Below are 57,671 nucleotides of genomic sequence, written 5' to 3' on the forward strand. Positions count from 1 at the left end.
CGCCCGGTTACATTTCGAACCCGGAAGCTAAGCCTTACAGCGCCGATGGTACTGCAGGGGGGACCCTGTGGGAGAGTAGGACGCCGCCGAACAATCATTCAAAGGGTTGGATCCTGAACTTCGGTTCGGGGTCCAACCCTTTTTTGTTGTGCGTCACTTGAAGTTCACGTTGCGCAACCAGCATCCAAAGCATGGGTACTGCTGCAATGCTCAGGGCCGCCGGCGTCGGAGTCGGTGACGAGGTCGTCGTACCGGCGTTTGGGAACGTGGAGGTCGCCGAGGCCGTGGTGTTGGCCGGCGCGCTACCGGTGTTCGCCGACATAGAACCGCTGACCTACTGCCTCGCCCCGTCCGCTGTCGAGGCGGCCGTGACCTCGCGGACGGCGGCCGTCGTCGTCGTACACCGCTTCGGTCGGCCGGCCGACATGGCGCGGCTGTTGGGGCTCGGGGAGCGGCATGGGCTTCTCGTGCTGCAGGAGGCGGAGTCCGAGGCGCCGTACGACGAGGTCGCTCAACGCCGACAGCGGGCGGCCTATCTCGATATGAAGTTGCGGGGTGTGCGGACGCCTGACGGAGGTGTCGGCCACAGCTATCAGCAGTACGTGGTGCGGGTGCCGGGGAACGGGCGGCCGGACCGGGACGCCTTCGCCCGCGCCGTGCGCGCTCGGGGTGTCGACTGCCGGGTCCCGGTGAAGACGCCGGTGCACCGGATGCCCGAATACCGTCGGTGCGTGTCCCTGCCGGAGACTGAGCGGGCCGCCGACGAGACGTTGGCGCTGCCGGTGGAAGCGTCCCTGACGAAGCGGGACATGCAGCGGATCGTGGGCGCGTGCAATGCCCTCGGCGGGCTGCTGCAGCCGGCCTTCTGAGGGCTGCGATACCCGGTGAACGTGGTTGGGAGCACAGACCTGTTCGGGGTATGATCTATTCCGTTGCCGCGGGGGAAACCTCGAAGGCGACCGGCCCCCATAGCTCAGTCGGCAGAGCGTCTCCATGGTAAGGAGAAGGTCAACGGTTCGATTCCGTTTGGGGGCTCCAGAAGAAAAAGGCCCTCGCCCTTCCGGGCGGGGGCCTTTCGCATGTCGTCGTCCGTCCTTCGTCAGTCCTTGTGGAGGCCGGGGACGCGCATCGCGAGGATGGCCATGTCGTCTGACGGGGCGTCCGAGGCGAAGCGTTCCACCGCGCGCATGATGCGGGCCGCGACCGCGCCCGCCGTGAGGCCCGTGCAGGTGGTGAGGACATCGGCGAGGCCGTCGTCGCCCAGCATGCGGGTGCCCTCGCGGCGTTCGGTGACGCCGTCCGTGACACACAGGAGGACGTCACCCGGATCGAGCGTGACGGTCTGCTCGTACAGCTCCAGGTCGTCCATGACGCCCAGGAGCGGCTGAGGTTCGGCGGCCGGTTCAACGGTGCCGTCCTGGCGGAGACGGAGCGGGAGAGGGTGGCCCGCGCAGACCACCTTCAGTTTGGCGCTGCCGTCCTCCTGCGGCCACAACTCGCCGTAGAGGAGGGTCAGGAAGCGGCTGCGCGCGCCCTCGTCGAGAATCGCCGAGTTCAGGCGCTCCAGGACCGCCGGGCCGCTGAGGCCCTCGCGGGCCAGCAACCTCAGCGCATGACGGGCCAGGCCGGTGACCGCCGCGGCGTTCGGGCCCGTACCGCAGACGTCTCCGATGGCGAAGCCGTAGGCGCCGTCGCGGATGGGGAAGAGGTCGTAGAAGTCGCCGCCGACCTCGTTGCCCTCGCCGGCCGCGCGGTAGATGACCTCGACCTCCACGCCGTCGATCTCGGGGAGTTCGGGCGGCAGGAGACTGCGCTGGAGGGACTGGCTGATCGCTGTGCGCTCGGAGTAGAGGCGGGCGTTGTCGAGGGCGAGCGCGGCCCTGCGGGAGAGGTCCTCGGCCAGCTCCAGGATCTCCTGGCGGAAGTGCTCGTCCGTGGGCTTGCCCAAGGTCAGCATGCCGATGACGCGGTTACGGGCGACGAGCGGGAGGACGACGGTTTCGCCGCCGACCGCGGAGGCTGTGGCGAGCGTCGGGCCGATGCCTGAGGCGATCTGACGGGTCGGGCCGCCGTTGAGGCCCAGACTGCGCATGGAGCTGCGCAGGGCCGCCTGGTGGGCCGCCTCGCCGGGCGCCGACCAGACCCGGGCGCCGGGGGTCGGGACCGGGTCCGGCGGGTGCACCTTCGACAGCAGGGACTTGATGCCGTCGATCAGGTCCTCGTCCTCGTGCAGGACGTACGACAGATACGGCTCGGAGGCCTGGTCGGCGATGGTGTACACAGCGCACCAGGTGGCCAGGGTCGGGACCGTCATCTGCGCCATGAGGGCGAGGGTCTGGTCGCGGTCCAGAGTGCCGGCCAGGAGGTCGGAGGCCTCGACGAGGAAGCTCAGGGAGCCTCGGCGCAGTCGCTCGAGTTCACCGAGGCGGGCCGACTCCACCGCCAGCGCGATGCGGTCGGCGGCGAACTGGAGGCGCAGTGCCTCCTCGTTCGAGTATCTGCCGGGTGCCTCAGCAGCGACACCGAGGGAGCCCGTGAGGCGGCCCTCGACCTTCAGGGGCACGGTGACGACCGAGCGCATGCCGGTGCCCCTCAGCAGCGGTACGGCACCCGGTACGGCCGTGAGGTCGTCGTGGACCGCGGGCATACGGGCCGAGCCGTAGCGGCCGGGGCCCGCCTCCACGGGGACACGGGCGAAGCGCTGGCGGGCGGAGGGCAGGCCGGTGGAGGCGCGGACCTCCAACTCCGTTTCGTCGTCGGTGGCCAGGAGCAGGAAGGCGGAGTCGGCGTCCAGCATGTCGCGGGCGCGTTCCACCGTGCGCTGGAGGAGGCCGTCGAGGTCGTCGGGGGCGGGCGAGCCGATGAAGACCTCGAAGGGGTCGGTGCTCTGGCCGTCGGGGGACGTGGTCGTGTCGGAGGCGGGCACCCGCAACGGCGTCTGCAGGACGGCTCGTTCGTGGTCGCGGACGAGAAGGCAGACGGTGGAGGGCTCACCGGTCGTGTCGCGGACCCGGAGGTGGGAGGCGTACACGGAGGTGACGCGTCCGGTGGCCGCTCGGATGCCGTAACTGCCCTCCCAGCGGGAGAGTTGGAGGGCCTCGGCGATGCCGGTGCTGGTGCCGGGGGTGTGCGGCCAGGCGGCGAGGTCGGTGAGGGGCTTGCCGATGACGTGTTCGGCTGCGTAGCCGAAGAGTTCCTCGCCGTCCTCGTTCCAGGACGTGATGGCGCCGGTGCGGTCGATCTGGACGACGGCGACACGGACGCGGCCGTCGGCGAGCGGGAGGAGGGCGGAGGGCAGCGACGGGCCTGCGGCGCGGGTACCCATGGGGCGTTCGGGGAGGTCGAGTTGGAACCAGACCTGTTTGTGGGTGGGCGTGTACTCCACGCCCCAGCGGTTCGCCAGCGCCGCGCACAGTTGGAGGCCGCGGCCCCCCTCGCGGTCGAGGTTGCCCATGTTGACGGCCTGGCCCTGGAGGGGGATCTCGCGCTCCGGGTAGAGATCGGCCACCTCGATCCGTACACCGTCGTCACTGCGTAGACACAGGACGTCCGCGGAGGTGCCCGCGTGTACCACCGCGTTGGTCACCAGTTCGCTCGTAAGGACGACGGCGTCGTCGATGATGTCGGCGAAGCCCCAGCCCTGCAGGGTGTCGCGAACGAAGGATCGGGCGCTTGCGACCGATCGCCCGACGGGCTCGAAGCTGGCGGCCGCGCGCGCGGTGATCACTGAACTCCTCGGCCTGTTGTCGACGTGCTGGGCTGCCTGGCCTGCCGGATGGTGCCGCTGTTGCGGCAGGCCACCCGTCGGCCGGGGGTCCGGGGGCTGTTCCCCAGGGATCAGTCCGGTGGTCATGTGTGCGGCCGCCCCTCCGTGCCCGCTCGTTCTCGTGCCACCGCCCAGGCCGGACGGACCGGCGTGGCTGGACAGCCGCATGCAAGGTTACTTACCTTCCCCGTCCGTTCGGATGCCGGTCGGCGGTGTTTCCGCCCGGAGGGTGTGCGGACGATGTGCGAAGCTGCCGAACTGTTATGGCCTGGTTCGGCCGGGGTGAAACACTGGGCAAGCTTCCGGTGAAGGTACTGGCAGGCTGAGTGAGGTTTGCACGTGGTGGGCAGCAGCCCCCTGGCGCGGCCTGATATAGCGGACGTGGATACCCAGCAGTAACTCGTACGCCGAGCAGCAGTACGCGAGCACAGCAGTAACGGTCGACCCCTGCGGGAGGGACACAGTGGAGTCTGGCGCAGCGACGCGGGGCACTAAAACGCGCGCGAAAGGCGGACAGTCCCCGAGTAACCAGCGCAAGACGCGTGGCGGGACCACCGCGGTGGACACGGCTGCCCTGGACAGACTGATGGTGGCTCTCGTGGCGATGCGCGACGGGAACTTCCGTAAGCGGCTCACGGTGACCGGGGACGGTCCGATGTCGGAGATCGCTGCGGTCTTCAACGAGGTGGCCGACCGTAATCTTCACCTGACGGGTGAGCTGTCGCGGGTGCGGCGCATGGTGGGGCGCGAGGGAAAGCTCACAGAACGGCTGGAAACAGGCGCCTGTGAGGGTTCCTGGGCGACCGCGATCGACAACTCGAACGCCCTTGTGGACGATCTCGTTCGGCCTGTCGCCGAGGTGGGCCGGGTGCTGTCGGCGGTGGCGGAGGGCGATCTGTCCCCCCGTATGGAGTTGCGGACGCAGGTGCCGGAGGGCAGCGGGCAGCCGTTGCGCGGTGAGTTCCTGAAGGTCGGGCGGACCGTCAACAACCTGGTGGACCAGTTGTCGACGTTCACCGACGAGGTCACGCGGGTGGCCAGCGAGGTGGGCACCGAGGGCAAGCTGGGCGGTCAGGCCCGGGTGCGCGGTATGTCCGGTTCGTGGAAGGACCTCACCGAGTCCGTCAACACCATGGCGTACCGGCTGACGGCGCAGGTGCGGGACATCGCGCTGGTGACGACGGCGGTGGCCAAGGGTGACTTGTCCCGGAAGGTCACGGTTCACGTCGAAGGCGAGATGCTGGAGCTGAAGAACACCGTCAACACGATGGTGGACCAGCTGTCCTCGTTCTCCTCCGAGGTGACGCGCGTGGCCCGCGAGGTGGGCGTCGACGGCGAGCTGGGCGGCCAGGCGCAGGTGCCGGGTGTGGCGGGTGTGTGGAAGGACCTCACCGATTCGGTGAACCTCATGGCCGGCAACCTGACGGCCCAGGTGCGCGGAATCGCCCAGGTGACGACGGCGGTCGCCAACGGTGACCTGTCGCAGAAGGTGACGGTGTCGGCTCGCGGCGAGGTCGCCCAGCTCGCCGACACGATCAACCAGATGACGGAGACGCTGCGGATCTTCGCGGACGAGGTCACGCGCGTGGCCAACGAGGTCGGGGGCGAGGGTCAGCTCGGCGGACAGGCGAACGTGCCGGGTGCGGCGGGCACGTGGAAGGACCTGACGGACTCCGTCAACACGGCGTTCCGGAATCTCACCGGACAGGTGAGGAACATCGCCCAGGTGACGACGGCGGTGGCCAACGGCGACCTCTCCCAGAAGGTCACCGTGGACGTCGCGGGCGAGATGCTGGAGATGAAGAACACCGTCAACGGGATGGTCGACCAGCTCTCCGCGTTCAGCGCCGAGGTCACGCGGGTGGCGCGCGAGGTCGGTGTCGAGGGTGAGCTGGGCGGTCAGGCGACCGTGGCGGGGGCCGCCGGTACGTGGAAGGACCTGACGGACTCCGTCAACACGGCGTTCCGGAATCTCACCGGACAGGTGAGGAACATCGCCCAGGTGACGACGGCGGTGGCCAACGGCGACCTCTCCCAGAAGGTCACCGTGGACGTCTCCGGCGAGATGCTCCAGCTGAAGAACACCGTGAACACGATGGTGGACCAGCTCTCGGCCTTCGCCGACCAGGTGACGCGGATGGCCCGGGACGTGGGCACCGAGGGACGGCTGGGCGGTCAGGCCGTGGTGCCGGGCGTGTCCGGTACGTGGAAGGAACTCACCGACTCCGTCAACTTCATGGGCGGCAACCTCACCTCGCAGGTGCGGCAGATCGCTCAGGTGACGACGGCGGTGGCCCGGGGTGACCTGTCCCAGAAGATCGACGTCGACGCGCGCGGCGAGATCCTGGAGCTGAAGAACACCATCAACACAATGGTCGACCAGCTGTCCGCCTTCGCCGACCAGGTGACCCGGGTCGCCCGCGAGGTGGGCACGGCCGGGCAGCTGGGTGGTCAGGCGCAGGTGCCCGGCGTCGCCGGTGTGTGGCGTGACCTGACGGACTCCGTGAACGGCATGGCGTCCAACCTCACCGGCCAGGTGCGCAACATCGCCCAGGTCGCGACGGCGGTGGCCCGGGGTGACCTGTCCCAGAAGATCACCGTGGACGCGCGCGGCGAGATCCTGGAGCTGAAGAACACCCTGAACACGATGGTGGACCAGCTGTCGTCGTTCGCCGAAGAGGTCACGAGGGTGGCCCGTGAGGTGGGCACCGAGGGCATCCTCGGAGGTCAGGCCGAGGTGCAGGGAGTCTCCGGCACCTGGAAGGACCTCACGCAGTCCGTGAACTTCATGGCCAACAACCTGACGATCCAGGTGCGCAACATCGCCGAGGTCACGACCGCGGTCGCCAAGGGCGATCTGTCGAAGAAGATCACCGTTGACGCGAAGGGCGAGATCCTCGAACTCGTCACCACCGTGAACACGATGGTGGACCAGCTGTCCTCGTTCGCCGAGCAGGTGACCCGGGTGGCCCGTGAGGTGGGCACCGAGGGCATCCTCGGCGGGCAGGCGCACGCGTCGGGTGTCACGGGCATCTGGAAGGACCTCACCGACAACGTCAACCTGATGGCCAACAACCTGACCGTGCAGGTGCGCAACATCTCCCAGGTCGCCGCGGCCGTCGCCAACGGTGACCTGACGCGGACGGTGACGATCGAGGCCCGCGGTGAGGTCGCGCAGCTCGCCGACACCTTCAACACCATGGTGAAGACGCTGAGTTCGTTCGCCGACCAGGTCACCAAGGTGGCCCGCGAGGTGGGCACGGACGGCATCCTGGGCGGTCAGGCGCGGGTGCCGGGTGTGGCCGGTACATGGAAGGACCTCACCGAGTCGGTGAACCAGATGGCGTCCAACCTGACCGGTCAGGTGCGCAACATCGCCATGGTGACCACGGCCATCGCCAAGGGTGATCTGACCAAGAAGATCGACATCGACGCCCGCGGTGAGATCCTCGAACTCAAGACGACGATCAACACCATGGTCGACCAGCTGTCCTCATTCGCCGAGGAGGTCACCCGAGTCGCCCGCGAGGTGGGCACGGAAGGCCAGCTGGGCGGTCAGGCCCGCGTGCGCGACGTCGACGGCACCTGGCGCGACCTCACCGAGTCGGTGAACGAGATGGCCGGGAACCTGACCCGGCAGGTGCGTGCCATCGCGCGCGTGGCGACCGCGGTGACCCGTGGCGACCTGAACCTGAAGATCGACGTGGACGCGTCCGGCGAGATCCAGGAACTCCAGGACTACATCAACAAGATGATCGCCAACCTGCGCGACACCACGATCGCCAACAAGGAGCAGGACTGGCTCAAGGGCAACCTGGCCCGTATCTCCGCGCTGATGCAGGGCCGCCGCGACCTGGCGGACGTGGCCTCCCTGATCATGAGCGAGCTGACGCCGGTGGTGTCCGCGCAGCACGGCGCGTTCTTCCTGGCGATGCCGCTCCTCGACGGCAAGGACATCCGGGCCGAGAACGAGGACGAGTACGAACTGCGCATGCTCGGGTCGTACGGCTACTCGATGGGCTCCATGCCGACGTCGTTCCGGCCCGGTGAGGCGCTCATCGGGACGGCCGCCCAGGAGAAGCGCACGGTCGTGGTGGAGAACGCGCCCAGCGGCTATCTCAAGATCTCCTCCGGTCTCGGAGAGGCGCCGCCCGCACAAGTGATCGTCCTTCCGGTGCTGTTCGAGGGGAAGGTGCTAGGAGTCATCGAGTTGGCCTCCTTCACTCCCTTTACGCAGATTCAGAAGGATTTCCTCAACCAGATCGCCGAGATGATCGCGACCAGCGTCAACACCATCTCCGTCAACACCAAGACCGAGGTGCTGCTGAAGCAGTCGCAGGAGCTCACCGAACAACTGCGCGAGCGGTCGGCCGAGTTGGAGAACCGGCAGAAGGCCCTGCAGGCCTCGAACGCCGAACTCGAGGAGAAGGCCGAGCTGCTGGCCCAGCAGAACCGGGACATCGAGGTCAAGAACACCGAGATCGAGGAGGCGCGTCAGGTCCTGGAGGAGCGCGCCGAGCAGCTCGCCGTGTCCATGCGCTACAAGAGCGAGTTCCTCGCGAACATGTCGCACGAGTTGCGGACGCCGCTCAACTCGCTGCTGATCCTGGCCAAGCTGCTCGCCGACAACGCCGAGGGGAACCTGTCCCCGAAGCAGGTCGAGTTCGCCGAGACGATCCACGGGGCCGGTTCCGACCTGCTCCAGCTGATCAACGACATCCTGGACCTGTCGAAGGTCGAGGCGGGCAAGATGGACGTCTCGCCGACGCGTATCGCGCTGGTCCAGCTCGTCGACTACGTGGAGGCCACCTTCCGGCCGCTGACCGCGGAGAAGGGCCTGGACCTGTCCGTGCGGGTGTCGCCGGAGCTGCCCGCCACGCTGCACACGGACGAACAGCGGCTGCTCCAGGTGCTGCGCAACCTGCTGTCCAACGCGGTGAAGTTCACCGACTCCGGCGCGGTCGAGCTGGTCATCAGGCCGGCCGGCCGGGATGTGCCGGCGGCGATCCGCGAGCAGTTGCTGGAGGCCGGCTCGCTGCGGGACCCGGGTGCCGACCTGATCGCGTTCTCGGTGACCGACACCGGTATCGGGATCGCGGCCAGCAAGATGCGGGTGATCTTCGAGGCGTTCAAGCAGGCGGACGGTACGACCAGTCGCAAGTACGGCGGTACCGGTCTGGGGCTGTCGATCTCACGCGAGATCGCGCAGTTGCTCGGTGGTGAGATCCACGCGCAGAGCGAGACGGGGCGTGGATCGACGTTCACGCTGTATCTGCCGCTGTACCCGAGCGAACTGCCGCCGCAGGGCTATCAGCAGCTCGCGCCCGCTCTGGCTGTCGGTGACCTGGTGGCGTCCGCCGCGAGGCTGCCCGAGTCGATCGAGCTGTCCGACGTGGAGGTCGAGACGCCGGCCGAGGTGAAGTCGTACCAGGAGACGCAGAACGGCCCCGCCGCGCTCTTCCGGCGCCGCCGCAGGCCCGTACAGGAGATCGAACAGCGGCACGCACAGCTGGAGCAGTGGCCGACGGCCACGGAGCAGGAATCGGCACCGAAGCCGCGTCGTGGCATCCGGTTCGGCGGGGAGAAGGTGCTGATCGTCGACGACGACATCCGCAATGTCTTCGCGCTGACCAGCGTCCTCGAACAGCACGGGCTGTCCGTGCTGTATGCCGAGAACGGCCGCGAGGGCATCGAGGTGCTGGAGCAGCACGACGACGTGGCGGTCGTCCTGATGGACATCATGATGCCCGAGATGGACGGTTACGCGACGACCACGGCGATCCGCAGGATGCCGCAGTTCGCCGGGCTGCCGATCATCGCGCTGACCGCGAAGGCGATGAAGGGTGACCGGGAGAAGGCGATCGAGTCGGGTGCCTCCGACTACGTCACCAAGCCGGTCGACCCGGATCACCTGCTGTCGGTGATGGACCAGTGGATGCGTGGCGAGTGACCGGTGGATGTATGAGCGGTGACGGGAACGGTCGGACCGTGTTCGGGCTTCGTGCCGATGTCGCGGGAACCTCCGCTGGAAGCGCCAAGTCGCTGATCCGGGGTGGCCGCGGTCGTGTAGAAGTACGGGATCCGGGGAACCTTCTGGTCTCCCGCTACGTTTCTGCTATGTGCACCGTGACATCACGGTGACAGGGTGTGGCGACAGGTGGGGTGCGGCTACGATGACCGGCACAAGGACGGGCGGCGCAAGGGAGTCGTCCCCGGGGGCGGCGCCGGTCGGCGTCACCCCGAGTCCTGCGGACAGGGGAGGCCCCACGCCGGGGCGAGGAGGGCGGGCCATGGTGCAGAAGGCCAAGATCCTCCTGGTCGATGACCGGCCGGAGAATCTGCTGGCGCTGGAGGCCATCCTCTCTGCGCTCGATCAGACGCTGGTGCGGGCATCGTCCGGGGAGGAAGCGCTCAAGGCGCTGCTCACGGACGACTTCGCGGTCATTCTGCTGGACGTCCAGATGCCGGGCATGGACGGATTCGAAACGGCCGCGCACATCAAACGGCGGGAGAGGACCCGGGACATCCCGATCATCTTCCTCACCGCGATCAACCACGGACCGCATCACACCTTCCGCGGGTACGCGGCGGGCGCGGTCGACTACATCTCGAAGCCGTTCGATCCCTGGGTGCTGCGCGCCAAGGTGTCCGTGTTCGTCGAGCTGTACATGAAGAACTGTCAGCTTCGCGAGCAGGCGGCGCTGCTGCGGCTCCAGTTGGAGGGCGGTGGCGGCAAGTCCGCGGCCGGCGAGGCCAAGGAGCCCGCGGGACTGCTCGCTGAGCTGTCCGCGCGGCTCGCGGCCGTCGAGGAACAGGCCGAGGCGCTGTCCAAGCAGTTGGACGACGATTCCGCGGACGCGGCGGCGGTGGCCACGGCGGCCCATCTCGAACGCAAGCTCACGGGGTTGCGTCGCGCGCTGGACGCGCTCGAGCCGGGTACCGGGAGTTCTCCCGCGGTGCCCTCACAGAACTGACGCATGCCGTAGTCGGCGTGGCCTACAGGGCTGCCCGGCTGCGGTTGGCGTTTTTCGCGCGGGTCTGTGGCGCTGTCGGCGGCCCTGAGCGTGAGCGAGCGTCAATTCTGCTCCCTTTCAGGGGCGACACGAATGGGTGAAGCAGTGGGCACGCGTGTCCGCTGCCGTCTCCACCGGTAACCTCACACCTATGGCCTCACGTCCCTCCGCAGCCAAGAAGCCCGCCAAGAAAGCGGCCGCTCCGGCGAAGGCTCCGGCGAAGAGGGCCGCCGCGAAAAAGGCCCCCTCGAAGAAAGCGCCCGCCAAGAAGGCAGCGGCGAAGAAAGCCGCGCCCCCGAGGCCGGCGCCGAGCCCGACCGGTGGCATCTACCGCCTCGTCCGTGCCGTCTGGCTCGGTCTGGCGCACGCTGTCGGTGCGGTGTTCCGCGGGATAGGGCAGGGCGCGAAGAACCTCGACCCCGCCCACCGCAAGGACGGCGTCGCGCTGCTGCTCCTCGGTCTCGCGCTGATCGTCGCCGCCGGCACCTGGTCGAACCTGCGCGGCCCCGTCGGTGACCTCGTCGAGATGCTGGTGACCGGAGCCTTCGGCCGGCTCGACCTGCTCGTGCCGATACTGCTCGCGGTCGTCGCCGTACGGTTCATTCGACACCCGGAGCAGCCCGAGGCCAACGGGCGCATCGTGATCGGGCTGTCCGCGCTGCTCGTCGGCGTGCTCGGCCAGGTCCACATCGCCTGCGGCTCGCCCGCCCGCAGCGCAGGCATGCAGGCGATAAGGGACGCCGGCGGCCTCATCGGCTGGGGCGCGGCCACCCCGCTGACGTACACCATGGGCGACGTCCTCGCCGTACCCCTGCTCGTGCTGCTCACGGTCTTCGGGCTGCTCGTCGTCACGGCGACCCCGGTCAACGCCATTCCGCAGCGGTTGCGCCTGCTCGGGGTGAAGCTGGGCATCGTCCACGACCCGGTCGAGTACGAGCTGGGCGACGACGACGAGCGGTACGACGAACAGTGGCGCGAGGCGCTGCCCGCGCGCACCCGTCGGCGCGCTCTGGCCCCGGCGGAGTACGACCCCGACAGCGCCGAGCAGGACGCGCTCTCCGAGCGCCGCGGTCGTCCTCGGCGCTCGGCCGTTCCGCAGCCCGACATGAACCGCGCCCCGGACGCCGTGGACGTCGCCGCAGCCGCCGCTGCGGCGCTCGACGGTGCCGTCATGAACGGCATGCCGCCCTCGCCGATCGTCGCGGACCTCACCCAGGGGGTGACCGTCGCGGACCGTGCGGAGACGACGCCGACACCGACACCCGTACCGGCGCCGGCCAGCAGGCCCAAGCAGGAGAAGCTCGACACGCCCCGAAAGGGAGAGGTCCGGGACCTCACGAAGTCGCCGCCCAGCGAGCCGCGCGAGCTGCCCGCGCGGGCCGAGCAGCTGCAGCTGTCCGGGGACATCACGTACGCGCTGCCCTCGCTCGACCTCCTCACCCGCGGCGGCCCGGGCAAGGCGCGCAGCGCCGCCAACGACGCCGTGGTCGCCTCGCTCACGAACGTCTTCACCGAGTTCAAGGTCGACGCCTCCGTCACCGGCTTCACCCGTGGACCCACGGTCACGCGCTACGAGGTGGAGCTCGGGCCCGCGGTGAAGGTCGAGCGGATCACGGCTCTCGCCAAGAACATCGCGTACGCCGTCGCCAGTCCGGACGTGCGGATCATCAGCCCGATCCCCGGGAAGTCGGCCGTGGGCATCGAGATCCCGAACACCGACCGCGAGATGGTCAACCTCGGTGACGTGCTCCGGCTGGCCGAGTCCGCCGAGGACGACGACCCGATGCTGGTCGCCTTCGGCAAGGACGTCGAGGGCGGCTACGTCATGCACTCGCTGGCGAAGATGCCGCACGTGCTGGTCGCCGGCGCGACCGGTTCCGGCAAGTCCTCCTGCATCAACTGCCTGATCACCTCGGTCATGATGCGGGCGACACCCGAGGACGTCCGGATGATCCTGGTCGACCCCAAGCGCGTCGAACTGACCGTGTACGAGGGCATCCCGCACCTGATCACGCCGATCATCACCAACCCCAAGCGGGCCGCCGAGGCACTCCAGTGGGTCGTACGGGAGATGGACCTGCGGTACGACGACCTGGCGGCGTACGGGTACCGGCACATCGACGACTTCAACCGTGCCGTGCGCGAGGGGAAGGTCAAGGCCCCGGAGGGCAGCGAGCGGGAGCTCTCGCCGTATCCGTACCTGCTGGTGATCGTCGATGAGCTCGCCGACCTGATGATGGTCGCGCCGCGGGACGTGGAGGATTCCATCGTGCGCATCACGCAGCTCGCGCGCGCGGCCGGCATCCACCTGGTGCTCGCCACCCAGCGGCCCTCCGTCGATGTCGTCACCGGCCTGATCAAGGCGAACGTGCCCTCCCGGCTCGCCTTCGCCACGTCCTCGCTGGCCGACTCGCGGGTCATCCTCGACCAGCCCGGGGCCGAGAAGCTGATCGGCAAGGGCGACGGGCTGTTCCTGCCGATGGGGGCGAACAAGCCGACCCGTATGCAGGGCGCCTTCGTGACCGAGGAGGAGGTCTCGGCCGTCGTCCAGCACTGCAAGGACCAGATGGCGCCGGTCTTCCGCGACGACGTCACCGTGGGCACCAAGCAGAAGAAGGAGATCGACGAGGAGATCGGCGACGACCTCGACCTGCTGTGCCAGGCGGCCGAGCTGGTGGTCTCCACCCAGTTCGGGTCGACGTCGATGCTGCAGCGGAAGTTGCGGGTCGGTTTCGCGAAGGCGGGGCGGCTCATGGACCTGATGGAGTCCCGGGGGATCGTCGGACCGACCGAAGGGTCGAAGGCTCGTGACGTTCTTGTGAAGCCTGACGAGCTGGACGGCGTGCTCGCGGTGATCCGCGGGGAGGCTTAAAGAGATCCCCAAGCCGGGTGTTCGATCGTGACTCACTCGTAAGGGATCATCGAGCAACCGTTTCCCTTCGACGTACGTCAAGTTGAGGGAAGCAAAAAGCTACCGCCGCCATCGGCGTGTCCGGCCATACCGATGGCGTACAAAGTCCCACCGTCCGGTTGCCTCACCCTTTCGTACCCCCCATAGACTGAACCTCCAGCACAGGCGGCTAAAACGCTCGAAAGGCGCCCCCGTGTCCATCGGCAACTCCCCTGAAGACGAGCGTCCGTTCGAAGACGACCGTGAGGAAGCCCGCCTCTCCATCGGTCGCGTCCTCCAACAAGCACGTATCGCGGCCGGGCTGACGGTCGACGACGTCAGTTCCGCCACCAGGGTCCGCCTGCCCATCGTGCACGCCATCGAGGCGGACGACTTCGGTCCGTGCGGTGGGGACGTGTACGCTCGCGGGCACATCCGAACCCTGGCCAAGGCTGCCCAGCTAGACCCTGGACCGCTGCTCGCCCAGTTCGACGCCGATCATGGTGGGCGTCCGGCTCCCACACCCGCCGCACCTCTGTTCGAGGCGGAGCGCATCCGGCCGGAGCGGCGCGGACCCAACTGGACGGCGGCCATGGTCGCCGCCATCGTCGCCGTCGTGGCGTTCGTCGGGTTCACCGCCGTCAAGGGCGGTGGCGACGACGAGGGCGCGAACACGCAGGTCGCCGAGGGTGTCAAACCCTCGACGAGCAAGAAGTCCTCGCCCACCCCGAAGAGCGACAAGCACGAGGGCGCGAAGCCGGAATCCTCGGACAGCGCCATCGCGGCCGCGCCCCAGGACAAGGTGACGGTCCAGGTCAGCGCCGCCGACGGGAAGAGCTGGATCTCCGCCAAGGATCACAACGGCCGACTCCTGTTCGACGGACTGCTCAAGCAGGGCGAGTCCAAGACCTTCCAGGACAGCGACAAGGTCAACCTCGTCCTCGGTGACGCGGGCGCGATCCAGCTGTATGTGAACGGTAAGAAGATCGAGAACGACTTCCAGCCCGGGGCCGTGGAGCGGCTCACGTACACGAAGGGCGACCCTCAGGTCGGGTGAGGACGCTCCGGTGTCGGTCAGGGGCGCTGGGGCGAGGAAGGGGGTTGGCCAAGATCGGCCAGCCCCCTTCGACATGGGGTGTCAGTGGGACGAAGTAGTCTTGAGCCCATGCCTGAACGCCGTACCGTCGCACTCGTCACTCTTGGCTGCGCCCGTAACGAGGTGGACTCGGAGGAGCTCGCAGGCCGCTTGGAGGCGGACGGCTGGGACCTCGTGGAGGACGCCTCCGACGCGGACGTCGCCGTCGTCAACACGTGCGGCTTCGTCGACGCCGCGAAGAAGGACTCCGTCGACGCCCTGCTGGAGGCCAACGACCTCAAGGGGCATGGCAGAACCCAGGCCGTCGTGGCGGTGGGCTGCATGGCCGAGCGGTATGGCAAGGACCTCGCCGAGGCTCTCCCCGAGGCCGACGGCGTACTCGGCTTCGACGACTACACCGACATCTCCGACCGCCTGCAGACCATCCTGAACGGCGGCATCCACGCCTCGCACACCCCCCGCGACCGCCGCAAGCTGCTGCCGATCAGTCCGGCCGAGCGGCAGGAGTCGGCGGCGTCCGTCGCACTCCCCGGACACGGACCGGCCGAGCAGGACGCTCCGGTCGCCCCTGCGGATCTTCCGGAAGGGCTCGCTCCGGCCTCTGGGCCCCGCGCGCCGCTGCGTCGTCGTCTGGACGGCTCCCCGGTCGCCTCGGTGAAGCTCGCCTCCGGCTGCGACCGGCGCTGCACCTTCTGCGCCATCCCGTCCTTCCGCGGCTCGTTCATCTCGCGTCGGCCCTCCGATGTGCTGAACGAGACGCGCTGGCTGGGCGAGCAGGGTGTCAAGGAGATCATGCTGGTCTCCGAGAACAACACGTCCTACGGCAAGGACCTCGGCGACATCCGCCTGCTGGAGTCGCTGCTGCCCGAGCTCGCCGAGGTCGACGGCATCGAACGGGTGCGCGTCAGCTACCTCCAGCCGGCCGAGATGCGGCCCGGGCTGATCGACGTGCTCACCTCAACGCCCAACGTGGCGCCGTACTTCGACCTGTCCTTCCAGCACTCCGCGCCCGACGTGCTGCGAGCGATGCGCCGCTTCGGTGACACCGACCGCTTCCTGGAGCTGCTCGACACCATCCGGAGCAAGGCCCCCCAGGCGGGCGTGCGCTCCAACTTCATCGTGGGCTTCCCCGGCGAGACCGAGGACGACCTGGCCGAGCTGGAGCGCTTCCTGAACGGCGCGAGGCTGGACGCCATCGGTGTCTTCGGGTACTCCGACGAGGACGGCACGGAAGCGGCGACGTACGAGAACAAGCTCCACGAGGACGTCGTCGCCGAGCGGCTCGCGCGGGTCTCCCGGCTCGCCGAGGAGCTCGTCTCCCAGCGGGCCGAGGAGCGTGTGGGTGAGACCTTGCAGGTGCTCGTGGAGTCGATCGACGACGAGGGCGTCTACGGCCGTGCGGCGCACCAGGCACCCGAGACCGACGGTCAGGTACTGCTCACGAGCGGCGAAGGACTGAGCGTCGGCCGTATGGTCGAGGCAAAGGTGGTCGGTACGGAGGGTGTCGACCTGGTGGCCGAGCCGCTGCAGGGCTCGCTCGCGTGTAGTGAGGAGGCGGCAAGATGACCGGAGTACCGGCGTCCGCCGCGGGTGGCTCCTCCGCCGCCAAAGGCGGGACCGCGGGTGCGGCCGCTTCAGCCTCGGGTGCTCCGCCGGCGTCCGGTGCCGCCTCCGGGCCGGCCGGCCCCGCCGGTGTGGTCTCCGGTCCCTCCGGCGCGCCTCACCCGCCTGCCGTCTCCGGTCCTGGTGCCGTCGGTGGCTCCGGGGCTGATGCCGATGCGAAAGCCGCGCGCGGCGGGAAGATCGCGGCGGCGGCCGTCAACCAGGCCAGTGTCTGGAACATCGCCAATCTCCTGACCATGCTCAGGCTCCTCCTCGTGCCGGGCTTCGTCGCCCTGATGCTGGCCGAGGGCGGATACGACCCGGCGTGGCGCTCACTCGCCTGGGCGGCCTTCGCCATCGCCATGATCACCGACCTGTTCGACGGGCATCTGGCGCGGACGTACGACCTCGTCACCGACTTCGGGAAGATCGCCGATCCCATCGCGGACAAGGCGATCATGGGTGCGGCGCTGATCTGCCTGTCCGCGCTGGGCGACCTGCCGTGGTGGGTGACGGCCGTCATCCTCGGCCGGGAACTCGGGATCACGCTGTTGCGTTTTCTGGTCATCCGGTACGGCGTCATCCCGGCGAGCCGAGGCGGCAAGCTGAAGACCCTCATCCAGGGAGTTGCGGTCGGGATGTACGTCCTGGCACTGACGGGGTGGCTGGCCACGTTGAGGTTCTGGGTGATGGCGGCGGCGGTCGTGTTGACCGTCGTGACCGGACTCGACTATGTGAGACAAGCCATTGTGCTGCGCCGGCAGGGAATCGCCGAGCGCAAGGCGGCGTTGGAGGAGACGGAAGCGTGAGTTCCCCGGCCACCGAAGTGGTACGACTACTCACGGTGAGGGGTGAGACGCTCGCTGTCGCCGAATCGCTCACCGGCGGACTGGTTGCGGCGGAAGTCACAGCGGCCCCTGGAGCCTCGGTGGCTTTCCGGGGCGCGGTGATCGCCTACGCCACCGAACTCAAACATCGACTGCTGGGTGTCGACGACACTCTGCTGGCGGAGCGCGGAGCGGTGGATCCGCAGGTCGCGGCCCAGATGGCCGCCGGAGTGCGCAAGGCGCTCGGCACCGACTGGGGCATCGCGACCACCGGAGTCGCCGGGCCGGAACCGCAGGACGGCAAGCCCGTAGGCACGGTTTTCGTGGCCGTGGACGGGCCGTCCGCCCCGGATTTCGGAAACACCGGTGGCGGGAAAGTGACCGCGCTGCGGTTGAACGGCGACCGGGCGGAAATTCGTATGGAGAGTGTACGGAGCGTACTCGCACTGCTCCTGGAGGGGCTTGCGAGCGAACAGACCGGGAATGAGCGGGCACAGGATACGGAACGGAACGGGGGGTTTTGATGTTTGCAGCCCTGAGTGAACACGACATCGCTCCCCGCACGGCCGCGGCGCAAGGCGGTACGGTGGGGCGTAATGGATGCGGCTACGCGGTCCGAGGAGGGAGCCACCGATGATTCTGCTCCGTCGCCTGCTGGGTGACGTGCTGCGTCGGCAGCGCCAGCGCCAGGGCCGTACTCTGCGCGAAGTCTCCTCGTCCGCCCGAGTCTCACTCGGCTATCTCTCCGAGGTGGAGCGGGGGCAGAAGGAGGCTTCCTCTGAGCTGCTCTCCGCCATCTGCGACGCGCTGGACGTACGGATGTCCGAGCTCATGCGGGAAGTGAGCGACGAGCTCGCCCTCGCCGAGCTGGCCCAGTCTGCTGCGGCCACCCCCAGCGAGCCTGTGACCACGCCGGTTCGCCCGATGCTGGGTTCCGTCTCGGTGACCGGTGTGCCACCGGAACGGGTGACCATCAAGGCACCGGCCGAAGCGGTGGACGTGGTCGCCGCGTGACATCGCGCGGTCGTGCGCGTGAGCTGACGACGCACTGAGAAGTGTGCGGGCCCCGATCGGGGTCTCTCGGACGATCCGGAAACGGATCTTCTGAAGAGGCGCCGGTCGGGGCTTTCGTGCATCGTGGACCCGGGTGAGCGACTTCCGGCCGCGACCGTGTGCCGCTGGTGCGCCCTCCCTGCGGGAGTGGACGGCGGTCTGGCGTCGGGCTGGAGGTGGGCCATGGCACGGCCGACAGCGGGGCGGAGGGCTGGGCCCGTGGGGCTTGGGCGCCTGCTGGGGGCCTGGGCCGCTTGCGCGGCTCGGCGGTTCGGGGGCTCTCGGGGGTTGGTGGGTCTTCGGGTTTCTTGGCGTTCTTCGCGTTCCTGGCGCTTCTGTGGGGCGGTTCTTGGGTTCGGGGTGGTGTGGTGGTGGGCTGTGCTGCGGCTGGTGCTGTCGCCGGACGCGGGGGCGCTGGAGGGGACGGTCGCGGTCGGCGGGTGGGGGCTGAGTCTGCTGCCGGTGCACTGTGTGCCGAAGAGGCGGGCCGCGGGCGCTGTGGCCGCGGGGCGGTGGGGGCGGGCGTGGCGGGTGGCCGGGTCCGCCGTGGTGGTGCCGGGAGGGGAGAGCGAGGGCGGCGTTGACGGCAGGGGTGAGGGGCGGGACTGTGCGGGGCAGGACTGTGAGGGCGGCCGGGGGTGAGGATGTCTCGGGTGTCCCGGGAGGGTGTTCGGGAGCCGGTTCGCGAGCTGGTTCGGGGTGCGGGTTCCGGGCGCGGGTTCGGGGTGCGCACATGCGGTGCGGGTTCGGGAACCGGTTCGACGGACCGTCCGTTGCGGGGCTGCGGGCGGGGCTGCGGAGGCCCCTCCCGAAGGTGCTACCAAGGCATGGCCACCCCGCCGTTCGGGCGCAGGATCTGGCCCGTCGTGAAGGCTGAGGCGTCGGAGGCGAGGTAGAGGACGGCGTGGGCGATGTCCTCGGGTTCACCGACCCGGCCCAGCGGTGACATGCGAGCCATCAGTGACTCGGTGCGCGCCTGTGCCTCGGCGTCGTGGCGGTCGGTCATCGGGGTGCGGATCCAGCCGGGCGCGACCGCGTTGACCCGGATGCCGTGTCGGCCCACCTCGGTCGCCAGCGTCTTCGTCAGCTGGACGACGGCCGCCTTGGCGGCGCCGTAACAGAGCAGGCCGGCACCGCCCGTATCCACGGCTCCCGAGGCCATGGTGACGATGCTGCCCCTGACGTCCCGGGCCAGCATCAGCCGGGCGGCTTCCTGGCAGGCATGCAGCACGCCCTTGAAATTGACGTTCAGCACCCGGTCGAGGTCCTCGTCACGGGTCTCCAGGACCGGGCTGCTGTGCATGATCCCGGCGATCGCGGCCATCACGTCGAGACGCCCGCAGGAGGCGACGGCCTGGCGGAGCTGCTCGCGGTCGGTGACGTCGAGGTGATGGGCGTGAGCATGCCCTCCCGCGTCGTTGATGCTCCTCGCCGTCTCTTCCAGGCCGGGTGCGTCGAGGTCCGCGCAGTGCACGGTGGCGCCGGCCCGGGCCAGCATGACGGCGGACGCGCGGCCGATGCCGCCGGCGGCGCCGGTGACGAAGGCGGTGCGTCCGGTGAGGTCGTACGCGCTGACGGCCATGAGGGGACGGTACGAGGGTTTCTGACGGTGCGTCAATTAGTTGTACGGGTCTGGGCCGGCCGATGCCGGAGCGGGGCCGGACTGGCAGGTCGGGCACCAGTACGTGGGGCGTTCGCGGGAACCGTCACCCTGGTCGGCGACACGGACGGGCGTACGGCAGCGGAGGCAGGGGCGGGGCGCGCGGCCGTACACGAACAGGTCCTGGCCGCGGCGGCCCGTCGTGATACGGATCGGACGGTCCCGGTTGGCCTCCAGGAGCTTCTTGGCGAGCACGGGCAGGTGAGTGGCGCGGTCGCGGGGAAGGGCGCCGACGGGCAGCCAGGGGGTGACGCCGAGCAGGAAGCACAGCTCGCTCTTGTACACGTTGCCGATGCCGGCCAGGTTGCGCTGGTCGAGCAGGGCCTCGCCGAGGGGGCGGGCGGGGTCGGCGAGAAGGTTGGCCAGGGCCAGGTCCGGGTCCCAGTCCGGGCCCAGGAGGTCGGGGCCGAGGTGGCCCACGACGCGGTCTTCGTCGGCCGTGCGTAGGAGTTCGAGGACCGGGAGACGGTAGCCGACGGCCGTGCGGTCGGCGGTTTGCAGGATCACGCGGATCTGGTGGGCGGGGCCACCGGTCCAGCGCTGGTCGTTGCCGTACACCTTCCATGAGCCGTCCATCCGCAGGTGTGAGTGGAGGGTCAGACCGCCCTCGACGCGGGTGAGGAGATGCTTGCCGCGCGGGGTGACGTCCAGGACCGTGCGGCCGGTGAGGTCGGCGGTCGCGTACTTGGGAACCCGCAGGTCGCTACGGGTCAGCACCTTGCCGGCGAGGGCGGTGTGCAGCCGCCGGGCGACCTGCCAGACCGTGTCTCCTTCGGGCATGGGTCAAGGGTGGCACGGCGGGGGCGGGGCTTGCGTGGGGTGCCGTGCGTGGCACGTCTCCGCGACGGGTGGGCATCCGGCACTCCGGTGTCGCCGGGCGCGTCTCTCGGGGCTCCGGTTCTGCCCCAAGGGCAGGTTCAGGCTCGCAGGCGCAGGCCGCGGGGGGTGGCTATGAAGCCCGCTCCTTCCAGGAGGGTACCGAAGGGGGAGGTCAGGGCTGAGGAACCGTTGACGCGTTCCACGGTGACCGTGCCGAGGGAGCCGGCCTTCGCGGCCGTGGCGAGCGCCTCGGACGCGGTTCGCAGAGGGGAGTCGTCGGTGGCTGTGCCGTCGGGGTCGGCGGGCCAGGCCAGCAGGGTCTTGCCGCCCCGCTCCATGTAGAGGGTCAGTTCACCGTCGACCAGCACCACCAGGGAGCCCGCTTTGCGGCCCGGCTTGTGTCCGGCGCCCGTCGGGGGTTCCGGCCAGGGGAGAGCAGCGCCGTACGCGTTCGCGGGGTCGGCGGCGGCGAGCACGACGGCTCGGGAGTCGGAGGTGGGGCGAGGTCGGCGTCCGGGCGGCGCAGAGTTGTAGGGGCTGTACGGGCCGGTCTGCGGGGCGAGGTCGCGGGGGGAGGTCCATTCGCTGGGTGACGTGGGACCGGGGAAGGGGGGCCAGCCGTCGTCGCCGGATGGGGTTCCGGAATCGGAGGGGAGGGTCTGGTCGTGGGGATGATGCTGTCCGGCCGAAGGGTTTTGCCTGTCGTGTCCGGCTCCGGTTCCGAAGAGGTCGGGTGCGCCGGCGACGTCCTCGGGGAAGTCCGGGAGGGGGCCGAAGGCGTCGGGGCCGAAGTCGGTGTAGGGGGCGGAGCCGTCCGGGAGGGTGTCGGGGCGGGGGGCGACGCTGCCGGGGGTGCCGTCGGTCCGGAGGGGGAGCGGTAGGGCTTCGCCGCGGTCGCGGGCGTTGGCCACCGCGCGGAGGCGGTCGACCGCGCCGTCCATGGCGAACTGGGCGGCGCCGAGGCCCTCGACCACATAGCCACGCCGTGCCTGGCCGCTGTCCTCGAAGGCGGACAGGATGCGGTACACCGCCGAGAAGCCGCCTTCCACGCCCTCCGCGGCGACCGCTCCCCGGGTCACCACGCCATGCCGGTCCAGGAGGACGCGGGCCAGGGCGTGGGCACGCACCGTGGGATCCCCCTCAAGGTCCGGGAGCAGGGACCAGCGACCCGCGACGGTCGGCGGTCCGCTGCGGGAGGCGGGGCGGGCCGCGGCGGTCAGCGAGCCGTACCGCCCGCGCGGGATCGTGCGCTTGGCACGGTGGGCCGTGGAGCCCGCGGTACGACCCGAGCCCAACAGGGACCGCATGGGGGTCAGCGTGTCGTTGGTGAGCCTTCCGGACCAGGCCAGGTCCCAGAGAACGTCGGCCAGTTGGGGGTCGGTCGCGTCGGGATGGGTGGTCGCACGGACCTGGTCGGCGATCTGGCGGAAGAACAGGCCGTAGCCACCCGAGAGGGCGTCCAGAACGGACTGGTGGAGTGCGGTCAGCTCAAGGGGGTGCGGAGTGGGGAGCAGCAGGGGAGCCGCGTCCGCCAGATAGAGCGAGACCCAGCCGTCCTTGCCGGGAAGGGAGCCGGCGCCGGCCCAGACGATCTCTCCGGCGGCGGTGAGTTCATCGAGCATCGCGGGCGCGTAGTTCGCCACGCGGGACGGCAGGACCAGCTTTTCCAGGGCGGACGCCGGTACGGACGCGCCCTGCAGCTGCTCGACGGCTCGCACCAACCCGTCGAGGCCGCGCAGGCCGTGGCCCGTGCCGATGTGCTGCCACTGGGGGAGGAATTGGGCCAGCGCGGGCGGGGGCACCGGCTCCAGTTCGTGGCGCAGGGCGGCGAGGGAGCGACGGCGCAGGCGACGCAGGACCGTCGCGTCGCACCACTCCTGGCCGATCCCGGCCGGATGGAACTCCCCCTGGACGACCCTCCCCGTCGCCGCGAGCCGCTGCAGGGCGCCCTCGGTGACCGCCACACCGAGACCGAAGCGGTCCGCCGCCGTGGCCGACGTGAACGGGCCGTGCGTGCGCGCATGGCGCGCGAGGAGGTCGCCCAACGGGTCCTTGACGGGCTCCGTGAACGCCTCCGGTACGCCCACCGGGAGCGCCGTGCCCAGTGCGTCGCGCAGCCGGCCCGCGTCCTCGATCGCCGCCCAGTGGTCGACTCCGGCGATACGGACCCGGATCGCGCGGCGGGCGGCAGCCAGCTCCTGCGCCCACTGCGGCTCGGCGCCCCGCTCGGCGAGTTCGTCGCCCGTGAGTGGACCGAGAAGGCGCAGGAGGTCGGCGACGCCCTCGGCATCCTTGACGCGGCGGTCCTCGGTGAGCCACTGGAGCTCCTGCTCCAGCTCGGTCAGCACCTCGGCGTCGAGGAGTTCACGCAGCTCCGCCTGGCCGAGCAGCTCGGCCAGCAGACGCGAGTCCAAGGAGAGGGCGGCGGCGCGGCGCTCGGCGAGCGGTGAGTCTCCCTCGTACAGGAACTGGGCGACGTACCCGAAGAGCAGGGAGCGTGCGAAGGGGGAGGGTTCGGGGGTGGTGACCTCGACGAGGCGGACCCTGCGGGACTCCAGGTCGCCCATCAACTCGACCAGGCCGGGGACGTCGAAGACGTCCTGGAGGCATTCGCGGACCGCCTCCAGGACGATCGGGAACGAGCCGAACTCGCTTGCCACCTGGAGAAGTTGCGCGGCCCGCTGGCGTTGCTGCCACAGCGGCGTGCGCTTGCCCGGGTTGCGGCGGGGCAGCAGCAGCGCGCGCGCCGCGCACTCGCGGAAGCGGGACGCGAACAGCGCCGAGCCGCCGACCTGGTCGGTGACGACCTGGTCGACCTCGCCCTTGTCGAAGACGACGTCCGCCGCTCCGACGGGCGCCTGCTCCGAGTCGTACTCCGTGCCTGCGTTCATGGGCGCCTGGTCGAGCAGGTCCAGGCCCATCAGGTCAGCGTCGGGCAGCCGCAGGACGATGCCGTCGTCGGCGTGCATGACCTGGGCGTCCATGCCGTACCGCTCGGAGAGCTTGGCGCCGAGCGCGAGGGCCCACGGGGCGTGCACCTGGGCGCCGAAGGGAGAGTGCACCACGACCCGCCAGTCGCCCAGCTCGTCGCGGAAGCGCTCCACGACGATCGTGCGGTCGTCCGGGACGTGGCCGCAGGCCTCGCGCTGCTCGGCCAGATAGGACAGGACGTTGTCGGCGGCCCAGACGTCCAGGCCCGCGGCGAGGAGGCGGAGGCGGGCGTCCTCCTGGGGGAGGGATCCGACCTCACGGAGGAACGCACCCACCGCGCGGCCCAGTTCGAGCGGGCGGCCCAGCTGGTCGCCTTTCCAGAAGGGGAGCCGGCCCGGGACGCCGGGTGCGGGGGAGACCAGGACGCGGTCGCGGGTGATGTCCTCGATGCGCCACGAGCTGGTGCCGAGGGTGAAGACGTCGCCGACTCGGGACTCGTAGACCATCTCCTCGTCGAGTTCACCGACCCGGCCGCCGCCCTTCTTCGGGTCGGAGCCCGCGAGGAACACTCCGAAGAGGCCGCGGTCGGGAATCGTGCCGCCGGAGGTCACGGCCAGGCGTTGGGCACCGGGGCGACCGGTGATCGTCCCGGCCACCCGGTCCCAGACCACACGCGGACGCAGCTCCGCGAACGCGTCTGACGGGTAACGGCCGGCGAGCATGTCGAGGACGGCTGTGAAGGCCGACTCGGGGAGCGAGGCGAAGGGTGCGGCCCTGCGGACCATGGCGAGCAGGTCGTCCAGCTGCCAGGTGTCCATCGAGGTCATCGCGACGAGCTGCTGCGCGAGGACGTCCAGGGGGTTGGCGGGCACCCTGAGAGACTCGATGGAGCCGGTACGCATCCGTTCGGTGACGACCGCCGCCTGGACCAGGTCTCCGCGGTACTTCGGGAAGACCACGCCGGTGGAGACGGCTCCGACCTGGTGTCCCGCGCGGCCGACGCGCTGCAGACCGGAGGCTACGGAGGGGGGCGACTCGACCTGGATGACCAGGTCGACCGCGCCCATGTCGATGCCCAGTTCGAGGCTGGAGGTCGCCACCACCGCGGGCAGGCGGCCGGCCTTGAGGTCCTCCTCGACGAGGGCGCGCTGCTCCTTGGAGACCGAGCCGTGGTGGGCGCGGGCGATGACCGGGGGCGCGCCCTGGGCCGCGCCCGAGCCGCCCATCAGCTCGGCGGGGGCATGGTGCTCGTCGAGGGGTTCGCCGGTGGCACGCTCGTAGGCGATCTCGTTGAGCCGGTTGCAGAGTCGCTCGGCGAGGCGGCGGGAGTTGGCGAACACGATCGTCGAGCGGTGCGCCTGCACGAGGTCGGTGATGCGTTCCTCGACGTGCGGCCAGATCGACGGGCGTTCCGCGCCTTCACTGCCGTCGGCGACCGGGGAGCCGCCGAGTTCGCCCAGGTCCTCGACCGGGACGACGACCGACAGGTCGAACTCCTTGCCGGACTTGGGCTGGACGATCTCCACCTTGCGGCGGGGGGAGAGGTAGCGGGCGATCTCGTCGACCGGGCGGACCGTGGCCGAGAGTCCGATGCGGCGGGCCGGTTTCGGGAGGAGTTCGTCCAGGCGCTCCAGGGAGAGCGCGAGGTGGGCGCCGCGTTTGGTGCCGGCCACGGCGTGGACTTCGTCGAGGATCACCGTTTCGATTCCGGTCAGCGCCTCGCGGGTGGCCGAGGTCAGCATCAGGAACAGGGACTCCGGTGTGGTGATCAGGATGTCCGGGGGGCGGGTGGACAGGGCGCGGCGCTCCGCGGGCGGGGTGTCGCCGGAGCGGATGCCGACCTTGACCTCCGGCTCGGGTCGGCCCAGGCGGACGGACTCCTGGCGGATTCCGGTCAGGGGGCTGCGGAGGTTGCGCTCCACGTCGACGGCGAGGGCCTTGAGCGGGGAGACGTAGAGGACGCGGCAGCGTTTCCTGGGGTCGGCGGGTGGGGGTGTCGAGGCGAGCTGGTCGAGGGCGGCGAGGAAGGCGGCCAGGGTCTTGCCGGAGCCGGTGGGGGCTACGACCAGGACGTCCGAGCCCGCCGAGATGGCCTGCCACGCGCCCGCCTGGGCGGCGGTGGGGGCGTCGAAGGCGCCCGTGAACCAGCCGCGGGTCGCGGGGGAGAAGCCGTCCAGGGCTCGGTGTGCGGAGCTGACCATGTGTCCATCCTGCACCTCGGGACTGACAATGTTTCTGACCTGCGGGAATGGGGTGTGGGGGTGCCTGCGGCGGCCCGTGCGGGGGTTTGGGGGTGGCTGTAGCGCCTGCGGTGTGGTGGGGGTCGGGGCCGGGACGGGGGTGTCCGTCCTCGGTCTGGCGCGGAATCGGTTGGTTGGTTGGTGAGGGGTGTTGACGCGCCAGCCGCTGCGGGCGGACACCCCCGTCCCGTCCCCTTACCGCCGTGCGCGGGTGACGGGGGGCGCCCCCTCCGGCCGTGCGCGGGTGCCGGGAGGGGGCGGGCGGGGCATCCGTGCCTGTCCCGTCTCGTGTGTGGCTGTCGGCTTGGCGGAGAATGGCTGGATGGCTGGTTCGGGTGAGTTGGCGCGGCACTGGCAGTACGCCGAGTTGCCGGGGGTGGATCTGCTGCGGGCGCGGTATGTACGGAAGGCCTTCGTGCGGCATACCCATGAACAGTTCGTCATCGCGGCCATCGCCGACGGGGTCGAGGTCTTTCACCATCGTGGGGCCGATCAGTACGCGGGGGCCGGGACGCTGGCGCTGGTGAATCCGGATACGCCACACACGGGGCGGGCCGGGGTGCCCGAGGGGTGGCGGTACGGGGCCGTGTACCCGTCGCCGGGGGTGGTGGCCGAGATCGCTGCCGAGACGACGGCGATACGCGGGACGCCTGGGTTCGTCCGGCCGGTGCTGGATGATCCGTACGCCGTTGAGCTGGTGCATCAGGTGCTGCGGGCCGCGGAGGAGGGGAACGCGCTGGCCGCGGACACGCTGTTGCGGGTTGCCGTGACCCGGCTGCTGCGGTTGAACGGCGGGGCGCTTCCGCAGCGGAAGGTGCGGACGGCGGGTGCCCGGGTCGCGGCACGCGCGCGGGCCGTGCTGGAGGAGCGGATGGTGGAGCCGCCGACGCTGGAGAGGCTGGCCGGTGATCTGGGGACCAGTCCGTTCGCGTTGTTGCGGGCGTTCCGGGGGGCGTACGGGATGCCGCCCCATACCTGGCTCACGGACGCGCGGGTACGGCGGGTGCGGCGGTTGCTGGACGCCGGGTCCGCACCGGCGGAGGCCGCCGTCGCGGTGGGGTTCACGGATCAGTCGCATCTGAATCGGCACTTCACGCGGATCGTGGGGGTGCCTCCGGGCGCGTACCGGCGTGAGCGCAAGAACGTACAAGACGCTCGGGGCGGGCTGTACCTAACGTCCGGTGCGTGACGGAACAGACAGCTCTTGTGGACAAGCGTGACGGTGGGGACAAGCCCGACTCCGCCGTCGTCAGAGACGCGCTCGGGGTCGGGGTGGCCGTCGGGCTGTCCGGGTTCGCGTTCGGGGTGACCTCGGCGGGGAGCGGGCTCACGCTCCTGCAGACCTGTGCGCTCAGCCTCCTGGTGTTCACGGGAGCGTCGCAGTTCGCGCTGGTGGGGGCGCTCGCGGCGGGTGGGAATCCGCTGACGGCCGCCGCGGGCGCGTTCTTCCTGGGGGTACGCAATGCCTTCTACGGACTGCGGTTGTCGCAGTTGCTGGCCCTGCCGAGCGCGGTGCGGCCGTTCGCCGCGCACTGGGTCATCGACGAGACGGCGGCTGTGGCGCTCGCGCAGCCCACGCGGCGAAGCGTGCGGCTCGGGTTCACCGTGACAGGGCTCAGTCTCTACGTTCTGTGGAACCTCACCACACTGGTCGGCGCCCTAGGGGCCGAGGCCATAGGGGACACCGACACATGGGGGCTCGACGCGGCGGCTCCCGCCGTGTTCCTGGCGCTTCTGGCACCCATGCTGACGACCGGTGTCGAGCGGGCCGTCGCCGGGCTCGCGGTACTCCTGGGGCTCGGCCTGCTGCCGGTGCTGCCCGCGGGTGTGCCGGTGCTGGTGGCCGCGCTGGCGGCGCCGGTCGTGCTGTGGGCGCACGGGCGGCGCACGGACCCGGCCGCCCGGGGAGGGGACCGATGAGCGTCTGGATCGCGATCGGTGTGACCGCCCTCGGGTGTTACGTCGTCAAGCTCGCGGGGTTGCTCGTGCCCGCCGGAGCCCTGGAGCGGCCTCTTGTGAAGCGCCTCGCCGCGCTGCTGCCCGTGGCTCTGCTGGCCGCTCTCACGGCCCAGCAGACCTTCGCGGACGGGCAGGAGCTGGCGATCGACGCCCGGGCCGCCGGAGTCGTGGCGGCTGCCGTGGCGCTGGTTCTGCGGGCCCCCTTCCTGCTGGTGGTCGCCGCCGCGGTGGTGGTGACCGCCGCGGTGCGGGCCATGGGGGGATGAGGTGCTTGGTCAGCCCATGGGGCGCCCGTACGCGCGCAGGGTGCGCAGTGCCTCGATCGTCACCGCGGGGCGGGCCTCCAGGGCGGTACCAGGAGCCCACTGGCGCCAGCGGATCGGCCAGCCGCCGTCCTCCTGCTGTTCGCCGGCCAGGAAGTCCAGGGAGCGGGCCATCTCGTCGTCCGTGAACCACGAGCGCGCGAGTGACGTCGGCGTCTTCGCGTAGTCGTGCGGGAAGTGGTGCTCGCCGGGGGCGTAACCCGGCGCGACCGGGGACGCGTCGAGGCGGTCCGGGTCAAGCGCCACGAGCCGGTTCTCACGTACCAGGCGACCCAGACGGTCGGCGGCCGCCTCCGCGCGCGGGCGGTCGGGAACGGAGTCCAGGAAGATCACGGCGGCCTGGATCTCGTACGGGTGGGACCGCTGCATGGACTCCACGGCCTGCCAGCAGAAGTCTGTGGCCCGGAACAGCCAGGCGTGCCACACCTCGTTGCGGTGCAGGAGGCCGACCACCGGCCCGGTGGCGAGAAGTTCGCCCGGCGGGTCGTCCGGGATGGGGATGAACGGGGCCGCCGGATAGCCACGCTGGCTGGGATGAATCGCGGGCAGGGCGCCCTCCGGTGTGGTCACCGAGGTCAGATAGCGGCACACGCGCTCCACCCGCTGTCCCCCGCAGCGTCCGACGGAATCCAGGACCCGCAGGGCGTGGCCGGTGTGCAGGGGCTGGCTGACGGGACCGCGCAGATCGGGCTCCAGGCCGTGTCCGTACCCGCCGTCCGCGTTGCGGTAGGCGTCCAGTGCGGTCTCCACCGGGTCGGCGCTCGCGTTCAGGAAGTGGTATGCGAAGAGACGCTGTTCCAGCACGCGTGCGGTGAGCCAGACGAAGTGCTCGGCGCGTGCGAGCGGGGAGCGCGCCGAGGGCGTCGGGGGGAGTGGGGAAGCTCCTGTTTCGGCCATGGGTCAGACCGTAGGGCGGAAAGCGGTCTCGGCACGTGGACCCGGCTCAGGCCCACCCTCAGGGGCGGGATACTGGAGGCATGCGGTTGACGGTCTTCTGGCAGCGGATGGCGGATCACTTCGGTTCGGGCTACGCCGACACCTTCGCGCGCGATCACGTGATGACGGAACTCGGCGGGCGGACGGTGTACGAGGCGCTGGACGCCGGCTGGGACGCCAAGGACGTGTGGCGTGTGATCTGCACTGTCATGAACGTTCCGGGAGAAAGACGCTGACCGGTCGTGAACGTTCCGCGCGAAAAGCACTGATCGGTCTGGAAGATCGCCCCACGGAGGCCGATTGTCAGTCCGGTGGGCGAGACTTGCCCTGTGGCACCCACTGACGAGACCGACGACGAGGTCACCCAGCAGGCATCCCCGGCCGGCCCGACGCCGCCCACCCGGCCCCCGGCCGCAGGCGGCACCGGGCCGAACGCCCGCATGCCTCGCTGGCTGCCGCGCGCCATGGTGCTCGCCCTCACTCTCTTCGCCGTGTTCCAGCTGGGTAGTTGGGCCTTCCATCAGCTCACCGGTCTGCTGATCAACATCCTCATCGCGTTCTTCCTGGCCCTGGCCATAGAACCCGCGGTCAGCTGGATGTCCGCGCGCGGTGTGCGCAGGGGCCTGGCCACCTTCCTCGTGTTCTTCGCCGTGCTCATCCTGGCCGCCGGCTTCGTCACGCTGCTCGGCTCGATGCTCGCGGGCCAGATCATCAAGATCGTCGAGGATTTCCCGGACTATCTCGACTCGGTCATCCACTGGGTCAACACGCACTTCCACACCGATTTGAGACGGGTGGACGTCCAGGAAGGACTGCTCAAGTCCGACTGGCTGCGCAACTACGTCCAGAACAGCGCCACCGGCGTCCTCGACGTGTCCGGACAGGTGCTCGGCGGGCTCTTCCAGCTGCTCACGATCGCGCTCTTCTCGTTCTACTTCGCCGCGGACGGGCCCCGGCTGCGCCGCACGATCTGCTCCCTTCTGCCGCCCGCCCGACAGGCCGAGGTGCTGCGCGCGTGGGAGATCGCCGTGAACAAGACCGGCGGCTACATCTACTCGCGCGGCCTGATGGCGCTCATCTCCGGAGTGGCGCACTACGTCCTCCTGGAGGCTCTGAGCGTGCCGTACGCGCCTGTGCTCGCCGTCTGGGTGGGCCTGGTCTCGCAGTTCATCCCCACCATTGGCACCTACCTCGCGGGCGCGCTGCCCATGCTGATCGCGTTCACTGTCGATCCCTGGTACGCGCTGTGGGTGCTGATCTTCGTCGTGATCTACCAGCAGTTCGAGAACTATGTGCTGCAGCCCAAGCTGACCTCGAAGACCGTCGACATCCACCCCGCGGTCGCCTTCGGCTCGGTCATCGTCGGTACCGCCCTGCTCGGCGCCGTCGGGGCACTGATCGCCATCCCGGCGGTCGCCACGCTCCAGGCGTTCCTGGGGGCGTATGTGAAGCGGTACGACGTCACCGACGACCCCCGGGTGCACGGCCATCGAAGAGGGGGACCGGGAGAGGGGTTGTTCACGCGCGTGCGTGCGCTGTGGGGGCGGCGGCGGGGTGCCCAGGACTCGGCCGACGGCTCCTCCGGAGAGGGTGACTGAGGCCGCCTGACGATTGCGTGAGGCCGGACCGGTGCGTGAGGCCGGGCGGTGCGTGAGGCTCGACGCGTGACGGGTGGTGCGCTTGACACAAAAATCGAACAAGCGTTCTTATGGGGGTTCTGGCGAGCCTCTCGGATGGTCACTTCACCATGGTTTGGGCGGAGAAGTGACCGAGTTATCCACAGGCTGGACGAGCGTCGGGGCGCATTGTCAGTGGCAGGCGTTAGCGTCTTTGACGTGAAGCGATCGACTCAAGCAAATCGGGTGGAACCCATGGCAGGTACCGACCGCGAGAAGGCCCTCGAAGCCGCACTCGCACAGATTGAACGGCAATTCGGCAAGGGCGCGGTCATGCGCATGGGCGATCGGTCGAAGGAGCCCATCGAGGTCATCCCGACCGGGTCGACCGCGCTCGATGTGGCCCTCGGCGTCGGCGGCCTGCCGCGCGGCCGTGTCATCGAGGTCTACGGACCGGAGTCCTCCGGTAAGACGACGCTGACTCTGCACGCGGTGGCGAACGCGCAGAAGGCCGGCGGCCAGGTCGCGTTCGTGGACGCGGAGCACGCCCTCGACCCCGAGTACGCGCAGAAGCTCGGCGTCGACATCGACAACCTGATCCTGTCCCAGCCGGACAACGGCGAACAGGCCCTGGAGATCGTGGACATGCTGGTCCGCTCCGGCGCCCTCGACCTCATCGTCATCGACTCCGTCGCCGCGCTCGTCCCGCGCGCGGAGATCGAGGGAGAGATGGGCGACAGCCACGTCGGTCTGCAGGCCCGCCTGATGAGCCAGGCCCTGCGGAAGATCACCAGCGCGCTCAACCAGTCCAAGACCACCGCGATCTTCATCAACCAGCTCCGCGAGAAGATCGGCGTGATGTTCGGTTCCCCGGAGACCACGACCGGTGGCCGGGCGCTGAAGTTCTACGCCTCGGTGCGGCTCGACATCCGTCGCATCGAGACGCTGAAGGACGGCACCGACGCGGTCGGCAACCGCACCCGCGTCAAGGTCGTCAAGAACAAGGTCGCGCCGCCCTTCAAGCAGGCCGAGTTCGACATCCTCTACGGCCAGGGCATCAGCCGTGAGGGCGGTCTGATCGACATGGGCGTGGAGAACGGCTTCGTCCGCAAGGCCGGCGCCTGGTACACGTACGAGGGCGACCAGCTCGGCCAGGGCAAGGAGAACGCGCGCAACTTCCTGAAGGACAACCCCGACCTGGCCAACGAGATCGAGAAGAAGATCAAGGAGAAGCTGGGCGTCGGAGTGCGGCCGGAGGAGCCGACTGCCGAGCCGGGCGCGGACGCCGCGGTCTCCGCCCCCGCGGACGACGCCGCGAAGACGGGGCCCGCCCCGACGGCGACCAAGGTGGCCAGGACCAAGGCCGCGGCAGCCAAGAGCTGATCCGTGACACGGCGAACCGACTGGGCCGAGTACTCCTACCCGGACGCCCCGCGGAAACGCGGCGGAAGAGGCGTCAGGGGCTCCGCCGGACCGAGCGGCGGCGACCCTGCCCACGGTAGGGACGGGGAACCCGCTCGCGCGGCGTCGTACGGCGTGGACGGGTCGTACGACTCAGAGGCGGGCGGCGTGCCGCGCGGTGGACGGTGGCCGGACATACCGGAGGACGGGCCGGACAGCTTGGCGCACGGGCCGGACGGCGACTCGGCGTCGGGCACCGATTCGCCCGGCCACGGCTCACGCCTCAGGGGCGGTGCTCGCGGCGAGGGCGGCTCACGCGGGCGCCGTCGGCGCGGCCGCGCGGAGCCGTCCGGTGAGGACGGGGGTTCCTCTTTCTCGTCGAGGGCCGAGACGGGGGAGCCCTCTGCGGATCCGGTCGAGCGGGCGCGGGCGATCTGCCTGCGCCTGCTCACCGGGACCCCGCGCACGAGAAAGCAGTTGGCGGACGCCCTGCGCAAGCGGGAGATCCCGGACGACGCCGCCGAGGAGGTGCTGTCACGGTTCGAGGAGGTCGGCCTGATCAACGACAGCGCGTTCGCGGAGGCCTGGGTGGAGTCCCGGCACCACGGCCGGGGGTTGGCCAGGCGCGCGCTCGCCCAGGAACTGCGGACCAAGGGCGTCGACTCCACGCTGATCGAAGCGGCCATGACACAGCTCGACTCCGAGCAGGAGGAGGAGACCGCCCGCGAGCTCGTGGCCCGCAAGCTGCGCGCCAGTCGCGGCCTCGACCGGGAGAAACGACTGCGCCGCCTCGCGGGCATGCTGGCCCGCAAGGGCTACCCCGAGGGTATGGCCCTACGGGTGGTCCGGCAGGCACTTGAGGAGGAGGGCGAGGACACGGAGTTCCTCGGGGGCGAAGCGTTCTGAAGGATCCCCGGGTCCCCGGCGCCCGGGACTCCCGGCGCCCGGCCTCCGTGGCGACGCCCCCTGCGACGTCAGAGCGTCACAACGTCACCGGAAGCCCCGCCGCCCTCCACGCCTGGAACCCGCCGACCAGGTCGGTGGCCCGGTGCAGGCCCAACTGGTGCAGGGACGCGACGGCCAGGCTGGAGGCGTAGCCCTCGTTGCAGATGATCACGACGCGTAGGTCGTGGCTCGTGGCCTCGGGGGCGCGGTGGCTGCCTCGCGGGTCGAGGCGCCATTCCAGCTCGTTGCGTTCGACGACCAGAGCCCCGGGGACCAGCCCGTCCCGCTCACGCAGAGCCGCGTACCGGATGTCCACCAGCAGCGCGTCCCCGGCCAGGAGGGCGCTGTGCGCCTCCGGCGCCTCGATCCGTTCGTAGCCCGCGCGCACCCGCTCCAGCAACTCGTCTATACCGACGGGCTGTTCATCCGAGCCACGGACCCCCCGGTCCTCCCGCAACTCGTCAACGCCGGCCGGGCGTTCCCTCGTCCCGGCCGCCTCCAGCGTTTCGCTCCCGCTCGCCGCGGCTTCCGCACCGGTCACTGCCAGTCCTCCGGTCGCTCCACCTGCTCCAGCCGCAGGACCGGACCGTTGCGGCTGAAGCGGCGGATCTGCGGCAGGGGCGGGTAGTAGGCGTGGACGGAGATCGCGTGCTGTTCGACGGACTCGTTGAGTACCTCGTGGACGTGATGGTGGCCGAAGGCGCGGCCCTTGCCGACCGGCAGCCGGCGTTCGCGGTCCACGTCCTCGGCGAGTTCCAGGGTCTTCCAGCCGTCGGTGGGCAGCCGGGCGGCGAGGGAGTTCTCCTTGAGTTCACCGGCGGCGGTCACGAAGGCGCCGATCGAGTCGGCGTGGTCGTGCCAGCCCGTGCCGCTGCCGGGCGGCCAACCGATCAGCCAGGCCTCGCTGCCGCCGGGTCCCTCCAGCCGCACCCAGGTGCGGCCCTCCGGGTCGAGGGGCAGCGAGTCGACCAACTCGGCGTCAGCGGCCGTACGTCGTACGAAGTCGAGGAGTTCCGCCTGCGTCGGGGCGGAGAGAGCGGTAACAGTCGGGGATGCGGACACGGGCACCGTCCTGAGAGCGTTCGCGTGGGAGCGCGCTGCAGCGTCGAGCGGCGCGCGCGGAAGGGAAGGGATGCGAATCAGCAGGACGGGCGACACACGCAGCCCGCATAGCGGACGAGGTCCATATGGACCCTCCGCCACAGGCGCACACAGGTGTCGGTCATGATCCGGAGTAGACCACGCGCGTCCGGAGCGGTCAACTCATTGTCACTATGTGGACGCGCCGTGACGTGGGCACATGAACGGCCCGCTCCCTCGCCCACCTCACCGCGAATCCCCAGGTACGTCAGCGTGACCCGGCCCTGGCCCCCGCCTCCGCTCCTGCCTCCGCTCCTGCCTCCGCCTTGGCGGGGCCCCCGATCGCCGCCTCGGCCGCCGCGTACAGGTCCGCCGCCCGGACCCCGGTGAGAGCCGCGGTCAGGTGACCGTCCGGTCGTACGAGAAGGACGGTGTGGGGAGCGGCGCCCGGGTACTCCTCGGCGACCAGCAGTTCCGCGGGATGCGGCAGCGCGGACACCGCGGCCGCCAGCCGGGGCATGATCCCGGCGCTCACCCAGTGCTTGCGCTCCCACACACCGGTGCCCGGCGCGACCAGGACGACGAGCAGCGCGCCGCGGCCCAGGCGGTCCCTCAGCCGTACGAAGGAACCGTCCTCCGCCGTGACCTGTACATCGGTGACGGACGCACCGGGTTCCGTGTCGACGGGCGCCTCCCCTTCAAGGTGCCGGGGAGCGAGCGGTGAGTCGGCGTACGCCCCCGGCGCACCCAACACCCCGCGGCCCAGATGACCGTCCGTGAGCAGTGCGTCGTGGCCACGGGCCGCACCGGGAACGTAGGCGCGCAGACCCCCGCCGCCACGCAACAGCGGCAGCGCCTGATCGGCGGCGCGCAGCCGGGCGGCGACCACCGCGCGCCGTTCCGTCTGGTAGCTGTCGAGCAGTGCCTCGTGCGGCCCGTGGTGCCAGGCCAGCGCCAGCTTCCAGGCGAGGTTGTCGGCGTCCCGGAGCCCCTCGTCGAGTCCTTGCGTGCCGAGCGCGCCGAGCAGGTGCGCCGCATCCCCGGCGAGGAAGACGCGGCCCACGCGCCACCGCCGGGCCAGCCGGTGATGGACCGTATGGACGCCGGTGTCGAGGAGTTCGTAGGGCGGCGTCGGGCCGTCGGTCCAGCCCGCCAGGGTCTCCCGGACGCGAGCCACCAGCAGTTCCGGCGTGACGAGGTCCTTGCCGGGCGGCAGCAGCCAGTCCAGGCGCCACACCCCGTCGGGCAGGGGGCGGCCGGTGATCTCGCTGGTGGAGGGGCCGGAGGTACGCCACGGGGGCATCCGGTGGAGCAACGCCTCGTCGGGCCGGGGAAGTTCGGCGCGCAGCGCGGCGACGGCGTGCCGTTCCACCGCCGTACGGCCCGGAAAGCGGATGTCCTGGAGCTTGCGGACGGTCGAACGGGGGCCGTCGCAGCCGATCAGGTAACTGCCGCGCCACCAGGTGCCCGTGGGGCCACGAGTGTGAGCGGTGACGCCCGAGGGCTCCTGTTCCACGGCGTCGAGACGGCTCTCCGCGGCGATCTTGACGAGTCGTTCGCCGGCGAGCGCGGCGCGCAGGGCGCCGGTCAGCACGTGCTGGGCGATGTGCAGGGGGGCGGGGCCGGCGTCGGCGGCCGCCTCCGTGCCGGGGGCGGCTCCGGGAGCGTCGAAAGAGACCTCGCGCATCACCTGCTTGCGCCGCAGCGACCGCCATCCGGCCCAACGGGCGCCGACCTGGGCGAGCCGCCAGCCGGTCAGCCGCTCCATGAGGGCGGCGGTGTCCTCACGCAGCACGACGGTGCGTGCGAGGCGGGGTTCGTCCTTGCCCGGCCCCTCGTCGAGCACGACGGACGGCACGTCCTGACGCGCCAGCGCAAGGGCGAGCGTGAGCCCGACCGGCCCCGCTCCGACGATGATCACCGGATCCACGGCGCGGCGCCCCCTGCTCGCGGTGTCATCTGGCGGGAGGCGGGCGAACAGGCAGGTGGAGCAGGGTGCACGATCACAGAACGTATGCAACCCATTGCCAGTGCTTGCGTCAAGCGACGGTGGACGCGGCATGGCTGACCGTGTCCCGGTGGGTGAACACGGCGGTGTCCTGCCTGTCCCGTGTGAGCGGGACGAGCAGGACACCGGATCCGGCCTTGATGAAAGGATCACACAGCGGGCTACTTCGCCGGGCGGGCCTTGTCGCCGTCAGTCGGGCCGGTGGGCCCTTCGGTGACGTCGAGGACCTGCGGCTGCTCGGCGGGCTCGGCTGCCGCGGCCACCGCGACGCCGGTCTTCGTGCGGCGGCCGCGCCGTTCCAGCCAGCTCGCGAGCGAGGACAGGGCGAGGCACATCGCGATGTAGATCGCGCCGACCACGATGGTGACCGCCGTGAACGGGTTCTCGCCGTTCACGATGATGTTGCCGGCCATCGTGCGCGCGGCGTACAGCAACTCCGGGTACAGGATGATGTAGCCGAGCGAGGTGTCCTTGAGGGTGACGACGAGCTGACTGATCATCGTGGGCAGCATGGAGCGCACCGCCTGCGGCAGCAACAGCACCGTCATGACCTGGTACTTGCGCAGCCCGAGCGCGTACGCCGCTTCCACCTGTCCGCGCGGCACGGCGTTGAATCCGGCGCGGAAGACCTCGGCCTGCACCGAACCGTTGTAGACGGTCAGGCCGATGACCAGGCCCCAGAAGCCGGTGTTCTCGCCGATGACACCGAGGTCGCTCTTGTAGGTCAGGAACAGCACCCACAGGGCGTAGATCGTGATCAGCAGGGGCACCGCACGGAACACCTCGATGAACGTGGCGGCTGCCCAGCGGACCGGCTTGTGGTCGGACACGCGCGCGACCGCGAGCAGCAGTCCGAGGACGAGGGACAGCGCGCCGGCGACGGCGAACACCTTCAGGGTGGTCAGTACGCCGTCTCGGATGTTGGCCCGCACACCGGCGTTGTTGAAGATGTTCCACACGTCGGGGTCCAGCTGGCCCTTGGCGTGCAGCCGGTACACGGCGAAGACGACCAGGCCGGCCACGGCCAGGGAACCGACGACGGTGTAGAGGCGGTTGCGCAGACGGGCCTTGGGGCCCGGCGCGTCGTACAGAACGCTCGAACTCATCGTGCGACCCCCAGGCGGCGCTCCAGCAGCCGGAAGAGACCACTGATGGAGAAAGTGATGACGAGGTAGCCGAGGGCCACCCACAGGAAGATCCAGGCGATGGCGAAGCCCTGGTCGCTGAGCAGCTTCTGCACGCCGAACAGTTCGGTGACGCTGAAGGCGCCCGCGATCGCCGAGTTCTTCGTCAACGCGATGAAGATGGAACTCAGGGGCGGGATGACGGTGCGCGTGGCCTGCGGCAGGACGATCATTCGGAGTGTCTGCGTGAAGGTCATGCCCAGCGAGCGGGCGGCCTCCGCCTGCCCCACGGGCACGGTGTTGATGCCCGAGCGGATGGCCTCGCAGACGAAGGCCGAGGTGTAGAAGCCCAGCGCCAGCAGGGCCTTCGTCCACGGGCTGAGGCCCGGCACGAAGATCACCGGGACGACGAACCACGCGACGAGGAAGAGCAGGGTCAGTGGGGTGTTGCGGAAGAGGGTGACCCAGGCGGTGCCCAGGAGCCGCAGCGGAGGAACGGGCGAGACGCGGAACCCGGCGATGATGACACCCAGCACCAACGCGAGGAGTCCGCTGGCGAGAGTCAGCAGGACGGTGCCGATGAACCCCTCGCGGAATTCCGCGAGATGGTCGAGCAGTACGTTCACGGAGTAGGTCCTCGTGGGCGGCGTACGGGCAAGGGAGGGGCCGTCCCGGGCACACGGGGTGCGGGCACCCGGGACGGACGGATCATGCGGCCACGGTCAGCGGCGGCGGGCGTTACGCCTCACCGGCGCCTCAGTAGCGCTCGACGGCCGGGGGCTCCGTGTACGCCGAGCCGGACAGGCCGAGCGTGGCGTCGTACGCCTTCTTGTAGTCGCCGTTCTTCTCGTGTGCCTCGAGGGCGTCGTTGACCGCGTCACGCAGGGTCTTGTCGCCCTTGTTCATGCCGACGCCGTACGGCTCCTGGGTGAATGGCTTGCCGACCACCTTCAGCTTGGTCGGACGCTGAGCGGCGTACCCCTTGAGGATCGCGTCGTCGGTGGTCACCGCGTCGACCTCGTTGTTGAGCAACTGCTGCACGCACTCGGAGTACTTGGACAGCTCGACGGTCTTGGCGCCGTACTTGGGCTTCTTGATCTCCTGAAGCGGAGTCGAACCCTTGATGGAACAGACGGTCTTGCCCTTGAGCGAGTCGGGGCCGGTGATGCCCTTCTCGTCCTTGCGGACGAGCAGGTCGGCGCCTGCCTTGAAGTACGGGCCCGCGAAGCCGACCTGCTTCTTGCGCTCGTCGTTGATCGTGTAGGTACCGACGTAGAGGTCGACCTCGCCCTTGGAGATCGTGGTCTCACGGACGTTGGAGTCGACCGTCTTGAACTCGATCTGCGAGGGCTTGAACCCGAGGTCGGCCGCGACCATCTTGGCGATCTCGATGTCGAACCCGGAACGCTTGCCGTCGGTGTCCTCGAAGCCCAGGAACGGCTGGTCGTTCTTGGCGCCGATGACGAGCTTCCCGGCCTGCTGGGCCTTCTTCAGCGTGGGGGAGTCGATCTTCACGTCCGAGGCGACGGTGTACGTCGGAAGCTTCGGCTGGTTCGCGCCACCGGTCTCGCCGGGCGTGTCGCCGGCGTTGCCGGACTCGCCACCACAGGCCGAGACGGTCAGCGCGAGGACGGCGAGGACTGCCGCGGATGCGGACTTGCGGAGCTTCATGGAGAACATCCTTTGTCTGTGAGGGGTGCGGACCGTCAGGGATGGGGACACAGGTCGACAACCGTGGTGCGACCTCGGTCGTGCGCCGTCAGTGGTGCAGGATCTTCGAGAGGAAGTCCTTGGCGCGGTCGCTGCGCGGGTTGTTGAAGAACTGGTCCGGCACAGCCTCTTCGACGATGCAACCGTCGGCCATGAAGACCACCCGGTTGGCGGCCGAACGGGCAAAGCCCATCTCGTGGGTGACGACGATCATGGTCATGCCGTCACGGGCGAGCTGCTGCATGACCTCCAGGACCTCGTTGATCATCTCCGGGTCGAGCGCCGAGGTGGGCTCGTCGAAGAGCATGACCTTGGGGTCCATGGCCAGGGCCCGCGCGATGGCGACACGCTGCTGCTGGCCGCCGGAGAGCTGTGCGGGGTACTTGTCGGCCTGCGTGGCGACGCCGACCCGGTCGAGCAGGGCGCGCGCCTTCTCCTCGGCCTGCTTCTTGTCAGTCCGCCGGACCTTGATCTGGCCCAGCATGACGTTTTCGAGCACCGTCTTGTGCGCGAACAGGTTGAAGGACTGGAACACCATTCCGACGTCGGCGCGCAACCGCGCCAGCTGCTTGCCCTCCTGGGGCAGCGGCTTGCCGTCGATGGCGATCGTGCCGGAGTCGATCGTCTCCAGGCGGTTGATGGTGCGGCACAGGGTGGACTTCCCGGACCCGGAGGGTCCGATGACCACGACGACCTCGCCGCGGGCGATCGTGAGATCGATGTCCTGGAGCACGTGCAACGCGCCGAAGTGCTTGTTGACACTCTTCAGGACGACCAGTTCTCCGGTCGCGGCCACATCATCCTTGGCCACCGATACTTCGGTCATCGCTCTAAGGCTCCGTCCTCCTCGGTTTCGGAGGACCTTAGTGACCCCGCGCGACCAGCGTCATTACATCTGAGGGGAATCTGAGCATCACGATCCGATAGCAATCGGACACATGTTGTAGCACTTGTGACCTGGGCGCGTATCGGCCGGGTAACGGAAGGCGCGCGTGACCGGAACCCTCTTGACGCCGTCCGCGTCATCGGCGTGACTGCACAGGGCGTGCACGCGCGCGTGCACGCGTTTTATACACATTCAGATGGTACGTCCGATGAACCGGAAGGAGCCCGGGTGAGACTTCTCCTCGTCGAGGACGACAACCACGTTGCCGCCGCACTGTCAGCGGTCCTGGCGCGACATGGTTTCGAGGTCACCCACGCGCGCAGTGGCGAGGAAGCCCTCCAGGCGCTCGTCCCTGAGGGCGCGGGCTTCGGCGTCGTCCTGCTCGACCTGGGCCTGCCCGACCAGGACGGCTACGAGGTGTGCGGCAAGATCCGCAAGCGCACCGCCATTCCGGTGATCATGGTCACCGCCCGTGCGGACGTCCGCTCCCGCATCCACGGCCTCAACCTCGGCGCCGACGACTACGTGGTCAAGCCGTACGACACCGGCGAACTGCTGGCCCGTATCCACGCCGTCAGCCGGCGCACCGTCCCGGAGGAGACGCCGGGCGGCGGCGAGAGTGTGCTGCGCCTCGGTCCGGTGCACATCGAACTGCCCACCCGCCAGGTCAGCGTGGACGGTTCGGTCATCCAACTGACCCGCAAGGAGTTCGACCTGCTCGCGCTGCTCGCCCAGCGCCCGGGAGTGGTCTTCCGCCGGGAGCAGATCATCAGCGAGGTGTGGCGCACCAGTTGGGAGGGGACCGGGCGCACCCTGGAGGTGCATGTCGCGTCCCTGCGTGCCAAGTTGCGCATGCCCGCCCTGATCGAGACCGTACGAGGCGTGGGCTACCGGCTCGTCGCCCCGGGCTCGTAGCGGGGCCGGGTGCGCACACGTCTTCTCCCGCTGCTCATCATCCTGATGGCGGCCGTGCTGCTGGCGCTCGGCGTCCCCCTCGCCGTCAGCGTCGCGGGCGCCCAGCAGCAGAAGGTGGTCGTCGACCGGATCGACGACACGGCACGCTTCGCGGCGCTCGCCCAGTTCGTCACCGACACCCCTGGCGAGTCCAACGAGCGCCAGGCGACCCTGAGCAGCGAGCTCACCAGCTACTTCGAGGTCTACGGCATCCAGGCCGGCGTCTTCTACGCGAATGCGCGCACGATGGCGAAGGCGCCGTCCGGCTTCGCCCTCCCCGAGAAGGGCCTGGTGCGCGACGCGTTCGCCGAGGCGCTGCTCAGCCGGCGCAGCCACGACCCCCACCAGGTGTGGCCCTGGCAGCGCGACCGCCTGGTCGTCGCCTCGCCGGTCATCCGGGACGGCGATGTCGTCGCGGTGGTGGTCACCGACTCGCCCACCGGGCCGATGCGGTCGCGGATCCTGCACGGCTGGCTGGTCATCGGCGCCGGCGAGATCGCCGCGATGCTGCTCGCCGTCGGCGCCGCCCTCCGGCTGACGGGCTGGGTGCTCAGGCCCGTGCGCGTCCTGGACACCACCACCCACCTGATCGCGAGGGGCGCCCTGAAGTCCCGGGTCGCGACCGCCGGCGGGCCGCCGGAACTCCGCAGACTCGCCCGGTCGTTCAACGAGATGGCGGACAACGTCGAGGACGTCCTGGAGCAGCAGCGCGCCTTCGTCGCCGACGCCTCGCACCAGTTGCGCAACCCGCTCGCGGCGCTGTTGCTGCGCATCGAACTGCTCGCCTTCGAACTGCCGGAGGGCAATGAGGAGATCGCCTCCGTCCAGACCGAGGGCAAGCGCCTGGCCCAAGTCCTCGACGACCTGCTCGACCTGGCCCTGGCCGAGCACACCGAGGCGGACCTGAGGGTCACCGACATCGGCGCGCTGACCGCCGAGCGGGTCGCCGCCTGGTCACCGACGGCCGAGGCCAAGGGCGTACGACTGGTGGGTGACTGCCCGCCCACCACCGCGTGGGCCGACCCGGTCACGCTCTCCAGCGCGCTGGACGCCGTGATCGACAACGCGGTGAAGTTCACGCCCCAGGACGAGACCGTGCAGGTCACGGTCGCCTCCGACGGCGACACCTCCACCGTCGTGGTCAGCGACCACGGCCCAGGTCTCACCGACGAGGAACTCGCCCGCATCGGCGACCGCTTCTGGCGCAGCGGCCGCCACCAGAACGTGAAGGGCTCCGGACTCGGCCTGTCCATCTCCCGGACCCTGCTCGCGGCGGGCGGCGGCTCGATCTCCTACGACCACCACGAGCCGCACGGGCTGACGGTCACGGTGAGGGTGCCGCGGTCGGGCCCGGCGACGTGAGGTGGGGTACGACGTACTCGTCGTCCCGTCCACGGCGTCCGCGCGGGACCGGCCACGGCTCGGGTGGGATTCATCGCGCGACGGGCGGGCGGGTCTTCGTACGTCCGCGCTCGCGGTGACGGTACGTCACGTGCGTACGGGCTACTACGGTTTGACGGAGCGGTAGTAGCGCCGGGCGCCGTCGTGCAGGGGCAACGGATCCGTGTAGATCGCCGTGCGCACGTCGACCAACTGGGCGGAGTGAACTTGCTCGCCGATGCGGTCCCGGCTCCTGATCACGGTCCGGGTCAGCCACTCGGTGAGCCTCGGGTCCAGGTCCGCGCGCGTCATCAGCAGGTTGGACACCGCGATCGTCGCGACCGTGGACCCCTTCTGCACCGAGGGATAGGCCGACGCCGGCATGTTGGTGGCCCGGTAGTAGCGGCTCGCGCCGCCCTGGTCGTGCAGCTTGGTGATGAGGTCGGCGCCGATCGGCACGAACCGGAAGGGGAAGGTCTTGGCGAGTGTCGTCAGTCCCCCCGTCGGCAGCCCGCTCGACCAGAAGAACGCGTCGATCTCGCCCCGTTCCAGCTGGCCCGGGCCGGTGTTGATGCCGTCGGGGAACGGGGTGATGTCCTTCTGCGCGTCGATGTTCGCCGCCTTGAGCACCCGGTCGGCGATCAGCCGCACCCCTGAGCCGGACGGCCCTATGGCAACGCGCTTGCCCTCCAGCTGAGCCACCGAGCGGATGGGGGAGTCGCGCGGGACGACGAGCTGCACGTAGTCGTCGTACAGCCGCGCCACACCGCGCAGCTGGTCGGCGCCGGCACCCTTGTCCAGTTGGTACGTCTCCACCGCGTCGGCGGCGGCAATGGTGAAGTCGGCCTGCCCGGTCGCCACGCGTTCGACGTTCACCTGTGAGCCGTCGCTGTCCTCCAGGCGGACCTTCAGGCCCGGCATGTCCTGGCCGAGCGCGTCCTTCAGCAGCTCTCCGTACTTCTCGTACACGCCGGCCGCGGTCCCCGTGCTGAACTTGATCCTCCCGCTCGGCGGCTCCTCGCCCAGGGGCAGCAGCCACCACAGCAGCAGCCCGAACGCGACGAACCCGGCGGCAGCGCCCTGCAGGGCCCGGCGCCTGCTGATACGGGGGAGGCCTGTGGACATGCGCGCGATCCTGCCAGCCGGGACGCGGTGCTGACCAGGGGACGACGGGGACGGGGGCGGGGAGGCGGGCCCGGGGAGGGGCCGGGGGCCGCTTCCCGCGGCGCGGAGGGTGAAGGCCGGGGGCCCCGCGGCGCGGGAGCGGAGGTGGGGCTTCCCGTAGCGCGGGGGCGGAGGCCGGCGCTCCCCGCGGCCCGGAGGGTGCCGGTAGACGGGCGCGCCGCGGGCTTCTGTGGCGGGCGGACCCCGAGCCTCAGTCGCGGACCGACGCTCCCGCCCCCGCCCCCGCCGTGCGTGAAGAGCCTTCGGACGCCTGCGGGCTGTGACCGAAGTGGCGGGCCCACCGGGAAGCCAGGGGCTCCGTGAAGCGGGCGGTGAGCGGGCCGAGGACGACCAGGATGAGGACGTACGCCGTGGCCAGGGGCCCCAGCGAGGGCTCGATGCCCGCGCCGACCGCCAGCCCGGCGATGACGATCGAGAACTCGCCGCGCGCCACCAGGGCGCCGCCCGCCCGCCAGCGGCCCTTGACGGAGATCCCGGCCCGCCGGGCCGCCCAGTACCCGGTGGCGATCTTCGTGGCGGCGGTGACCAGCGCCAGCGCGAGCGCGGGCAGCAGCACCGGCGGGATGCTGGCCGGGTCGGTGTGCAGTCCGAAGAAGACGAAGAACACGGCGGCGAAGAGGTCCCGCAAAGGGCTCAGCAGGGTGTGCGCGCCCTCGGCGACCTCGCCGGACAGCGCGATGCCGACCAGGAACGCGCCCACCGCGGCCGACACCTGGAGCTGCTGTGCGACACCCGCGACCAGAATCGTCAGGCCCAGCACGACCAGGAGCAGCTTCTCCGGATCGTCGCTGGAGACGAAACGCGAGATGAGACGGCCGTAACGCACGGCCACGAACAGCACCAGTCCCGCCGCGCCCAGCGCGATCGCGAGGGTGAGGCTGCCCGCCAGCAGCCCGGCCCCGGCCACCAGCGCGGTGACGATCGGCAGGTAGACCGCCATCGCCAGGTCCTCCAGAACGAGGACACTGAGGATCACCGGGGTCTCGCGGTTGCCCACCCGGCCCAGGTCGCCGAGGACCTTCGCGATGACCCCGGACGACGAGATCCAGGTGACACCGGCGAGGACGACCGCGGCCACCGGCCCCCAGCCGAGCAGCAGCGCCGCCGCCGCGCCGGGCAGCGCGTTGAGCGCGCCGTCCACGAGCCCGGCCGGATAGTGCGACTTGAGGTTGGTGACCAGGTCACTGGCCGTGTACTCCAGCCCGAGCATCAGCAGGAGCAGGATCACGCCGATCTCGGCACCGGTGGCGACGAACTCCTCACTCGCCCCGAGCGGCAGCAGACCGCCTTCACCGAAGGCCAGCCCGGCCAACAAGTACAGCGGAATCGGGGAGAGGCTGAAACGGGCGGCGAACCGGCCGAGCAGGCCGAGGCAGAGGATGATGGAACCGAACTCGATCAACAGAACCGCGGAGTGCACCGGCTCACTCCCGACCGAGTATCGCGGCGGCGGCGTCGACGCCCTCACGGGTGCCGATCACGATGAGGGTGTCACCGCCGACGAGCCGGAAGTCCGGCGCCGGCGAGGGGATCGCCTCGGTCCGCCGGAGCACCGCCACCACGGAGGCGCCCGTCTCGGTCCGCATCCGCGTGTCGCCCAGGACACGGCCGTTCCACCGGGAGGCCGCCGCCACCTCCACCCGCTCGGCGACCAGTCCCAGGTCGGTCGTGTACAGCAGGCTCGGACTGTGGTGGGACGGCTTCAACGCGTCGATCAGCGTGCCCGCCTCGGCGCCAGTCAGACGCAGGGACTGCGCACAGGAGTCGGGGTCGTCGGTCCGGTACACGTTCACCGTGCGGGCGCCGTCGCGGTGCGCCACCACCGACAGATGGCGTTGTTCCCGGGTGACGAGGTCGTACTGGACCCCGATACCCGGCAGCGGCGTCGCCCTCAGGCGTGGAGCAGACACGTTTCTTCCCCTTGTTCGTCGTCGCGTCTTCGTGGTCGCGCGTTCGTCGTCGCGCGTGAAGTGCGTGAAGTGTGGGTGTGGCGGCGGCTCGGGGCGCTCGATGATCACGCCTACCCGGTCTGCATGCTGTCACCCACCCGTACGGTGGCGATATGGGTGCTGTCACGGATATACGCGGCCGACGCAGGGCTGGGAGGCTGCTGGCAGCCGCTCGGCGCACGCAGGAGTCGGGGCAAGAGCCGGGGGACGGACCGGGCAACGCCGACGGGGACGGAAGGGGCGGAAGCAGGACCGTGTCGCTGTTCTGGCGGATCTTCTCGCTCAACGCCGTCGGTCTGGTCGCGGCCGCCGCGCTGCTGCTGGGCCCGGTGACCGTCTCGACCCCCGTCCTGCCGGAGGAGGCGCTGGCCGTCGTCGTGGGCCTCGCGGCCCTGCTGGCCGCCAACGCGCTCGTGCTGCGCGTCGGCCTCGCCCCTCTCCAGCGGCTGGGCCGGGCCATGGCCACCGCCGACCTGCGGCGCCCCGGGGCCCGCGCCCCGGTGGCCGGTCCCGCCGAGGCGGCCGCGCTGATCACGACGTACAACACCATGCTCGACCGTCTGGAGAGCGAGCGTGCCGCGGGCGCCGCCCGGGCGCTGTCCGCCCAGGAGCGCGAACGGCAGCGCATCGCCCGCGAGCTCCACGACGAGGTCGGACAGACCCTGACCGCCGTCCTCCTCCAGCTCAAGCGGGTCGCCGACCGAACGCCCGAGGAACTGCGTGACGAGGTCGGCCAGGCGCAGGAGGCCACCCGCGCGGGCCTCGACGAGATCCGCCGGATAGCCCGCCGGCTGCGCCCCGGCGTCCTCGAGGAACTCGGCCTGGCCAGCGCCCTGCGCTCGCTCGCGGCCGAGTTCACCACCCACGGCCTGACGGTCCGCCACCACATACCCGGCGACCTGCCCCACCTGACCGAGGAGTCCGAACTCGTGCTCTACCGGGTGGCCCAGGAGGGCCTCACCAACACCGCGCGGCATTCCGCCGCCGACCGCGCGGAAGTCCGGCTGCGGCCGGTGCCCGACGGCGTCGAACTCCTCGTACGCGACAACGGCAAGGGCCTCGACGGGGCACCGGAGGGATCCGGCATCAGCGGCATGCGCGAACGCGCCCTCCTCATCGGGGCCGCGCTCTCCCTCGAACCCGCTCCGGTACGGGGCACCGACATACGGCTGTGCGTCCCCGCCGCGACCGGCGGCCACTGATGGCGCCCCCGACGCGGGCCGCGCCCCCCATTCGCGTGCTGCTCGCCGACGACCACACGCTCGTACGCCGAGGAGTGCGCCTGATCCTGGAGGGGGAGCCGGACCTCACGGTCGTGGCCGAGGCCGGTGACGGGGCGGAGGCGGTCGAGCTGGCCCGCGCGGGTGACGTCGATCTGGCCGTCCTGGACATCGCGATGCCCCGGATGACCGGCCTGCAGGCGGCCCGTGAACTCTCCCGCCGACTGCCCGGCCTGCACATCCTCGTCCTCACGATGTACGACAACGAGCAGTACTTCTTCGAGGCCCTCAAGGCGGGCGCCAGCGGCTACGTCCTGAAGTCCGTGGCCGACCGTGACCTCGTCGAGGCGTGCCGGGCGGCCGTACGCGACGAACCGTTCATCTACCCGGGCGCGGAACGGGCCCTCGTCAGCTCCTACCTGGAGCGTCTCCAACGCGGCCATGGCCTGCCCGAGCGGGCCATCACCGAGCGCGAGGAGGAGATCCTCAAGCTGGTCGCCGAGGGCCACACCTCCAAGGAGATCGGCGATCTGCTCTTCATCAGCGCCAAGACGGTCGAACGGCACCGCGCGAACCTTCTGCAGAAGCTCGGTGTGCGCGACCGGCTGGAGCTGACCCGCTACGCGATCCGGGCCGGTCTGATCGACCCGTGAGCTCTCACAGGAGCGCGTCCCAGTCACCCTCGAAGCCGGTCGCCTGAAGGGCGATCAGGTCCAGCATGTCGTCCTGCGGTTGTGGCGCGCCCGGTCCGGGCAGCGGCTGTTCGGTCCAGATGCACTTTCCGGTGGGCGTGTAGCGAGCGCCCCACCGGCCGCAGAGCGCCGTGATCAGCTGCAGCCCCCGTCCTCCCTCGTCGGTCTCCGTGGCCCGGCGGATGCGCGGCATCGTCTGACTGCCGTCGAAGACCTCGCAGATCAGCTCGGCGGCGTACAGCAGACGCAGCTGGACCGGGCCCCTGGCATGGCGCACCACATTGCCGACGAGCTCGCTGACCAGGAGCTCCGCGGTGGGGGCCAGATCGTCCAGGTTCCAGGCGGTGAGTTGCTCGCGGACATGACGGCGGGCCTGTCCGGCCGCTTTGGGTTCCCCGGGCAACGGCCAGGAAGCCATCCGGTCGGAGGGCAGGGAGTGCAGGCGGGCGACGAGGACCGCCGCGTCGTCCGCCGCCTGCTGGTCGCCGGGCAGGAGACCGGCCGTCAGTGTGTCGCACAAGCGTTCAAGGTCCGTCGCGGTGCCGTCCTCCTGGGCCGCGCGAAGCATCCGGGCCAGCTCCGTCATGCCCTCGTCGATCTCCCGCGTCGCCGACTCGACCAGGCCATCGGTGTACAGCACCAGCAGGCTGCCCTCGGGCACCTGCAGCTCGACCGTCTCGAACGGCGGCTCCGCGGCGCCCAGGGGCGGATCGGCCTCCAGCTCCGGGAAGTGCACGGTCCCGTCGGGATGGACCAGGGCGGGCGGCGGATGCCCCGCGCGGACCACGGAACACACCCCCGTGGTGGAGTCGTAGAGCGCGTACAGGCAGGTGGCGTACGACGACTCGCCCATGCCGCCGACGATGTCGTTGAGGTGCCCCATGATCTCGCCGGGAGCGAGCTCCAGATCGGCCAGGGTGTGGACGGCGGTGCGCAGCCGGCCCATGGTGGCCGCCTCGGGCAGTCCGTGCCCCATGACGTCGCCGACCACCAGCGCGACCTGTCCGCCGGAGAGCGGGATGATGTCGTACCAGTCGCCGCCCACGTCCGCGCCCTGCCCGGCCGGGAGGTAACGGGCGGCGGCCGTGCACGCCGGCAGGTCGGGCAGCTCCTGGGGGAGCAGACTGCGCTGGAGCTCCCGGGACCGGGTGTGCTCGGCGTCGTAGAGGCGGGCCCGCTCCAGGGACTGGGCCACCAGGGCGCTGATCGTGGCCAGCAGCGCGCGTTCCTCGTCGGTGAGCAGCCGCGGTCGGTCGAAGGTCACGACGCACACACCGAACGTGTGACCGGATGCCGTCAAGGGCAGGAAGGCCCAGGCCTGCTTGTCGGAGCGGTCCACCAGGGAGGCCAGTTCGGGGTAGCGCGCGGCGAACTCCCGTGGGGTGGACAGGAACAGCGGTGTGCCGGACGCGATCGTGTCCCAGGCCGGGTCACGCGACGCGCGGGGGTGACTGTCGAGGATGGCGAGGAAGTCGTGCGGGTAACCCACGGCCCCGACGTGGTGGAGCCGGTCTCCCTCGACGACCTGGACCAGCAGGCCCATGGCGGCGAACGGCGGCAGCACGCGCCGGGCGACCACGTCCACGACGTCCTGTGAGGTCGTCGCCGTGGCGAGCTCCGCGGTCAGCTCCCCGATCCGGGCCGCCCGCTCGACCGCGGCGCGCTCGGCGGCCTCACGTTCCTCCGCCAGCCGGCGCGTCTCGGTGACGTCGGTGAAGTAGACGGTGCGGCCGTCGGGACCCGGCACCAGCCGCAGGTGGTACCGCCGCCCGGAATCCCGCGTGTGCACGTCGAAGCCGACGGGCTTCTCCTCGGCCGCGGCCTCCCGGCAGCGGCTCTCCAGGCCGGGGACCTGCCGAGCGGAGGGCAGGTCCCACAGCAGGCGCCCGAACAACTCCTCCTCCGAGAAGCCCAGGAAACGTTCCGCCTCCACGTTGGCGAAGGTGATCCGCCACTCGTCGTCCACCGCCAGGAAGCCGTCGCTCATGTGCCGCAGCGCCCGGCTGAGCGCGTCCCGGGCGGTCCGCGACTCGTTGCTCTCCCAGCCCACCCCGATCATCCGCAGGGGTTCGCCCTGCTCGTCGTACGTGGCCCTGCCCCGGGCCCGCGTCCAGCCGTACGTGCCGTCCAGGCGCCGTACCCGGTACTCCGCCTCGAACACGGTGTGGTCGAGGATCGCCCGCTGGGCCGCCGCCAGGGTGGGGGCCAGGTCGTCGGGGTGGACGATCCTCATCCAGTTCTCGATCTTGCCGGTGAAATCGGCCGGCCGGGTGCCGTACAGCTCCAACGCGGCCTCGTCCCAGATCAGCTCGCCGCTGCGGACGTCCCAGTCCCACGACCCGACCTGGACCTCCTTCAGGGCCCGCCGCAGGCGCTCACCGCTCAGCTCCGTGTGCGCGGGCCCGGACGGCGGCGGTGCCTGGGCGATGCGGTCCTCGGTCCAGGCGACCACGGCCCGGAGGAAGTCCCACTGCTGCGGGGTGGGCTCGCCCCGCTCGCCCACCAGCACGGTCAGCGCCCCGATGCTGCGTCTGCCGCTGAACACGGGGAGGGCGGCGAGGCCGGTGCCGGGCCAGGTCAGGTCCGCGGCGTCCGCCTCGGGCAGGGCCGCGGCGGCAGCGGGGGCGGTGTCGCCGGAGCTCATCGGGGCCCACACGCCACTGCCCTGATGGAGCGCGCGGGCCGGGGCGAGTGGTCCCTCCTGGTCGACGATCTCCCAGGAGCGGGTGAGACCGGGAGGGAGGCCGACGGCCGACACCAGGCGCAGCGCGGACATCGGGCCGCGCAGGTGCATGGTTCCGCCGAGTGCGCCCAGCTCGCCCACCGCGTGCTGCAGCGCCAACCGGAAGATCTCGCTCTCCGGGACACCGGGGGCCACCGTACTGAGCAGAGCGAGCCGTGCGTTCATGCAGGGAACGTATCGTTCCCTTTCTGCTTCGAAACCTGCTTCACAGATTCTCACCAGCGCATTCCCGCCGTGACCATGCATCAACGGACCAGAAAATCACGTGCGTTGTTGAACGGGGGACCGTGTAGCGGGCCGCCGCTCGGGCAGGTCTCCGATCATGGACGGGAGTCCAAGCGCGGCTCCCACGACCCACTGAGGAGCGGCATGGACATCGGAGTCTTCATCCCCATCGGCAACAACGGCTGGCTCATCTCGAAGAGCTCCCCGCAGTACCTGCCCACCTTCGAGCTGAACAAGGCCGTCGTACAGAAGGCCGAGGAACACGGATTCGACTTCGCCCTCTCGATGATCAAACTCAAGGGCTTCGGCGGCGACACGGAGTTCTGGGACCACTGCCTGGAGTCGTTCACCCTGATGGCAGGCCTGGCCGCGGTGACCGAGCGGATCAAGCTGTACGCCTCCACCCCGATCCTCGCGCTGCCGCCGGCGATCGTCGCGCGCATGGCGGCCACGGTCGACTCCATCGCCCCCGGTCGCTTCGGCGTCAACATCGTCACCGGCTGGGCGCCCGGCGAGTACTCGCAGATGGGCCTGTGGCCCGGGGACGAGCACTTCGGCAACCGCTACGCCCGGGCCGTCGAGTACGTCACCGTGATGAAGGACCTCTGGAGCCAGGGCGTCAGCAACTTCAAGGGCGACTTCTACGAGATGGACGACTGCGTGCTGTCCCCGCGACCGGAGAACGGGCACATCGACATCGTCGCCGCCGGGCAGAGCAGCACCGGGATGCGGTTCGCCGCCGAGCACGCCGACTACAACTTCATCCTGGGCAGCGGCGTCAACACCCCGCTCGCCTTCTCCGACACAACGGCGGCCCTCGTCGATGAGACGCGCGCGACCGGCCGCGACGTGGGTGCGCTGTCGCTGTTCATGGTCGTCGCCGACGAGACCGACGAGGCCGCCCGCGCGAAGTGGCAGGACTACCACGACAACGCCGACCGCGCGGCACTGGCGTACATGGCGGGGGAGTCGGCCACGGACACGTCGTCCGACGGCTCGTCCACCGCGCGGACCATCTCGCTGCCCGAGGGCGCCGTGAACTTCAACATGGGCACGCTCGTCGGCTCGTACGAGACCGTCGCGGGAATGCTCGACGAGATCGCCGAAGTCCCCGGCACGAAGGGGATCATGCTGGTCTTCGACGACTTCCTCGAAGGGCTGGAGAACTTCGGCACGCGCATCCAGCCGCTGATGAGGTCCCGGTCGGGACGGCCCGCCGCCGCCTGAACCTCAGGTTGTCCACAGGGCGACCGAAGCCACGTCCGGCACCGCCTACCCTTGTCACATGAGCAGCAGCGACCGGAGCCAGGCAGTGGACGTGAAGACATACGAGGTGCGCACCTACGGGTGCCAGATGAACGTCCACGATTCCGAGCGATTGTCCGGACTGCTCGAAGACGCCGGTTATGTACGCGCCCCCGAGGGGTCGGACGGCGACGCGGACGTTGTGGTCTTCAACACCTGCGCGGTGCGGGAGAACGCGGACAACCGCCTGTACGGCAACCTCGGCCGCCTCGCGCCGCGGAAGGCCTCACGACCCGGCATGCAGATCGCGGTCGGCGGTTGTCTGGCGCAGAAGGACCGCGACACCATCGTGAAGAAGGCGCCCTGGGTGGACGTCGTCTTCGGCACGCACAACATCGGCAAGCTGCCGGTCCTGCTGGAGCGCGCCCGCGTCCAGGAGGAGGCGCAGGTCGAGATCGCCGAGTCCCTGGAGGCGTTCCCGTCCACCCTGCCGACGCGGCGTGAGAGCGCGTACGCCGCCTGGGTGTCGATCTCCGTCGGCTGCAACAACACCTGCACCTTCTGCATCGTCCCGGCCCTGCGCGGCAAGGAGAAGGACCGCCGCCCGGGCGACGTTCTCGCCGAGGTGGAGGCACTGGTCGCCGAGGGCGTCAGCGAGATCACCCTGCTCGGCCAGAACGTCAACGCGTACGGCTCCGACATCGGCGACCGCGAGGCCTTCAGCAAGCTGCTGCGGGCCTGCGGGACCATCGAGGGCCTGGAGCGCGTCCGCTTCACCTCCCCGCACCCGCGCGACTTCACCGACGACGTCATCTCCGCCATGGCCGAGACGCCGAACGTGATGCCGCAGCTGCACATGCCCCTGCAGTCCGGTTCGGACACGGTCCTGAAGTCGATGCGCCGCTCCTACCGCCAGGACCGCTACCTGGGGATCATCGAGAAGGTGCGCGCCGCCATCCCGCACGCGGCGATCACCACCGACATCATCGTGGGCTTCCCCGGCGAGACCGAGGAGGACTTCGAGCAGACGCTGCACGTCGTGCGCGAGGCCCGGTTCACGCAGGCGTTCACCTTCCAGTACTCCAAGCGGCCCGGCACCCCGGCCGCGACCATGGACCACCAGATCCCCAAGGAGGTCGTCCAGGCGCGCTACGAGCGCCTCGTCGCCCTTCAGGAGGAGATCTCCTGGGACGAGAACAAGAAGCAGGTCGGCCGCACCCTCGACCTCATGGTCGCCGAGGGCGAGGGCCGCAAGGACGGCGCCACCCACCGCCTCTCCGGCCGCGCCCCCGACAACCGCCTGGTCCACTTCACCAAGCCCGACCAGCACGTCCGCCCCGGCGACGTCGTCACGGTCGAGATCACCTACGCCGCCCCGCACCACCTCCTCGCCGAGGGCGCCGTCCTCGGCGTGCGTCGTACCCGCGCGGGCGACGCGTGGGAGAAGCGCAACGCGGAGCAGGCCGCCAAGCCGGCGGGTGTGCTGCTCGGCCTCCCGAAGATCGGGGTACCGGCTCCGCTGCCGGTCGCGGCGGGCAGCGGCTGCGGCTGCGACTGACCGGCACCGGCCGGACGTACTGACCGCCTACCGACCGCGTACGCTGCCGATCATGCTTGTCGCCGCCGCAGTCTGCCCCTGCCCGCCCCTCCTGGTGCCCTGCATCGCCGCTGGAGCCGCGTCCGAGCTGGACTCCGCGCGTGCCGCGTGCACGGACGCGCTCGGCGTTCTCGCCGCCGCCCGGCCGGACCGGCTCGTCGTCGTCGGTCCCGCCGACGAGAGCGGACGCGGACCGTACCCGCAGGGCGCACGGGGGTCGTTCCGGGGATTCGGCGTGGACCTGGGCGTACGCCTGGGGGCGGCCGAGGGCGTGGCGGAGAGCGTGGCCGAGCGTGACGGAAGCGCCGACGAAGACGCGCTTCCGCCCTCGCTCGCGGTGGCCGCGTGGTTGCTGGAGCGCACCGGGTGGACCCACGCCCCGATCGAGGGACTCGGCGTGGGGGAACCTCTCGCGCCCGAGCGGTGTATCCAGGTCGGACGGGACATCGTCGCCGGGGACGAACGGGTGGCGCTGCTGGTGATGGGCGACGCCAGCGCCTGCCGCACGCTCAAGGCCCCCGGGTATCTCGACGAGCGCGCGGCGCCCTTCGACGCGGAGGTCGCGCGTGCGCTGGGCACGGCGGACGTGGCGGCCCTGGAAAGGTTGGACGCCGACCTGGCGTACGAACTGAAGGCCTCCGGCCGGGCCCCCTGGCAGGTCCTGGCGGGCGCGGCCGAGGGTGCGGGACTCGGCGGCACCCTGCTGTACGACGACGCGCCGTACGGCGTGGGGTACGTGGTCGCCACCTGGTCGTGACGCCGAGGGGCGCCGGGGCGAGGTCGCGCTGGAAGGGCCGGCGGTGAGGCTCCCCGGGACGGCAGCTCCCCGGGCGTTCGCCGAACGGGTCGCACAAGGAGCCGGACGTGCCGGACGGCCGGGAACGTGGCGCTCCGCGGCCGTCCGTCGATATGCCGTGCCGTCAGGACGTCGGCGGCGGCGCGGCGGGCGGCGGTGAATCGGACGGCGGCGAGCCCGGAGGCGTGCCGCTGTCGCCGCCCGGGTCACTGCCTGTGCCTGTGCCCGTGCCGGTAGCGGCACCCGTGTCGCCCGGGTCCGTGCCGTCCTTGTGCGCGATGCGGTCCATGGCGCCCTTGGCCTTGCCCGTGCCGGCCTGGATCTTGCCGCTGTACTTGCCCTTGGTCTTCTCGTCGACGACCTTCGCCGCCTTGTCGAGACCGCGCTCGACCTTGTCCCCGTGCTGCTGCGCGAGGCCCGAGACCTTGTCCTTGGCGGGGCTGAGCCTGGCCTTCAAGTTGTCCAGGAGACCCATGGTCCACCTTCCCTGGTGGGCGATTACGTGCGGGCGCTTTCCCCGGCCCCGCTGTCGGCTACCTCCTCGGCGGACTGCTGCTTGGGGATCTCGACGCCGTCGCCCGCGGCGTCCTCGGTGGACGGCGTCGCCGTTTCCTCCACCGCGTCCTCAGTCCTGGTGTCCGCCTCGACCTCGTTCTCGGACGACCCCTTCACCTCCGCCGCCTCCTGAGCCGCGGGCTCGGCCGTCGAAGCGTCGGCCCGTGCCTCGGCGGTTGCGGCCTCCTCCGTGGTCTTCGACCTCCGAAAAAGTCGTGCGAAAACGCCCATATCCACTCCATATGTTACTCGTGCGGGCGAAATCCCGCGTCGTCCGGTGCGTCCGATTGCGCCGCCCGGGTCGCCGCCTCTGCGATCGGGCGGCGGAAGACCTCGCAACTGGGAACGACCTTGGCCCCGTACCGTCACGTAACTCGTTCGAGGCCACCGGTCGAGGTTTGCGAGACTGGGGCGGTGAGAAGCGCACCCCCCGCACCCCGCGTCATCGCCGTCGTCGGACCGACCGCGGCCGGAAAGTCCGATCTTGGCGTCTTCCTGGCCCAGCGGCTCGGCGGCGAGGTCGTCAACGCCGACTCCATGCAGCTCTACCGAGGGATGGACATCGGTACCGCCAAGCTGACGTCCGAGGAGCGCGCGGGCGTACCGCACCACCTCCTGGACATCTGGGACGTGACGGCCACCGCGTCCGTCGCCGAGTACCAGAGGCTGGCGCGTGCCCGGATCGACGCCCTGCTCGACGAGGGCCGTTGGCCGATCCTGGTCGGCGGTTCCGGCCTGTACGTCCGAGGGGCCGTCGACAACCTGGAGTTCCCCGGCACCGACCCAGACGTCAGGGCCCGGCTCGAGGACGAACTGGTGCTGCGCGGCTCCGGCGCGCTGCACGCCCGCCTGTCCGCCGCCGACCCGGAGGCCGCGAACGCGATCCTGCCCAGCAACGGCCGCCGTATCGTCCGGGCTCTCGAGGTGATCGAGATCACCGGTCGCCCCTTCACCGCCAACCTCCCCGGCCACGACTCCGTCTACGACACCATCCAGATCGGCGTGGACGTGGCCCGCCCGGAACTCGACGAGCGCATCGCGCGCCGGGTCGACCGGATGTGGGAGGCCGGCCTCGTGGAGGAGGTGCGCGCGTTGGAGGCGCAGGGGTTGCGTGAGGGGCGTACGGCGTCGCGCGCGCTCGGCTACCAGCAGGTGCTCGCGGCGCTCGCCGGGGAGTGCACCCTGGAGGAAGCGCGGGCCGAGACGATTCGTGCCACCAAGCGCTTCGCGCGCCGTCAGGATTCATGGTTCAGGCGCGATCCGCGGGTGCACTGGTTGAGTGGGGCTGCGGCGGATCTCACAGAACTTCCGCAGGTCGCGCTGGCGTTGGTCGAACGACCGGTTACAGCCTGATCACGTCATGGCATCGGGACGCTCCGGCCGTCATCGCGGCCTGTGGTGCCGTGCCATCATCGAGCTTCGATCGACCAAGTGGAGTCCAAGTTGGGAGGGCGCGTGGCGATGGAGGCCAGCCCTCGCGACACCGCACAAAGCACCGAACACCGCACTGCGGCGAGCGGTGAACCGGAGCACGACGAGGGCCGTCTGAGCTCCGACGGACCTGACGAGGTACCGGACGGAGTGACTGCCGACGGTCCGGAGCCGGAGGAGATGTTCCCGGGCGGCCCGGAGGTCGAGGTCGAGCTCCGTCCGCAGCGTCGGCTGCGCATCTGGCAGCTCGCGCCCATCGTGAGTCTCGCCGCGGTGGGGTCCCTGATGTTCGCCTTCCCGCTCGCCTTCGACTTCGGCGACAGCGGTGCCGTGATTGCCATGCTGGGACTGCTGATCTGCTCCTGTGCGGCCGGCTGGGGCATGATGGCCGCCCGCCGCGTGGGTTACACGTGGCCCGGGCTGCCGCAGCGCGGTTCCAGCCGCCGACCGGACTGGCGCGTGGTGATCGCCTACGTCGTGCTGGTCGCCGCCGTGGTGGTGCTGGCCGTCTGGCGGGTGGCCCGACTGCGCTGATCCGCGCGCGGGGAGCTGTCGTACCCACCCCGTACGATCGAGGAATGAGCACGCGGATCGCCTTCCTCAAGGGGCACGGCACGGAGAACGACTTCGTGATCGTCCCGGACCCCGAGAACACCGTCGACCTGTCCCCGGCCGCTGTCGCCGCGCTGTGCGACCGCCGCGCCGGTGTCGGCGGCGACGGACTGCTGCACGTCGTGCGGTCCGCCGCGCACCCCGAGGCGAAGGACATGGCGTCCGAGGCGAAGTGGTTCATGGACTACCGCAACGGCGACGGCTCGATCGCGGAGATGTGCGGCAACGGCGTGCGGGTCTTCGCGCGCTACCTGCAGCGCGCCGGACACGCCGGGGAGGGTGATCTCGCGATCGCCACCCGCGGAGGGGTCAAGACCGTGCACCTCGCCAAGGACGGTGACGTCACGGTCGGCATGGGCAAGGCGCTGCTCCCCGACGGGGACGTCACGGTCAGCGTCGGCGAGCGCGCCTGGCCGGCGCGGAACGTGAACATGGGCAACCCGCACGCGGTCGCCTTCGTGGACGACCTCGCGCACGCGGGTGACCTGTACTCCCCGCCGCCGTTCAGCCCGGCCGCCGCCTTTCCGGACGGAGTCAACATCGAGTTCGTGGTCGACCGCGGGCCCCGGCACGTCGCCCTGCGGGTGTACGAGCGCGGCGCCGGGGAGACCCGCTCGTGCGGCACGGGCGCGTGCGCCGTCGCCGTGGCCGCCGCCCGCAGGGACGGCGTCGACCCGGCCGTCACCGGCACTCCGACGACGTACACCGTCGACGTGCCGGGCGGCACCCTGGTGATCACCGAACGGGTTGACGGCGAGATCGAGATGACCGGCCCCGCCGTGATCGTCGCCGAAGGGGAGATTGACGTGGAGTGGATGGGAAGCGCGCTTCACTGACCGATTGGGGTCACAAGATGCGCAATCGTAAACCTATATTCCTTCGCTCGAATGGGTGATCCGTTTCACGCTCGACGAGAGGAGGTCAGTCGGCCGTGATGGGCTCGGTAGCATCAAGCACCGGCCCGGACGGGGGACCGATGCGATCCCCTGAGCCGCGTCAGCTCTGGGGCACCCGTCCGCCGGTCCACAGCCGGAGGTGCCCATGAGTGCAGAGGCCACGAACCCTGCGAGCCCGGGCCCGGTGGTGACATCGGGTCCGGCCACAGCGGATCCCGCCCTGCCCACGGCGCCCCGCAGGAAGGCCCGGGCCCGGATCGACCTGCGCCGACTGGGCCGGGCCGCGCTGCTCGGCCCCGCCGCCCG

The 57,671-nt window shown here is 70.4% G+C and carries 46 protein-coding genes, 1 tRNA gene, 1 rRNA gene and 1 pseudogene (1 of these 49 running past the window's edge); 30 read left to right on the forward strand and 19 right to left on the reverse strand.

Going from position 1 to position 57,671, the window contains the following annotated elements; all coding sequences use genetic code 11:
- The 3 genes from rrf to ABZ027_RS28095 all read left to right on the forward strand — a co-directional run.
- Positions 1-92, forward strand: a 5S ribosomal RNA gene (rrf, locus tag ABZ027_RS28085); the annotation flags it as partial.
- 114 nt (positions 93-206) lie between these two features.
- A complete protein-coding gene (locus ABZ027_RS28090) occupies positions 207-869 on the forward strand; it encodes a DegT/DnrJ/EryC1/StrS family aminotransferase (RefSeq protein ID WP_356773262.1) in 663 nt (220 codons plus the stop codon).
- Between the two features lie 93 nt (positions 870-962).
- A tRNA-Thr gene (locus ABZ027_RS28095) sits at positions 963-1,038 on the forward strand.
- Between the two features lie 61 nt (positions 1,039-1,099).
- On the opposite strand, the gene ABZ027_RS28100 is transcribed toward ABZ027_RS28095, so the two are convergent.
- A complete protein-coding gene (locus ABZ027_RS28100) occupies positions 1,100-3,853 on the reverse strand; it encodes a SpoIIE family protein phosphatase (protein ID WP_356773134.1) in 2,754 nt (917 codons plus the stop codon).
- Between the two features lie 376 nt (positions 3,854-4,229).
- Between ABZ027_RS28100 and ABZ027_RS28105 the strand changes: the two genes are divergently transcribed.
- The 9 genes from ABZ027_RS28105 (at position 4,230) to ABZ027_RS28145 (ending at position 18,889) form a co-directional block, all read left to right on the forward strand.
- Entirely contained in the window at positions 4,230-9,716 is a 5,487-nt protein-coding gene (locus tag ABZ027_RS28105; protein WP_356773136.1) for a HAMP domain-containing protein, read from the forward strand.
- A 340-nt stretch (positions 9,717-10,056) separates the two neighbouring features.
- Positions 10,057-10,740 carry a response regulator gene (locus ABZ027_RS28110; protein WP_356773138.1) on the forward strand — a complete coding sequence of 228 codons (684 nt, stop codon included), beginning with the start codon at positions 10,057-10,059 and terminating at the stop codon, positions 10,738-10,740.
- A gap of 190 nt (positions 10,741-10,930) precedes the next feature.
- Positions 10,931-13,651 carry a DNA translocase FtsK gene (locus ABZ027_RS28115; RefSeq protein ID WP_356773140.1) on the forward strand — a complete coding sequence of 907 codons (2,721 nt, stop codon included), beginning with the start codon at positions 10,931-10,933 and terminating at the stop codon, positions 13,649-13,651.
- 232 nt (positions 13,652-13,883) lie between these two features.
- Positions 13,884-14,726: a RodZ domain-containing protein gene (locus tag ABZ027_RS28120; RefSeq protein WP_356773142.1), complete on the forward strand. Its 843-nt coding sequence runs from the start codon at positions 13,884-13,886 to the stop codon at positions 14,724-14,726.
- 108 nt (positions 14,727-14,834) lie between these two features.
- Positions 14,835-16,331: a 30S ribosomal protein S12 methylthiotransferase RimO gene (gene rimO, locus ABZ027_RS28125; protein WP_356773144.1), complete on the forward strand. Its 1,497-nt coding sequence runs from the start codon at positions 14,835-14,837 to the stop codon at positions 16,329-16,331.
- Positions 16,328-17,176: a CDP-diacylglycerol--glycerol-3-phosphate 3-phosphatidyltransferase gene (gene pgsA, locus ABZ027_RS28130; RefSeq protein ID WP_356773146.1), complete on the forward strand. Its 849-nt coding sequence runs from the start codon at positions 16,328-16,330 to the stop codon at positions 17,174-17,176. The genes rimO and pgsA overlap by 4 nt, the downstream gene beginning before the upstream one ends.
- A complete protein-coding gene (locus ABZ027_RS28135) occupies positions 17,173-17,718 on the forward strand; it encodes a CinA family protein (protein WP_356773148.1) in 546 nt (181 codons plus the stop codon). Before pgsA ends, ABZ027_RS28135 begins: the two co-directional genes overlap by 4 nt.
- Before the next feature lie 109 nt (positions 17,719-17,827).
- Positions 17,828-18,208 carry a helix-turn-helix transcriptional regulator gene (locus ABZ027_RS28140; protein ID WP_164347000.1) on the forward strand — a complete coding sequence of 127 codons (381 nt, stop codon included), beginning with the start codon at positions 17,828-17,830 and terminating at the stop codon, positions 18,206-18,208.
- A 330-nt stretch (positions 18,209-18,538) separates the two neighbouring features.
- Positions 18,539-18,889 (forward strand): hypothetical protein, encoded by a 351-nt coding sequence (locus ABZ027_RS28145; protein ID WP_356773150.1) that lies wholly within the window; start codon positions 18,539-18,541, stop codon positions 18,887-18,889.
- A 175-nt stretch (positions 18,890-19,064) separates the two neighbouring features.
- Here the strand turns inward: ABZ027_RS28145 and ABZ027_RS28150 are convergent, their stop codons facing one another.
- The 3 genes from ABZ027_RS28150 to ABZ027_RS28160 all read right to left on the reverse strand — a co-directional run bounded on the left by ABZ027_RS28150 (position 19,065) and on the right by ABZ027_RS28160 (position 25,858).
- Positions 19,065-19,829, reverse strand: a complete 765-nt coding sequence (locus ABZ027_RS28150) for an SDR family NAD(P)-dependent oxidoreductase (protein WP_356773152.1) — start codon at positions 19,827-19,829, stop codon at positions 19,065-19,067.
- Between the two features lie 36 nt (positions 19,830-19,865).
- The gene (locus tag ABZ027_RS28155; protein ID WP_356773154.1) at positions 19,866-20,687 is read right to left on the reverse strand and encodes a DNA-formamidopyrimidine glycosylase family protein; all 822 of its coding nucleotides are present in this window, start codon (positions 20,685-20,687) and stop codon (positions 19,866-19,868) included.
- Between the two features lie 137 nt (positions 20,688-20,824).
- Complete coding sequence (locus ABZ027_RS28160) at positions 20,825-25,858, reverse strand: ATP-dependent helicase (protein ID WP_356773156.1); 5,034 nt, start codon at positions 25,856-25,858, stop codon at positions 20,825-20,827.
- Positions 25,859-26,219: 361 nt separating this feature from the next.
- Here ABZ027_RS28160 and ABZ027_RS28165 point away from each other — a divergent pair.
- The 3 genes and pseudogenes from ABZ027_RS28165 to ABZ027_RS28175 form a co-directional block, all read left to right on the forward strand.
- Positions 26,220-27,053, forward strand: a pseudogene (locus tag ABZ027_RS28165) (AraC family transcriptional regulator); the annotation flags it as partial.
- Between the two features lie 29 nt (positions 27,054-27,082).
- Complete coding sequence (locus ABZ027_RS28170; RefSeq protein WP_356773158.1) at positions 27,083-27,817, forward strand: AzlC family ABC transporter permease; 735 nt, start codon at positions 27,083-27,085, stop codon at positions 27,815-27,817.
- Positions 27,814-28,122 (forward strand): AzlD domain-containing protein, encoded by a 309-nt coding sequence (locus ABZ027_RS28175; RefSeq protein ID WP_356773160.1) that lies wholly within the window; start codon positions 27,814-27,816, stop codon positions 28,120-28,122. Before ABZ027_RS28170 ends, ABZ027_RS28175 begins: the two co-directional genes overlap by 4 nt.
- 9 nt (positions 28,123-28,131) lie before the next feature.
- On the opposite strand, the gene ABZ027_RS28180 is transcribed toward ABZ027_RS28175, so the two are convergent.
- Positions 28,132-29,076, reverse strand: a complete 945-nt coding sequence (locus ABZ027_RS28180) for a hypothetical protein (protein WP_356773162.1) — start codon at positions 29,074-29,076, stop codon at positions 28,132-28,134.
- 80 nt (positions 29,077-29,156) lie between these two features.
- Between ABZ027_RS28180 and ABZ027_RS28185 the strand changes: the two genes are divergently transcribed.
- From ABZ027_RS28185 to recX, 4 genes are all read left to right on the forward strand, one after another.
- Positions 29,157-29,351 carry a DUF3046 domain-containing protein gene (locus ABZ027_RS28185; RefSeq protein ID WP_356773164.1) on the forward strand — a complete coding sequence of 65 codons (195 nt, stop codon included), beginning with the start codon at positions 29,157-29,159 and terminating at the stop codon, positions 29,349-29,351.
- A gap of 93 nt (positions 29,352-29,444) precedes the next feature.
- Positions 29,445-30,713, forward strand: coding sequence for an AI-2E family transporter (locus ABZ027_RS28190; protein WP_356773166.1), 1,269 nt, complete (start codon positions 29,445-29,447; stop codon positions 30,711-30,713).
- A gap of 273 nt (positions 30,714-30,986) precedes the next feature.
- Positions 30,987-32,114 (forward strand): recombinase RecA, encoded by a 1,128-nt coding sequence (recA, locus tag ABZ027_RS28195; protein ID WP_356773168.1) that lies wholly within the window; start codon positions 30,987-30,989, stop codon positions 32,112-32,114.
- A gap of 3 nt (positions 32,115-32,117) precedes the next feature.
- The gene (gene recX, locus ABZ027_RS28200; RefSeq protein WP_356773170.1) at positions 32,118-33,038 is read left to right on the forward strand and encodes a recombination regulator RecX; all 921 of its coding nucleotides are present in this window, start codon (positions 32,118-32,120) and stop codon (positions 33,036-33,038) included.
- Positions 33,039-33,114: 76 nt separating this feature from the next.
- Here recX and ABZ027_RS28205 read toward each other — a convergent pair whose 3' ends face one another.
- From ABZ027_RS28205 to ABZ027_RS28240, 8 genes are all read right to left on the reverse strand, one after another.
- Positions 33,115-33,534, reverse strand: a complete 420-nt coding sequence (locus tag ABZ027_RS28205; protein WP_356773264.1) for a rhodanese-like domain-containing protein — start codon at positions 33,532-33,534, stop codon at positions 33,115-33,117.
- Positions 33,535-33,614: 80 nt separating this feature from the next.
- Positions 33,615-34,145 (reverse strand): cysteine dioxygenase, encoded by a 531-nt coding sequence (locus tag ABZ027_RS28210; RefSeq protein ID WP_356773172.1) that lies wholly within the window; start codon positions 34,143-34,145, stop codon positions 33,615-33,617.
- 71 nt (positions 34,146-34,216) lie between these two features.
- Complete coding sequence (locus ABZ027_RS28215; RefSeq protein ID WP_313960178.1) at positions 34,217-34,303, reverse strand: putative leader peptide; 87 nt, start codon at positions 34,301-34,303, stop codon at positions 34,217-34,219.
- A 122-nt stretch (positions 34,304-34,425) separates the two neighbouring features.
- Positions 34,426-36,087, reverse strand: a complete 1,662-nt coding sequence (locus ABZ027_RS28220; RefSeq protein ID WP_356773174.1) for an FAD-dependent monooxygenase — start codon at positions 36,085-36,087, stop codon at positions 34,426-34,428.
- 239 nt (positions 36,088-36,326) lie between these two features.
- A complete protein-coding gene (locus ABZ027_RS28225) occupies positions 36,327-37,271 on the reverse strand; it encodes an amino acid ABC transporter permease (protein WP_356773176.1) in 945 nt (314 codons plus the stop codon).
- Positions 37,268-37,915, reverse strand: coding sequence for an amino acid ABC transporter permease (locus tag ABZ027_RS28230; RefSeq protein WP_356773178.1), 648 nt, complete (start codon positions 37,913-37,915; stop codon positions 37,268-37,270). The genes ABZ027_RS28225 and ABZ027_RS28230 overlap by 4 nt, the downstream gene beginning before the upstream one ends.
- Before the next feature lie 130 nt (positions 37,916-38,045).
- On the reverse strand, positions 38,046-38,960 hold the full coding sequence (locus ABZ027_RS28235) for a glutamate ABC transporter substrate-binding protein (RefSeq protein ID WP_356773180.1): 915 nt from the start codon (positions 38,958-38,960) through the stop codon (positions 38,046-38,048).
- Positions 38,961-39,048: 88 nt separating this feature from the next.
- Positions 39,049-39,825, reverse strand: coding sequence for an amino acid ABC transporter ATP-binding protein (locus ABZ027_RS28240; RefSeq protein WP_356773182.1), 777 nt, complete (start codon positions 39,823-39,825; stop codon positions 39,049-39,051).
- Between the two features lie 288 nt (positions 39,826-40,113).
- Here ABZ027_RS28240 and ABZ027_RS28245 point away from each other — a divergent pair, with 288 nt between their 5' ends.
- Together ABZ027_RS28245 and ABZ027_RS28250 are read left to right on the forward strand one after the other, a co-directional pair.
- Complete coding sequence (locus tag ABZ027_RS28245; RefSeq protein ID WP_356773184.1) at positions 40,114-40,800, forward strand: response regulator transcription factor; 687 nt, start codon at positions 40,114-40,116, stop codon at positions 40,798-40,800.
- A gap of 9 nt (positions 40,801-40,809) precedes the next feature.
- Positions 40,810-42,201 (forward strand): HAMP domain-containing sensor histidine kinase, encoded by a 1,392-nt coding sequence (locus tag ABZ027_RS28250; RefSeq protein WP_356773186.1) that lies wholly within the window; start codon positions 40,810-40,812, stop codon positions 42,199-42,201.
- 144 nt (positions 42,202-42,345) lie between these two features.
- On the opposite strand, the gene ABZ027_RS28255 is transcribed toward ABZ027_RS28250, so the two are convergent.
- The 3 genes from ABZ027_RS28255 to ABZ027_RS28265 all read right to left on the reverse strand — a co-directional run bounded on the left by ABZ027_RS28255 (position 42,346) and on the right by ABZ027_RS28265 (position 45,314).
- The gene (locus ABZ027_RS28255) at positions 42,346-43,344 is read right to left on the reverse strand and encodes a TAXI family TRAP transporter solute-binding subunit (protein WP_356773188.1); all 999 of its coding nucleotides are present in this window, start codon (positions 43,342-43,344) and stop codon (positions 42,346-42,348) included.
- A 250-nt stretch (positions 43,345-43,594) separates the two neighbouring features.
- Positions 43,595-44,824: a cation:proton antiporter gene (locus ABZ027_RS28260; protein ID WP_356773190.1), complete on the reverse strand. Its 1,230-nt coding sequence runs from the start codon at positions 44,822-44,824 to the stop codon at positions 43,595-43,597.
- A gap of 4 nt (positions 44,825-44,828) precedes the next feature.
- Complete coding sequence (locus ABZ027_RS28265; protein WP_356773192.1) at positions 44,829-45,314, reverse strand: TrkA C-terminal domain-containing protein; 486 nt, start codon at positions 45,312-45,314, stop codon at positions 44,829-44,831.
- 293 nt (positions 45,315-45,607) lie between these two features.
- Here ABZ027_RS28265 and ABZ027_RS28270 point away from each other — a divergent pair, with 293 nt between their 5' ends.
- Together ABZ027_RS28270 and ABZ027_RS28275 are read left to right on the forward strand one after the other, a co-directional pair.
- Positions 45,608-46,555: a HAMP domain-containing sensor histidine kinase gene (locus tag ABZ027_RS28270; RefSeq protein WP_356773194.1), complete on the forward strand. Its 948-nt coding sequence runs from the start codon at positions 45,608-45,610 to the stop codon at positions 46,553-46,555.
- Positions 46,555-47,226, forward strand: a complete 672-nt coding sequence (locus ABZ027_RS28275; protein WP_356773196.1) for a response regulator transcription factor — start codon at positions 46,555-46,557, stop codon at positions 47,224-47,226. The genes ABZ027_RS28270 and ABZ027_RS28275 overlap by 1 nt, the downstream gene beginning before the upstream one ends.
- 4 nt (positions 47,227-47,230) lie before the next feature.
- Here ABZ027_RS28275 and ABZ027_RS28280 read toward each other — a convergent pair whose 3' ends face one another.
- Positions 47,231-50,173 carry a SpoIIE family protein phosphatase gene (locus ABZ027_RS28280; RefSeq protein WP_356773198.1) on the reverse strand — a complete coding sequence of 981 codons (2,943 nt, stop codon included), beginning with the start codon at positions 50,171-50,173 and terminating at the stop codon, positions 47,231-47,233.
- 204 nt (positions 50,174-50,377) lie between these two features.
- On the opposite strand from ABZ027_RS28280, the gene rutA reads away from it, so the two are divergent.
- From rutA to ABZ027_RS28295, 3 genes are read left to right on the forward strand one after another with little or no spacing between them, the layout of a single operon-like run.
- Complete coding sequence (gene rutA, locus ABZ027_RS28285; RefSeq protein WP_356773200.1) at positions 50,378-51,460, forward strand: pyrimidine utilization protein A; 1,083 nt, start codon at positions 50,378-50,380, stop codon at positions 51,458-51,460.
- A 58-nt stretch (positions 51,461-51,518) separates the two neighbouring features.
- Complete coding sequence (miaB, locus tag ABZ027_RS28290) at positions 51,519-53,036, forward strand: tRNA (N6-isopentenyl adenosine(37)-C2)-methylthiotransferase MiaB (protein ID WP_356773202.1); 1,518 nt, start codon at positions 51,519-51,521, stop codon at positions 53,034-53,036.
- Positions 53,037-53,088: 52 nt separating this feature from the next.
- A complete protein-coding gene (locus ABZ027_RS28295) occupies positions 53,089-53,832 on the forward strand; it encodes a class III extradiol dioxygenase subunit B-like domain-containing protein (RefSeq protein ID WP_356773204.1) in 744 nt (247 codons plus the stop codon).
- Positions 53,833-53,995: 163 nt separating this feature from the next.
- On the opposite strand, the gene ABZ027_RS28300 is transcribed toward ABZ027_RS28295, so the two are convergent.
- Positions 53,996-54,346 (reverse strand): antitoxin, encoded by a 351-nt coding sequence (locus ABZ027_RS28300; protein ID WP_356773206.1) that lies wholly within the window; start codon positions 54,344-54,346, stop codon positions 53,996-53,998.
- 23 nt (positions 54,347-54,369) lie between these two features.
- Positions 54,370-54,657 (reverse strand): hypothetical protein, encoded by a 288-nt coding sequence (locus tag ABZ027_RS28305; RefSeq protein WP_356773208.1) that lies wholly within the window; start codon positions 54,655-54,657, stop codon positions 54,370-54,372.
- Positions 54,658-54,840: 183 nt separating this feature from the next.
- On the opposite strand from ABZ027_RS28305, the gene miaA reads away from it, so the two are divergent.
- From miaA to ABZ027_RS28325, 4 genes are all read left to right on the forward strand, one after another.
- Positions 54,841-55,779: a tRNA (adenosine(37)-N6)-dimethylallyltransferase MiaA gene (miaA, locus tag ABZ027_RS28310; protein ID WP_356773210.1), complete on the forward strand. Its 939-nt coding sequence runs from the start codon at positions 54,841-54,843 to the stop codon at positions 55,777-55,779.
- A 108-nt stretch (positions 55,780-55,887) separates the two neighbouring features.
- Entirely contained in the window at positions 55,888-56,391 is a 504-nt protein-coding gene (locus ABZ027_RS28315) for a hypothetical protein (RefSeq protein WP_356773211.1), read from the forward strand.
- Positions 56,392-56,435: 44 nt separating this feature from the next.
- Positions 56,436-57,305: a diaminopimelate epimerase gene (dapF, locus tag ABZ027_RS28320; protein WP_356773213.1), complete on the forward strand. Its 870-nt coding sequence runs from the start codon at positions 56,436-56,438 to the stop codon at positions 57,303-57,305.
- 205 nt (positions 57,306-57,510) lie between these two features.
- Positions 57,511-57,671: the beginning of an HD domain-containing protein gene (locus tag ABZ027_RS28325; RefSeq protein ID WP_356773215.1), read on the forward strand. Its footprint extends 2,128 nt past the window's final position; the window shows 161 of its 2,289 coding nt (coding positions 1-161); its start codon is at positions 57,511-57,513; its stop codon lies beyond the right edge, outside the window.

Origin of the sequence: Streptomyces sp. NPDC006332 (assembly GCF_040612855.1) — a bacterium.
Lineage (GTDB): Bacteria > Actinomycetota > Actinomycetes > Streptomycetales > Streptomycetaceae > Streptomyces.

Excerpts from the sequence above, each read along its gene's own strand:
- ABZ027_RS28110 (WP_356773138.1), top strand. The coding sequence starts at position 10,057 with ATGGTGCAGAAGGCCAAGATCCTCCTGGTCGATGACCGGCCGGAGAAT.
- ABZ027_RS28235 (WP_356773180.1), bottom strand. The coding sequence starts at position 38,960 with ATGAAGCTCCGCAAGTCCGCATCCGCGGCAGTCCTCGCCGTCCTCGCG.
- ABZ027_RS28295 (WP_356773204.1), top strand. The coding sequence starts at position 53,089 with ATGCTTGTCGCCGCCGCAGTCTGCCCCTGCCCGCCCCTCCTGGTGCCC.
- ABZ027_RS28160 (WP_356773156.1), bottom strand. The coding sequence starts at position 25,858 with ATGGTCAGCTCCGCACACCGAGCCCTGGACGGCTTCTCCCCCGCGACC.
- ABZ027_RS28100 (WP_356773134.1), bottom strand. The coding sequence starts at position 3,853 with ATGACCACCGGACTGATCCCTGGGGAACAGCCCCCGGACCCCCGGCCG.
- ABZ027_RS28115 (WP_356773140.1), top strand. The coding sequence starts at position 10,931 with ATGGCCTCACGTCCCTCCGCAGCCAAGAAGCCCGCCAAGAAAGCGGCC.
- ABZ027_RS28305 (WP_356773208.1), bottom strand. The coding sequence starts at position 54,657 with ATGGGCGTTTTCGCACGACTTTTTCGGAGGTCGAAGACCACGGAGGAG.
- dapF (WP_356773213.1), top strand. The coding sequence starts at position 56,436 with ATGAGCACGCGGATCGCCTTCCTCAAGGGGCACGGCACGGAGAACGAC.
- ABZ027_RS28315 (WP_356773211.1), top strand. The coding sequence starts at position 55,888 with ATGGAGGCCAGCCCTCGCGACACCGCACAAAGCACCGAACACCGCACT.
- ABZ027_RS28280 (WP_356773198.1), bottom strand. The coding sequence starts at position 50,173 with ATGAACGCACGGCTCGCTCTGCTCAGTACGGTGGCCCCCGGTGTCCCG.
- ABZ027_RS28300 (WP_356773206.1), bottom strand. The coding sequence starts at position 54,346 with ATGGGTCTCCTGGACAACTTGAAGGCCAGGCTCAGCCCCGCCAAGGAC.
- rimO (WP_356773144.1), top strand. The coding sequence starts at position 14,835 with ATGCCTGAACGCCGTACCGTCGCACTCGTCACTCTTGGCTGCGCCCGT.
- ABZ027_RS28180 (WP_356773162.1), bottom strand. The coding sequence starts at position 29,076 with ATGGCCGAAACAGGAGCTTCCCCACTCCCCCCGACGCCCTCGGCGCGC.
- rutA (WP_356773200.1), top strand. The coding sequence starts at position 50,378 with ATGGACATCGGAGTCTTCATCCCCATCGGCAACAACGGCTGGCTCATC.
- ABZ027_RS28150 (WP_356773152.1), bottom strand. The coding sequence starts at position 19,829 with ATGGCCGTCAGCGCGTACGACCTCACCGGACGCACCGCCTTCGTCACC.
- ABZ027_RS28155 (WP_356773154.1), bottom strand. The coding sequence starts at position 20,687 with ATGCCCGAAGGAGACACGGTCTGGCAGGTCGCCCGGCGGCTGCACACC.
- ABZ027_RS28225 (WP_356773176.1), bottom strand. The coding sequence starts at position 37,271 with ATGAGTTCGAGCGTTCTGTACGACGCGCCGGGCCCCAAGGCCCGTCTG.
- ABZ027_RS28275 (WP_356773196.1), top strand. The coding sequence starts at position 46,555 with ATGGCGCCCCCGACGCGGGCCGCGCCCCCCATTCGCGTGCTGCTCGCC.
- ABZ027_RS28140 (WP_164347000.1), top strand. The coding sequence starts at position 17,828 with ATGATTCTGCTCCGTCGCCTGCTGGGTGACGTGCTGCGTCGGCAGCGC.
- ABZ027_RS28185 (WP_356773164.1), top strand. The coding sequence starts at position 29,157 with ATGCGGTTGACGGTCTTCTGGCAGCGGATGGCGGATCACTTCGGTTCG.
- recA (WP_356773168.1), top strand. The coding sequence starts at position 30,987 with ATGGCAGGTACCGACCGCGAGAAGGCCCTCGAAGCCGCACTCGCACAG.
- pgsA (WP_356773146.1), top strand. The coding sequence starts at position 16,328 with ATGACCGGAGTACCGGCGTCCGCCGCGGGTGGCTCCTCCGCCGCCAAA.
- ABZ027_RS28215 (WP_313960178.1), bottom strand. The coding sequence starts at position 34,303 with ATGACCGACACCTGTGTGCGCCTGTGGCGGAGGGTCCATATGGACCTC.
- ABZ027_RS28090 (WP_356773262.1), top strand. The coding sequence starts at position 207 with ATGCTCAGGGCCGCCGGCGTCGGAGTCGGTGACGAGGTCGTCGTACCG.
- ABZ027_RS28175 (WP_356773160.1), top strand. The coding sequence starts at position 27,814 with ATGAGCGTCTGGATCGCGATCGGTGTGACCGCCCTCGGGTGTTACGTC.
- ABZ027_RS28240 (WP_356773182.1), bottom strand. The coding sequence starts at position 39,825 with ATGACCGAAGTATCGGTGGCCAAGGATGATGTGGCCGCGACCGGAGAA.
- ABZ027_RS28255 (WP_356773188.1), bottom strand. The coding sequence starts at position 43,344 with ATGTCCACAGGCCTCCCCCGTATCAGCAGGCGCCGGGCCCTGCAGGGC.
- miaB (WP_356773202.1), top strand. The coding sequence starts at position 51,519 with ATGAGCAGCAGCGACCGGAGCCAGGCAGTGGACGTGAAGACATACGAG.